General features: G+C 75.0%; 43 protein-coding genes and 1 pseudogene (1 of these 44 running past the window's edge). 21 read left to right on the top strand and 23 right to left on the bottom strand.

Annotated features, from left to right (window positions below; all coding sequences use genetic code 11):
• The 5 genes from ACIP60_RS34425 to ACIP60_RS34405 all read left to right on the top strand — a co-directional run.
• Positions 1-150, top strand: partial view of a hypothetical protein gene (locus ACIP60_RS34425; RefSeq protein WP_400692408.1) — the 3' portion only. Its footprint begins 591 nt before the window's first position; the window shows 150 of its 741 coding nt (coding positions 592-741); the start codon falls outside the window, past its left edge; it ends in the stop codon at positions 148-150.
• Positions 151-152: 2 nt separating this feature from the next.
• A complete protein-coding gene (locus ACIP60_RS34420; RefSeq protein WP_400692405.1) occupies positions 153-1445 on the top strand; it encodes a UDP-N-acetylglucosamine 1-carboxyvinyltransferase in 1293 nt (430 codons plus the stop codon).
• On the top strand, positions 1442-2536 hold the full coding sequence (locus ACIP60_RS34415) for a serine hydrolase domain-containing protein (RefSeq protein ID WP_400692402.1): 1095 nt from the start codon (positions 1442-1444) through the stop codon (positions 2534-2536). Before ACIP60_RS34420 ends, ACIP60_RS34415 begins: the two co-directional genes overlap by 4 nt.
• Positions 2533-3609: a UDP-N-acetylmuramate dehydrogenase gene (locus tag ACIP60_RS34410; RefSeq protein ID WP_400692399.1), complete on the top strand. Its 1077-nt coding sequence runs from the start codon at positions 2533-2535 to the stop codon at positions 3607-3609. Before ACIP60_RS34415 ends, ACIP60_RS34410 begins: the two co-directional genes overlap by 4 nt.
• A 92-nt stretch (positions 3610-3701) precedes the next feature.
• Entirely contained in the window at positions 3702-6347 is a 2646-nt protein-coding gene (locus ACIP60_RS34405; RefSeq protein ID WP_400692396.1) for a hypothetical protein, read from the top strand.
• Positions 6348-6521: 174 nt separating this feature from the next.
• Here ACIP60_RS34405 and ACIP60_RS34400 read toward each other — a convergent pair whose 3' ends face one another.
• From ACIP60_RS34400 to ACIP60_RS34370, 7 genes are all read right to left on the bottom strand, one after another.
• The gene (locus tag ACIP60_RS34400) at positions 6522-7541 is read right to left on the bottom strand and encodes an N-acetylglucosamine kinase (protein WP_400692393.1); all 1020 of its coding nucleotides are present in this window, start codon (positions 7539-7541) and stop codon (positions 6522-6524) included.
• 61 nt (positions 7542-7602) lie between these two features.
• Positions 7603-8883: a 6-phospho-beta-glucosidase gene (locus tag ACIP60_RS34395; protein ID WP_400692515.1), complete on the bottom strand. Its 1281-nt coding sequence runs from the start codon at positions 8881-8883 to the stop codon at positions 7603-7605.
• Positions 8884-8891: 8 nt separating this feature from the next.
• Positions 8892-9785: a carbohydrate ABC transporter permease gene (locus tag ACIP60_RS34390; RefSeq protein ID WP_400692390.1), complete on the bottom strand. Its 894-nt coding sequence runs from the start codon at positions 9783-9785 to the stop codon at positions 8892-8894.
• A 4-nt stretch (positions 9786-9789) separates the two neighbouring features.
• Complete coding sequence (locus ACIP60_RS34385; protein ID WP_400692388.1) at positions 9790-10746, bottom strand: carbohydrate ABC transporter permease; 957 nt, start codon at positions 10744-10746, stop codon at positions 9790-9792.
• Position 10747: 1 nt separating this feature from the next.
• Positions 10748-12121 (bottom strand): ABC transporter substrate-binding protein, encoded by a 1374-nt coding sequence (locus tag ACIP60_RS34380; RefSeq protein ID WP_400692386.1) that lies wholly within the window; start codon positions 12119-12121, stop codon positions 10748-10750.
• A 98-nt stretch (positions 12122-12219) separates the two neighbouring features.
• Positions 12220-13410: an ROK family transcriptional regulator gene (locus ACIP60_RS34375; RefSeq protein WP_400692383.1), complete on the bottom strand. Its 1191-nt coding sequence runs from the start codon at positions 13408-13410 to the stop codon at positions 12220-12222.
• A 233-nt stretch (positions 13411-13643) separates the two neighbouring features.
• Positions 13644-14405, bottom strand: coding sequence for an SDR family oxidoreductase (locus tag ACIP60_RS34370; protein WP_400692380.1), 762 nt, complete (start codon positions 14403-14405; stop codon positions 13644-13646).
• A 90-nt stretch (positions 14406-14495) separates the two neighbouring features.
• On the opposite strand from ACIP60_RS34370, the gene ACIP60_RS34365 reads away from it, so the two are divergent.
• Positions 14496-15374, top strand: a complete 879-nt coding sequence (locus tag ACIP60_RS34365; protein ID WP_400692378.1) for a LysR family transcriptional regulator — start codon at positions 14496-14498, stop codon at positions 15372-15374.
• 291 nt (positions 15375-15665) lie between these two features.
• On the opposite strand, the gene ACIP60_RS34360 is transcribed toward ACIP60_RS34365, so the two are convergent.
• Positions 15666-16736: a mechanosensitive ion channel family protein gene (locus ACIP60_RS34360; RefSeq protein ID WP_400692376.1), complete on the bottom strand. Its 1071-nt coding sequence runs from the start codon at positions 16734-16736 to the stop codon at positions 15666-15668.
• Positions 16737-17035: 299 nt separating this feature from the next.
• Between ACIP60_RS34360 and ACIP60_RS34355 the strand changes: the two genes are divergently transcribed.
• Positions 17036-17647: an HNH endonuclease gene (locus tag ACIP60_RS34355; RefSeq protein WP_033212661.1), complete on the top strand. Its 612-nt coding sequence runs from the start codon at positions 17036-17038 to the stop codon at positions 17645-17647.
• A gap of 138 nt (positions 17648-17785) precedes the next feature.
• Here ACIP60_RS34355 and ACIP60_RS34350 read toward each other — a convergent pair whose 3' ends face one another.
• The gene (locus ACIP60_RS34350; RefSeq protein ID WP_400692372.1) at positions 17786-21613 is read right to left on the bottom strand and encodes a beta-N-acetylglucosaminidase domain-containing protein; all 3828 of its coding nucleotides are present in this window, start codon (positions 21611-21613) and stop codon (positions 17786-17788) included.
• A gap of 334 nt (positions 21614-21947) precedes the next feature.
• Here ACIP60_RS34350 and malQ point away from each other — a divergent pair, with 334 nt between their 5' ends.
• Both malQ and ACIP60_RS34340 read left to right on the top strand, forming a co-directional pair.
• Positions 21948-24101 (top strand): 4-alpha-glucanotransferase, encoded by a 2154-nt coding sequence (malQ, locus tag ACIP60_RS34345; RefSeq protein WP_400692369.1) that lies wholly within the window; start codon positions 21948-21950, stop codon positions 24099-24101.
• Positions 24102-24122: 21 nt separating this feature from the next.
• Positions 24123-24344 (top strand): hypothetical protein, encoded by a 222-nt coding sequence (locus ACIP60_RS34340; protein ID WP_400692366.1) that lies wholly within the window; start codon positions 24123-24125, stop codon positions 24342-24344.
• Between the two features lie 122 nt (positions 24345-24466).
• Here the strand turns inward: ACIP60_RS34340 and ACIP60_RS34335 are convergent, their stop codons facing one another.
• Genes ACIP60_RS34335 through ACIP60_RS34325 form a run of 3 tightly spaced genes read right to left on the bottom strand, consistent with a single transcriptional unit; the run spans position 24467 to position 27017 of the window.
• A complete protein-coding gene (locus ACIP60_RS34335; RefSeq protein ID WP_400692512.1) occupies positions 24467-25159 on the bottom strand; it encodes an FAD:protein FMN transferase in 693 nt (230 codons plus the stop codon).
• A 23-nt stretch (positions 25160-25182) separates the two neighbouring features.
• Positions 25183-25650, bottom strand: coding sequence for an FMN-binding protein (locus ACIP60_RS34330; RefSeq protein ID WP_400692363.1), 468 nt, complete (start codon positions 25648-25650; stop codon positions 25183-25185).
• Positions 25651-25661: 11 nt separating this feature from the next.
• Positions 25662-27017 (bottom strand): ferric reductase-like transmembrane domain-containing protein, encoded by a 1356-nt coding sequence (locus ACIP60_RS34325; protein ID WP_400692361.1) that lies wholly within the window; start codon positions 27015-27017, stop codon positions 25662-25664.
• A 174-nt stretch (positions 27018-27191) separates the two neighbouring features.
• Here ACIP60_RS34325 and ACIP60_RS34320 point away from each other — a divergent pair, with 174 nt between their 5' ends.
• Complete coding sequence (locus ACIP60_RS34320; RefSeq protein WP_400692358.1) at positions 27192-27905, top strand: response regulator transcription factor; 714 nt, start codon at positions 27192-27194, stop codon at positions 27903-27905.
• A complete protein-coding gene (locus ACIP60_RS34315) occupies positions 27902-29347 on the top strand; it encodes a sensor histidine kinase (protein ID WP_400692355.1) in 1446 nt (481 codons plus the stop codon). The genes ACIP60_RS34320 and ACIP60_RS34315 overlap by 4 nt, the downstream gene beginning before the upstream one ends.
• A 74-nt stretch (positions 29348-29421) precedes the next feature.
• On the opposite strand, the gene pepN is transcribed toward ACIP60_RS34315, so the two are convergent.
• The gene (gene pepN, locus ACIP60_RS34310; RefSeq protein ID WP_400692352.1) at positions 29422-31986 is read right to left on the bottom strand and encodes an aminopeptidase N; all 2565 of its coding nucleotides are present in this window, start codon (positions 31984-31986) and stop codon (positions 29422-29424) included.
• Between the two features lie 163 nt (positions 31987-32149).
• On the opposite strand from pepN, the gene ACIP60_RS34305 reads away from it, so the two are divergent.
• The 6 genes from ACIP60_RS34305 (at position 32150) to ACIP60_RS34280 (ending at position 40614) form a co-directional block, all read left to right on the top strand.
• A complete protein-coding gene (locus ACIP60_RS34305; RefSeq protein ID WP_400692349.1) occupies positions 32150-33319 on the top strand; it encodes an ROK family protein in 1170 nt (389 codons plus the stop codon).
• Positions 33320-33511: 192 nt separating this feature from the next.
• Positions 33512-34606, top strand: a complete 1095-nt coding sequence (locus ACIP60_RS34300) for a sugar ABC transporter substrate-binding protein (RefSeq protein ID WP_400692347.1) — start codon at positions 33512-33514, stop codon at positions 34604-34606.
• 153 nt (positions 34607-34759) lie between these two features.
• Positions 34760-35548 (top strand): ATP-binding cassette domain-containing protein, encoded by a 789-nt coding sequence (locus ACIP60_RS34295; RefSeq protein ID WP_199528041.1) that lies wholly within the window; start codon positions 34760-34762, stop codon positions 35546-35548.
• Positions 35545-36804: a sugar ABC transporter permease gene (locus ACIP60_RS34290; protein WP_400692344.1), complete on the top strand. Its 1260-nt coding sequence runs from the start codon at positions 35545-35547 to the stop codon at positions 36802-36804. Before ACIP60_RS34295 ends, ACIP60_RS34290 begins: the two co-directional genes overlap by 4 nt.
• 204 nt (positions 36805-37008) lie before the next feature.
• Entirely contained in the window at positions 37009-38910 is a 1902-nt protein-coding gene (dxs, locus tag ACIP60_RS34285) for a 1-deoxy-D-xylulose-5-phosphate synthase (protein ID WP_400692342.1), read from the top strand.
• A 186-nt stretch (positions 38911-39096) separates the two neighbouring features.
• A complete protein-coding gene (locus ACIP60_RS34280; protein WP_400692339.1) occupies positions 39097-40614 on the top strand; it encodes a glycosyltransferase family 39 protein in 1518 nt (505 codons plus the stop codon).
• A gap of 70 nt (positions 40615-40684) precedes the next feature.
• Here the strand turns inward: ACIP60_RS34280 and ACIP60_RS34275 are convergent, their stop codons facing one another.
• From ACIP60_RS34275 to ACIP60_RS34250, 6 genes are all read right to left on the bottom strand, one after another.
• Complete coding sequence (locus ACIP60_RS34275) at positions 40685-41269, bottom strand: alpha/beta hydrolase (RefSeq protein ID WP_400692336.1); 585 nt, start codon at positions 41267-41269, stop codon at positions 40685-40687.
• Positions 41270-41377: 108 nt separating this feature from the next.
• On the bottom strand, positions 41378-43504 hold the full coding sequence (locus tag ACIP60_RS34270; protein ID WP_400692333.1) for a 3-hydroxyacyl-CoA dehydrogenase NAD-binding domain-containing protein: 2127 nt from the start codon (positions 43502-43504) through the stop codon (positions 41378-41380).
• Positions 43505-43506: 2 nt separating this feature from the next.
• Entirely contained in the window at positions 43507-44724 is a 1218-nt protein-coding gene (locus tag ACIP60_RS34265) for a thiolase family protein (protein WP_400692330.1), read from the bottom strand.
• A 174-nt stretch (positions 44725-44898) separates the two neighbouring features.
• Complete coding sequence (locus tag ACIP60_RS34260; RefSeq protein ID WP_400692327.1) at positions 44899-46137, bottom strand: HRDC domain-containing protein; 1239 nt, start codon at positions 46135-46137, stop codon at positions 44899-44901.
• 302 nt (positions 46138-46439) lie between these two features.
• Positions 46440-47180, bottom strand: a complete 741-nt coding sequence (locus ACIP60_RS34255) for a response regulator transcription factor (RefSeq protein ID WP_100840286.1) — start codon at positions 47178-47180, stop codon at positions 46440-46442.
• Between the two features lie 407 nt (positions 47181-47587).
• Positions 47588-48241, bottom strand: coding sequence for a DUF3000 domain-containing protein (locus ACIP60_RS34250; protein WP_100840285.1), 654 nt, complete (start codon positions 48239-48241; stop codon positions 47588-47590).
• 185 nt (positions 48242-48426) lie between these two features.
• On the opposite strand from ACIP60_RS34250, the gene hemE reads away from it, so the two are divergent.
• Entirely contained in the window at positions 48427-49506 is a 1080-nt protein-coding gene (hemE, locus tag ACIP60_RS34245) for a uroporphyrinogen decarboxylase (protein WP_400692323.1), read from the top strand.
• Positions 49507-49811: 305 nt separating this feature from the next.
• Here hemE and ACIP60_RS34240 read toward each other — a convergent pair whose 3' ends face one another.
• Positions 49812-50804 carry a DUF4349 domain-containing protein gene (locus tag ACIP60_RS34240; protein WP_400692320.1) on the bottom strand — a complete coding sequence of 331 codons (993 nt, stop codon included), beginning with the start codon at positions 50802-50804 and terminating at the stop codon, positions 49812-49814.
• Between the two features lie 184 nt (positions 50805-50988).
• Between ACIP60_RS34240 and hemG the strand changes: the two genes are divergently transcribed.
• Both hemG and hemQ read left to right on the top strand, forming a co-directional pair.
• Complete coding sequence (gene hemG, locus ACIP60_RS34235) at positions 50989-52392, top strand: protoporphyrinogen oxidase (protein ID WP_400692317.1); 1404 nt, start codon at positions 50989-50991, stop codon at positions 52390-52392.
• Positions 52389-53099 (top strand): hydrogen peroxide-dependent heme synthase, encoded by a 711-nt coding sequence (gene hemQ, locus ACIP60_RS34230; protein WP_100840281.1) that lies wholly within the window; start codon positions 52389-52391, stop codon positions 53097-53099. The genes hemG and hemQ overlap by 4 nt, the downstream gene beginning before the upstream one ends.
• A 53-nt stretch (positions 53100-53152) precedes the next feature.
• On the opposite strand, the gene ACIP60_RS34225 is transcribed toward hemQ, so the two are convergent.
• The 3 genes and pseudogenes from ACIP60_RS34225 to ACIP60_RS34215 all read right to left on the bottom strand — a co-directional run bounded on the left by ACIP60_RS34225 (position 53153) and on the right by ACIP60_RS34215 (position 56351).
• Positions 53153-53914, bottom strand: a complete 762-nt coding sequence (locus tag ACIP60_RS34225; protein WP_400692313.1) for a TIGR04222 domain-containing membrane protein — start codon at positions 53912-53914, stop codon at positions 53153-53155.
• Positions 53915-53994: 80 nt separating this feature from the next.
• Positions 53995-55038: a TIGR04222 domain-containing membrane protein gene (locus tag ACIP60_RS34220; RefSeq protein WP_400692310.1), complete on the bottom strand. Its 1044-nt coding sequence runs from the start codon at positions 55036-55038 to the stop codon at positions 53995-53997.
• Positions 55039-55072: 34 nt separating this feature from the next.
• A pseudogene (locus tag ACIP60_RS34215) lies at positions 55073-56351 on the bottom strand (DUF692 domain-containing protein).
• 200 nt (positions 56352-56551) lie between these two features.
• Between ACIP60_RS34215 and ACIP60_RS34210 the strand changes: the two are divergent.
• Positions 56552-57469 (top strand): GNAT family N-acetyltransferase, encoded by a 918-nt coding sequence (locus tag ACIP60_RS34210; RefSeq protein ID WP_400692307.1) that lies wholly within the window; start codon positions 56552-56554, stop codon positions 57467-57469.
• Positions 57470-57671: the final 202 nt, after the last annotated feature.

The raw sequence follows: 57671 nt of genomic DNA, 5'->3' as shown, positions 1-57671 counted from the left end.
CAGACCAAGTTCGGCGCGGTGATCGGCGACGGCGTGATCGTTCCCGCCGGCACCGTGCTCCAGCCCGCCACCCTGATCGGCGCACACACCCTGCTCCACCCCCGGACCCAGATCGGGGGCTTCTTCCCCGTCGGCAGCCAGGGAAGGTGACCGTGCCCACCACCGACGCGAGCGCCGTGCACATCACCGGCGGCCGCCGTCTCGCCGGCACCGTGCCCGTGCAGGGCAGCAAGAACACCGCCCTGCACCTGTACGCCGCCGCGCTCCTCGCCGACGAACCGCTCACCCTGCACGGTGCGCCCGCGATCCTGGACACCGGAGTGGTGGCCGAGATCCTGAACCGCACCGGAACCCGCACCACCGTCAGCGGCGACGCGTTCACCACCCGCCCCGCCGACGTCTACCTGCCGGTCGTCCCCGACCGCCTCGGGCGGCGCATCCGGACCACCGCGGTCCTGGCCGGCGCGCTCCTGGCCCGGGCCGGACGGGTCACCTTCCCCGTCCCCGGCGGCGACGCCTTCTGCGTCCGCCGGATCGACCGGCACCTCGCGGCGATGGCGGCGGCCGGGGCCGAGGTCGAACTGGACGGCGGCCTGGTGCGGGCGCGGACCTCGGGCCACCGCCGGCCGTTCGTCACCGACGCGGGGACGGGCGGCTGGGGGCCGAGCCTGGGCGCCACGGTCACCGCGGCGCTGCTGGCCGCCCGCACCCGGGGCACCTCCACCGTCCTCAACCCCAGCGTGGAACCCGAAGTCACCCACACCGCCGCACTGTTGGCCCGCTCCGGGGTCGGCATCGAGTGGCAGGGCCGCGCCGCCCTGCACGTCACCGGCGCGGACCGGATCGCGGGCGGGGAGTTCACCGTCCCGCCGGACCGGCTGGAGGCCGCGACGCTCGCGCTGGCCGCCGCGATCACCGGCGGCACCGTCCACCTCGCCCGCTTCCCCGCCGCCGCGTTCCCCGACGGGCTGCTGGCGGCGTTCGCCGACGCCGGTCTCCGCCTCGACCCCCTCGACGGCGGGACGGTCGTCACCGCACCGGCCGGGCCGCGCCCCGTCCGGCTGGCCACCGGCCCCCACCCCGGCTACCCGACCGACGTGCAGCCCCAGTTGACCGCCTACCTCACCCAGGCCGACGGCACCTCGCGGATCGAGGAGCGGGTCTACCCCCGGCGCGACAGCCACCTCGCCCCGCTGGCCGCCCTGGGCGCCGGTGTCGGGGCCGACGGTCCGGTGATCACCGTCCGCGGCCGCACCCCGCTCAGGGCCGCCGACGTGACCGGGGACGACATCCGGGCGGCGACCGCCCTGGTGCTCGCCGCCCTGGCCGCCGACGGCACCTCCACGGTCCGGGGCCTGTACCACCTGCGGCGCGGGTACGGCGAACTGCTGACCAAACTCTCCCTCCTCGGAGCCGAATTGACGACCGATCAGGAGTGCCCGTGATCCCACTCGACCCCAGCGGGACCGCCCCGACCCGGACCGCCCCGACACCGTTCGAGCCGGCCGTGCTCGCCGCCCTGCACGAACAGCTCGACCTGCTCACCGCCGACGGCACCGTCCCCGGCGGCGTCATCGCCCACGGGACCGCCGACACCGCGCCCGGCTACCTGACCGCGGGCGTCGTCGCCCCCGAGTGCGGGGACGCCCCGCCCGGACCGGACACCGTGTACGACGTCGCCTCGCTGACGAAGGTCCTGGCCACCTGGACGGTGACCGGCAGTTCGCTCCGGCCGCCCCTCACCCTGGACACCCCCGTCCGCGACCTGCTGCCGGGAATCGGCGCGGACGCCCCGGGCGGGCGGGTGACGCCCCGGCAGATCCTCACCCACACCTCCGGACTGCGCGCCGACACCCGCCTCGACCAGTACCGGGGCCGCACCGAGCCGCTCGCCGAACTGCTCTGCGCCGAACCGCTGATCGCCGAGCCCGGAACCGAGCACCGCTACATCAACCGGGGATTCGTCCTGCTCGGCCTGGCCCTCGCGCACGTCCTCGGCCGCCGCCTGGACGACCTCGCCGCGAGCCGGTGGAACGCCCTCGGCCTGGCCGCCACCGCCTACGGCCCGCTCACCCGTTCCGCCCGCCTCGCCCCGACCGAGCGCCGCCTGCCCGGCGCCCCCCGCCTGTGGGGCATCCCGCACGACGACAACGCCGCCCTGCTCGGCGGGGTCGCCGGACACGCCGGTGTCTTCAGCACCCCCGCCGACCTCGCCGCCTTCGCCACCGCCCTGCTGCGCTCCCACGCCGACGGCGGGACGCTCGGCCGCTGGCTGGCCGTGAGCCTGCGCCCGGCCGCCGCGATCGGGGGCGGGCTGCACCGCGGCCTGGCCTGGACCGTCACCGGGGACGGCCGGACCGCCCACCACCACGGCTTCACCGGCACCAGCCTCTACCTCTCCCCGGCGACCGGCCGCTACCTGGCCCTGTGCACCAACGCCGTCTACCACCACCGGGACAACCGCACCCGCCTCGCCCCGCTGCGCGCCCTCGCCCTGGCCGCGGTCGACGCCGACCCCCGGGAGGCCGCCCCGTGACCGGCAGCACGCTCGCCGACCTGACCACCCTGCGACTCGGCGGCCCGATCGCGGAGCCGCTGCGGCTCCGCGACCCCGGCCACTGGCCGGAACTGGTCCGCACCGTCCACCACCGGGGAGAGCGCCGCCCGCTCGTGCTCGGCCACGGCAGCAACGTCGTCGCCGCCGACGCCGGGCACGCCGGCACCGTCGCGGCGCTCGACACCCGGGGCATCACCGCGGAGGAGCAGGACGACGGCACCGTCCTGGCGACGGTGCAGGCCGGGCACCCGCTCGCCGATCTCACCGCCTGGGCCGCCGCCGAGCGGCTGGCCGGGATCGAGTGCCTGGCCGGGGTGCCGGGCACCGTCGGCGCCGCCCCCGTCCAGAACACCGGGGCCTACGGGCAGCAGCTCTCCGACGTCCTCGACCACCTGACCGCCTGGGACTGGGACACCGGCCTGCTGCGGACCCTGCCCGCCCGGGCCTGCCGCCTGCGCCACCGGCACAGCCGCTTCAAGGACGACCCCGGCCGCTGGACCGTCCTCACCGTCACCGTCCGCCTCACCCGCGGCCCCGCCGCCCCCGTCGCCCACCGTCCGCTCGCCGAGGAACTCGGGGCCCGTCCCGGCGACCGTCCGCCCGTCGCCGAGGTCACCCGCGCCGTCCTGGCCGACCGCCGCCGCCGCGGCCTGCTGCTCGACCCGCACGGCCACGACGCCCGCCAGGTCGGCTCGGTCTTCCTCAACCCGCCCGTCACCGCCGTCGCGGCCGCCCGCTGGTCGGCGGCCGGCTGCCCCGTCCACCCCGACGGCGACGGGCGGCTGCGGGCGAGCGCGGGCTGGCTGCTCGAACTCGTCGGTTGCCGCCCCGGCCACCGGATCGCCGACGGAATCCGCTGCTCGCCGCACCGGGCCCTCACCCTCACCGCCCACGACGGCGCCACCGCGAGCGGGTTCACCCGCGTCCTGGCCGCCCTCGCGGCCCGGGTCGAGGCGGCCATCGGAGTCGTGCTGCACCCCGAACCCGTCGCGGTCGGCGGCGCCTCCCCGGACGGGAGTCCCCGGCCCGGCGCGGCTCGGCGCGCCCACTGATGGCGCACTGGGCGGGCGGGGGCGGGCCGGGTGCCTAGGCTCGTGCGGCCCCGACCGGGGCGGACGGGGCGCGAGGTGCGGTGGGAGAGCGGATGGCGGGACGGGTGCGCGGGGTGGCGCGGGGGATGCTGGCGCTGCTGCTGGCGGCGGGGCCGTTGGTGGCCGGGCCGCGGGCGGCGGCGGACCCGCCGACCGGCGGGACGGTGATCGTCGACGAGACCTTCGCGGGCGCCTCGATCGCCGACCCGTCCTGGGAGCCGCTGGGCGACACCTGCCTGACCGGCGCGCCCCCCGGGAGCACGCCCGCGCCGGGCACCGCGCCCGTCCCGTCCTGCCCGGCCGGCGGCACCCCGGCCGCGCCGGTGCCCGGGGTGACGCCCGGCTACCTCCAGCTCAACGACGCGGCCGGGTTCGTCGGCGGCTCGATGCTGTACCGCCGCCCGGTGCCCGCCTCGGCGGGCCTGTCGGTGACCTTCGAGCAGTACCAGTACGGCGGCAACGCGCAGCCCGGCGACGGCATCGGGTTCTACCTGGTGGACGGCGCGACCCCGCTGGACTCCAAGGGCGCGGACGGCGGCAGCCTCGGCTACGCGCAGCGCAACCTCAGCCCCGGCGTGGTCGGCGGCTACCTGGGCGTGGGCCTGGACATGTACGGCAACTTCTACAACGACGGCGAGAACCGCGGCGCGGACTGCCCGACCGGCCAGCAGTCGCCGGTGAAGCAGGACGGCCCGGTCGCGCCGAACGCGGTCACCCTGCGCGGCCCGGGCGCCGGCATCTCCGGCTACTGCTACCTGGCGTCCACCACCGAGGCACCGGCCGGTGCCCCGCCGCGGGCCGCGACCACGCTGCCCGGCAGCCTGGGCGCGCCGTTCGGCACCACCGACCCGGCGGTCGCCAAGCGCACCGTCAACGTGCAGATCACGCCCGCGCCCGACCCCCGGGTGATCGTCCAGATCGACTTCCAGGACGGCACCGGCTGGCACCGGGTGCTGGACCGGCCGGCCCCGGCCGGACTGCCGTCCACCTACAAGTTCGGGTTCAGCGCCTCCACCGGCGGCTCCACCGACGTCCACCTGATCCGCAACGTCACGGCCTCCTCGATCCTGCCGCTGGGCGCGCTCGACCTGGTCAAGCAGGTCGACCGGACCGGCCCGCCGCTGCCCGCGGTGATCACCGCCGGGACGGTGATCCCGTACCAGTACGTGGTCACCAACGCCGGTGCGGTGGAGGTGGGTTCGCTGACCGTCAGCGACGACCGGCTGGCCCCGGTGAGCTGCCCGGCCACCACCCTGCCGCCCGCGCCCGCGCCCGGTTCGACCGTGGTGTGCACCGGCAGCCACACCGTCACCGAACAGGACGTCGCCGCCGGACGGGTCGTCAACACCGCGACCGCCGCCGCGACCCCGGCCATCGGCGACCCGGTCGCCGCCGGGCCGGTCACCGTCACCGTGCCGCTGGTCTCGGCGCTGACCCTCGACAAGCGGGCCGTCACCCCCGGCCCGCACACCGTGGGCCAGGTGGTCGACTACACCTTCACCGCCACCGACACCGGTGGCTCCACCCTCTCCACCCTGGTGGTCCAGGACCCGGGGATCACCGACCTGGCCTGCCCGGCCTCGGTGGTGGAGCCCGGCGACTCGGTGGTCTGCACCGGCAGCCACACCGTCACCGAACAGGACCTGGCGGCCGGCTCGTTCAGCAACACCGCCACCGCCACCGCGGTCTCCCCGATCGGGCAGTCCGTCGAGGCCGCCCCGTCCACCGCGGTCATCCCGGTGGTCGCGGTCGCCGACCTCGCCGTCACCGTGGACGCCGACCCGCAGGTGCTGCCGGTCGGCTCCACCACCACCTTCACCGTCACCCTGCGCAACGACGGCCCGGCCGACGCGACCAACGCCGTCGTCGACAACCCCGTCCCCGCCGGCACCACGCTGCTCACCCCGACCGCCGCCCCCGGCACCGCCTACGACCCGGCCACCGGACGCTGGACGGTGCCCGCGCTGCCCGTCGGCGGCTCCGTGCGGCTCACCCTGTCGGTCCGGTTGGACGCCGCCGCGCCCGCCACCGACACCGCCACCGTCACGGCCGCCGACCAGGACGACCCGGTGACGGCGAACAACACCGCGAGCGCCACCGTCCGGCCGCTCACCGACACCGACATCGTGGTCGGCAAGAGCGTCGACCACCCGCGCCCCGGGCTCGGCGGGCAGGTGGTGTTCACCGTCACCGCCGCCAACGACGGCCCCGCGCCCGCCACCGGCCTGGTCCTCACCGACCTGCTCCCGCCCGGCCTGGAACCGGTCCGCGCCGAGCCCGACACCGGCGGGTACGCGGCGGCCACCGGCCGCTGGACGATCGGCGACCTGGCCGTCGGCGCGCAGGCCCGGCTCACCCTCACCGCCCGCGCCACCGCGCCCGGCACCCACACCAACACCGCGACGCTGACCGGCCTCGACCAGACCGACACCGACCCGTCCGACAACACGGCGAGCGCCACCGTCACCGTCGACGCCCCCAGCCCCAGCCCCAGCCCCAGTCCGAGCCCCAGCCCCAGCCCGGCACCGAAGCCCCCGCACCACGACGACCACGACGACCACCACGGCCCCGAGCTGCCCGGCACCGGTGCGCCGGCCGCCGCCGCGGGCGTGGTCGCGGTGCTGCTGCTGATCGGCGGCGCGGTGCTGCTGGCCGCCCGACGGGGGCACGTCCGACGGGAGCGCACCCGCCGGAGCTGACCCGCGGAGCCGATCCGCGCCCTGCGGGAGGACGGAACCGCCGGCGGGAGCGGTCGGGGCATGTGCGGTGCCTCGACCGTTCCCGCCGGCGGCGGTCGCGGGGGCGGCGCCCGGGCCGCCGCCGGCCGGTCCGGCCGGTCCGGCCGGTCCGGCCGGTCAGGCCGGTCCGGCCGGTCAGGCCGCTATCGGGTGGGCGGTCGGGTACCCGTCCCGCAGCCGGCGGTGCGCGGCGGGGTCGGCGCCCAGGTGGTCCAGGCCCAGCAGGGCCGCGCCGAGCACCGGTGGGGCGACCACCACGCGCGGTTCGGCGAGCGGGGCGTCCGCGGCCAGCCGGGCGGTCAGGTTGTCGAGCAGCAGCGGCTGCCGGGAGGCCAGCACCCCGCCGCCGAGCACCACCGGCACCGGCCGGTCGAGCAGGTCCAGCCTGGTCAGCGCGATCACCGCGAGCCGGGCCACCTCGTCGGCCTGGCGGTCGATCAGGTCGAGCGCGACCGGGTCGCCCGCGGTGCCGGCCGCGAACAGCACCCGGGCGACCTCGTGCAGCCGGGCCCGGTCGATCCGGCCCAGGTGCATGGCCTCGGCGAAGGCGTTGGCCCCGGCCAGTCCGAAGTGCGCGCCGATCATGGGGGAGAGCAGGGTGGCCGGGCCGCGGCCGTCCTCGGCCCGGGCCGCGTGCCACATCGCCTCGGCGGCGAGCCCGCCGCCGCCGCCCCAGTCGCCGGTGAGCTGGCCGAGCGCGGGCCAGCGGGCGGTGCGCCCGTCGGGCCGCAGGCCGACGCAGTTGATGCCCGCGCCGCAGACCACCGCGACGCCCAGCGGCCCGTCGGTGCCGGCCCGCAGCAGGCCGAAGGTGTCGTTGGCGACGTGCGCGGAGGCGCCCCAGCCGTGGCCGGATATCGCCTCGTGCAGCTGCTGCTCCTCGATCGGCAGGTCCGCGTTGGCCAGGCAGGCGCTGACGTGGTCGGTCAGCGGCCGCCCGTCGGGGCGCGGTTCGACGCCGGCCTGCCGGGCCAGGTCGTCGACCAGCGGGGCGAGCGCGGCGACGGCCGCCTCCGGGCCGGTGTGCTGCGGCTGGAAGCCGCCGCCGCGGGCGGTGGCCAGCACCGTGCCGTCGGCGCCGACCAGGGCCAGGTCGGTCTTGCTGTTGCCGGCGTCGATGGCGAGGACGCCGGGCAGGTGTGCGGAGTGGCTCATCGGCCGGTCCCCCCGTGGTGGTGCTCGGTGGTGGTGCGGTGGTACTCCGCCATGGTGCCGGTCACGCCCAGCTCAGGTGGTCGCGGTTGTGGGCCAGCAGCCGGTCGGTGAGCTGGTCGGCGAGTTCGATCTGCCCGACCAGCGGGTGGGCGAGCAGCGCGTCGAAGACCCGGTCCCGGCCGCCGTGCAGCGCGGCGTCCAGCGCCAGGTGCTCGTACGCGGTGACGTTGGCGATCAGGCCCGCGTAGAGCGGTTCGACCGGGCGCTGGGGCAGCGGGCGGACCCCGGCGGCGTCGACCTCGGCCGGGACCTCGATCACCGCGTCGTCGGGCAGGAACGGCAGCACGCCGTCGTTGCGGGTGTTGACCACCTGGACGGTGGTGCGGCCGTCGGTGCCCAGCAGCGAGGCGATCAGCTGCACCGCGGCCTCGGAGTAGAACGCGCCGCCGCGCTTGCCGAGCAGCTCGGGCTTGGTGTCCAGGGCCGGGTCGGCGTACATCTCCAGCAGCTGCTTCTCGATCGCGGCGACCTCGGCGGCCCGGGAGCCCTTGACCTTCAGCTCCTCGACCACCACGTCGTGCTGGTAGAAGTACCGCAGGTAGTAGGAGGGGACGACGCCGAGCCGGCGGACCACCGGCAGCGGCAGGTGCAGGTCGGCGGCGATCTCCGGGCCGTGCTCGGCGAGCAGTTGCGGCAGCACCTCGCGGCCGGTGGCGGCACCGGGGGCGTCGAGCAGGGTGACGCTGCGCTCCCAGGTCAGGTGGTTCAGGCCGACGTGGTCCAGGCGCACCAGCTCCGGGTCGACGCCCAGGTGGGCGGCGAACTTGCGCTGGAAGCCGATCGCCACGTTGCACAGGCCGACGGCCTTGTGCCCGGCGGTCTGCAGGGCGCGGGTGACGATGCCGACCGGGTTGGTGAAGTCGACGATCCAGGCGTCCGGGTTGGTGCGGCGGACCTGCTCGGCGATGTCCAGCACCACCGGGACGGTGCGCAGCGCCTTGGCGAGGCCGCCCGCGCCGGTGGTCTCCTGCCCGACGCAGCCGCACTCCAGCGGCCAGGTCTCGTCCTTGTCGCGGGCCGCCTGCCCGCCGACCCGCAGCTGGAGCAGCACCGCGTCGGCGTCCCGGACGCCCGCGGTGACGTCGGTGGCGGTGGTGACGGTGGCGCCGTGGCCCTGCCTGGCGAAGATCCGGCGGGCCAGGCCGGCGATCAGCTCCAGCCGGTCGGCCGCCGGGTCGATCAGCACCAGCTCGCGGATCGGCAGGGTGTCGCGCAGCCGCGCGAACCCGTCGATCAGTTCCGGCGTGTAGGTGGAACCGCCGCCGACGATTGCCAACTTCAGTGCGGACATCAGCCCTTGACCCCTGTCAGTGTGACGCCTTCGACGAAGGCGCGTTGCGCGAAGAAGAACAGAACGATCACCGGTGCCATCACCAGCAGCGTCGCCGCCATGGTGAGGTTCCAGTTGGTGTGGTGGGCGCCCTTGAAGGACTCCAGGCCGTAGCTGAGGGTCCAGGCGCCCGGGTTCTCGGAGGCGTAGACCTGCGGGCCGAAGTAGTCGTTCCAGCAGGAGAAGAACTGGAACAGCGCGACGGCGGCGATCGCCGGCCTGGCCATCGGCAGCACCACCCGCAGCAGGGTGCGCAGTTCGCCGCAGCCGTCGATCCGGGCGGCCTCGACGTACTCCTTGGGGATGGTCAGCAGGAACTGGCGCAGCAGGAAGACGGTGAAGGCGTCGCCGAACGCCATCGGGACGATCAGCGGCCACAGCGTGCCGGTCAGGTGCAGCTGCTTGGCCCAGAACAGGTACATCGGGATCACCGTGACCTGCGGCGGCAGCATCATCATCGCGACCACCGCCATCAGCGCCAGGTTGCGGCCCCGGAACCGGAACCGGGCCAGCGCGTACGCCACCGGCAGGCTGGAGAGCACGGTCAGCACGGTGCCGACGCCCGCGTACAGCAGGGTGTTGCGCCACCAGGTGAGGAAGCCGGGGGTGTCCCAGACCTTGCGGTAGTTCGACCACTGCCAGTGCTGCGGCCACAGGTCGGAGGTGAGCGCCTGGTGGTCGGTCATCACCGAGGTGAGGAAGACGAACACGAACGGCAGCAGGAAGAACAGCGCGGCGGCGATCGCGGTGGAGTGCACCGCGACCCAGTGCAGGGCGGCGCGGCGGCGGGCGGCCCGGGCGGCGGCGGGGGCCGGCAGCGGGCGCCGGCGGGGGAGGGTGGAAGCGAGTGCCATGGGGTCAGTCCTCCGCCAGGAAACCGGACTTGCGGCGCAGCAGGACGCCGGTGAACGCCATCGAGAGGGCGAACAGGATGAGTGCGACGACGCAGGAGGAGCCGTAGTCGAAGCGCTGGAAGCCGAGGTTGTAGACCATCTGCGGCAGCGTCCAGGTGGAGCCGGCCGGGTAGCCGGGCTCGAACTGCTGGCCGGAGCCGCCGATCACGCCGGAGGCGACCTTCCCGGCGACGATCGCCTGGGTGTAGTACTGCATGGTCTGGATCACGCCGGTGACCACCGCGAACACCACGATCGGCGAGATGTTCGGCAGCGTCACGTACCGGAAGCGCTGGAGGCTCCCGGCGCCGTCCAGTTCGGCGGCCTCGTACTGCTCGGTCGGCACGTCCAGCAGCGCCGCCATGAAGATCACCATCAGGTCGCCGACGCCCCAGATCGCCAGCAGCGTCAGGGCGGGCTTGGACCAGGACGGGTCGGTGAACCAGCCGGGCTGCGGCAGGCCGAGCTCGCCCAGCAGGTGGTTGACCGGCCCGGTGCCCGGGTTCAGCAGGAACGCGAACGCCATCGTCGCGGCCACCGGCGGGGCCAGGTACGGCAGGTAGAAGGCGGTGCGGAAGAACCCGGCGCCGGACTTCACCTTGGTGATCAGCAGCCCGACGCCGAGCCCGAACACGACCCGCAGCGAGACCATCACCGCGACCAGCCAGAGGGTGTTGCCCAGGCCCTTCCAGAAGAAGGGGTACTTGTCGAAGACGTAGTCCCAGTTCCGCAGCCCGGCGAAGGTCGGCGGGAGGAACCCGTCGTAGCTGGTGAACGAGAAGTAGACCGTCGACACCAGCGGGTACAGGAAGAAGAACCCGAACCCGACCAGCCACGGGGAGAGGAAGGCCAGTGTCCTGGCCCGCTCCCGCCGGCGCTTGCGGCGCAGCGCCGGCGGGAGGGCGGAGCTCACGGTCGCCATGTCACTTCGCCTGGGTGACGGCGTCGTCGATCTCCTTGGCGGTGGCCGTCAGGCCCGCCCCGAGGTCGGTCTGCTGCCCGGACTCCACCGCGTAGCTGAGGTTCTGCAGCGACACCTGGTACGCGCCGCCGTTGATGCTCGCCGGGGTGGTGGAGGAGTTCGGGTTCTTGGCGATGTCGACGAAGGTGCGGAAGTTCGGGTCCGCGTCCAGCTTCGGCGAGTCCAGCGCGGCGAGGGTGCTGGGCACGTTGTGGATCGCGTTGGCGAAGGACACCACCGCGTCGGTGTCGGTGGTCAGGTACTTGACGAAGGTCCAGGCCGCGGTCTGCTTCTTCGAGCCGTTGGCGATGCCGACGATGGTGCCGGTCTGGTAGCCGCGCCCGTAGGCCGCCGCCTGGTCGTCCGGCACCGGGAACGGCGCGGTGGCCCACTCGAAGTCCGGCTTGTCCTCGGCCAGCGAGGCGGTGCGCCACTCGCCGTCCAGGCTCATCGCGACCTGCCCGGTGGTGAACGGGTTCTTGGCGCTGAACTCGTCGCCGAACCCGGTCCGGTACTTCTCCAGCTTGTCGAACCCGCCGAGCCTGTCGACGAGTTGCTTCTGCCAGGTGAGCGCCGCGGTCACGGTCGGGTCGGTGGCCACGTTCGACCTGCCGTCCGGTCCGAAGTACGTGCTGCCGTACTGGCCGAGGTAGTGCGCGATCGCCGTCTCGTAGCCGTGGTAGTTCGGCATGAAGCCCAGTTGCTTGAACGAGTCGCCGTCCGGGACGGTCAGCTTGGCGGCGTCCTCGGCGAACTCGCCGAAGGTCTTCGGCGGCGCGGTGATGCCCGCCGCCGCGAACGCGGTCTTGTTGTAGTACAGGCCGTAGGCGTCGCCGAGCAGCGGCAGCGCGCACTGGTCGCCCTGGTAGCGGCTGTACTCCAGCATCGCCGCCGGGAAGGTCTTCGCCGGGTCGACGCCGTCCTTCCGCAGCATCGGCCCGAGGTCGGCCCAGACGTGCGAGGCGCAGAACCGGCCCACGTTGTCGGTGGAGAACGAGGACACCACGTCCGGGGCGTCCGGGCCGCCGGCCCGCAGCGCCTGCTGGGCCTTGTCGTCGGCGATGTTCCCGACCACCTTGACGTGGATGTTGGGGTGCAGCTTCTCGAAGGCGGCGACGTTGTCGTTGATCGCCTTCACCTCGTTGTCCTGGCTCCAGCCGTGCCAGAAGGTGATCGTCACGTCCTGGCCGGACGCCGAACCGTCCTGCCCGCCACCGGAGTTGGTGCCGGTGCAGGCGGCGGCCAGCAGCGTCGTGCAGACCGCCGCGGTGAGTGCCGCCAGCGGGCGGCGGGCCAGCGGGCGGCGGGCGAGCGGGGATCTGCGGGTCGTGTCCACGGAAGGGCGCTCCTGGGGGAGGGGGCGAGGGCAGGGCGGCAGGGCCCGGCGACCCCGCGTGGGGGGAAGGGGAGTGGGTGCGAACGTGCGTCAGTGCGTCAGTGGGTGCTGAACAGGACGTCCCGGGTGCTCGCCAGCGCGCGCTGCAGCGCGCCGGTCAGGACGGGCGACCCCGGCACGGCCGACAGCCGCACCTCCGGCCGCGGGATGGACATCCGGCCCAGGGCCTCCTGGACCAGCTCCCGCAGGCGTTCACCGCCCGCGGTCGGCGTCCCCCCGGAGAGCACCACCAGCTCCGGGTCCACCACCGAGGCGATCACCGCCAGCCCGACCGCCAGCCGCTCGGCCAGCTCGGCCAGGAAGACCTCGCCCTCGGCACTGCCCAGGGCCCCGGCCACCGCCTGCGCCGCGTCGGCGCCGCGCAGCCCGTGCCGGCGGGCCAGCGCCAGCACCGCGGGCTCACCGGCCAGGTCCTGGAACCCGCCGGTCACCTTCCGGCGGGAGCTCAACGACACCGGGGCGTCCGGCACCGGCATGTAGCCGACCTCGCCCGCGCCCCCGGTGAAACCCCGGTGCAGCCGGCCCGCGATCACGATCGCCGCGCCGATGCCCTCCTCGGCCCACAGCAGCACGAAGTCCTCGCACCCCGCCGCCGCCCCGCCGGCCTGCTCCGCGACCGCGGCCAGGTTCACGTCGTTCTCGATCGACACCGGCGCGCCCAGGGCCTGCTCCAGCTCCTCCACCAGCCGCGGCGAGTGCCAGCCCGGCAGGTGCGAGGCGTACCGCAGCTTCCCGGTCACCGGGTCCGGCGCGCCACCGATCCCGACCACCACCTCGCGCAGGCAGCCCGGCGCGAGCTGCGCCCGGCGCACCGTCTCGGCGACCGCCTCGGCGACCCGCGGCACCGTCTCCGCCGCGGGCCAGCCCTTGGTCGGCACCCGGTGCTCGGCCAGCGTCGTCCCGGTGACGTCCGCGACCGCGACCCGCACCGTCGTGCTGGTCACATCCACGCCCGCGACGTAGCCCGCGGCCGGATTCACCTGGTACAGCTGGGCGTTCGGCCCCGGCCCGCCGGCGGTCGTGCCCACCGGCACCACCAGCCCCACCGCCTCCAGCCGGGCCAGCAGCTGCGAGGCGGTCGGCTTCGAAAGCCCCGTCAGGCTTCCGATCTGGGTGCGGGACAGCGGGCCGTTCGCGAGCAGCAGCTCCAGCGCGGCACGATCGTTGATGGCCCGCAGCAGGCTCGGCGTACCGGCCAGCGGGGAACGGGGTGTCTTTCGGGTGGTCACGGCCCGATCCTCCTCTGCGTACGCGGTTGCGGCCAACTGTTAGGAAAGTTTCCAATCGCGAGCCGTGGATGTCAACGGTCCGTGACCTGTTCGTTGACTGCGGCGCGCGGACGGCGCGCGGACAGCGCGCGCGGGCGGAGCGGGCGGAGCGGCGGAGGGGAGAAGGGGAAAAGGGACGGGGGCGGGAGCGCGGGAAGAACCACCGCGCTCCCGCCCCCGTCCCGGGACCGGCCCTACCAGGGAAGCGGACCGTCCTCGTTGAAGAACCCGCCGCTGGGGCCGCCGTCCGGCAGCGCCGCCAGCCGGACGGCGATCGCCGCGCCCTGCGCGGGGGTGCGCACGCCGCGGTGGCCGTTCAGGTCGGTGGCGCAGTAGCCGGGGCAGGCCAGGTTGATCAGGATGCCGGTGTCGCGCAGTTCCTTCGCGTACTGCACGGTCACCGCGTTCAGGAAGGTCTTCGACGGGGAGTAGGCCGCCGAGATCGGGCCGGTCTCCTCCCCCGGCCGGGACTGCAGGGTCAGCGACCCCACCCCGCTGGACATGTTGACGATCCGCGGCGAGGCCGAGCGGCGCAGCAGCGGCAGGAGCGCGTTGGTCACCCGGATCACGCCGAGCACGTTGGTCTCCACCGCCAGCCGGACCTCCGCGAGGTCCACCAGGGTCGGCTCCTGCGGCGAACCGCCGGTCACCGCCGCGTTGTTGACCAGGACGTCGAGCCGCCCGAAGCGGTCCGCCAGCAGCTCCGCCGCCGCGGCCACCGAGGCGTCGTCGGTGACGTCCAGCGGCACCCCGAAGGCGTCCGCCCCGCCCGCCCGCAGCGCCTCGACGGCGGCCTCCCGCCGCCCCTCGTCCCGGGCGCCCACGCCCACCCGCCAGCCCAGCGCGCCGAGGCCCGCCGCGATCTCGTACCCGATGCCCTTGTTCGCGCCGGTCACCAGCGCCACCGTCGGCGCGCCCTGCTCGTGCTGCTCGTGCTGTTCGTTCTTCTCGTTCATACCGCCATGCTCGGCCCGCCGCCCCGGCCGTGGCCAGGACCGATCCGGCACCCCGGCGATACCCGGCGGGTATCGCCGTAGGCTGGACGGATGGAGACCCGGGAACTGCGGTACTTCGTCGCCGTCGCCGAGGAGTTGCACTTCGGGCGGGCGGCCCAGCGGCTCGGCATGGCCCAGCCCCCGCTGTCGCGGGCCGTCGCCCGGCTGGAGCGCCGGCTCGGCACCGTCCTGCTGACCCGCGACAGCCACGGCGTGGCGCTGACCGACGCGGGCCGGGTGCTGCTGCGCGAGGGCCGCACCGTGCTGGACGCGGTCGCCGCGGCCGAGGCCCGCACCCGCCGGGCCGGGCAGCCGGGCCTGGTGCTGGTGGCGAAGGCGGGCGCGTCCACCGAACTGCTGGCCAAGCTGCTGGCCGCCTACGCCGCCGAGCCCGACGCGGTGCCGGTGGACGTCCGGCTATGCCAGTACGGCGAGCAGGGGCCGCTGCTGCGGCGCGGCGAGGCGGACGTGGCGCTGCTGCACCTGCCGTTCGACTCCGCGGCCGGCCTGGACACCGAGGAGCTGCGCACCGAGGGCCAGGTCGCCCTGCTGCCCGCCGGGCACCCGCTGACCGCCCGCCGCGAACTGCGCCTCGCCGACCTGGCCGAGCTGACCGACCTGCCCGCCCCGCGCTACCCGCGCTCCGACGGCACCCACCGCGACGGCCCCGGCCCGGCGATCCGCGACCACGCCCAGCTCTACCAGCTGATCGCCCTCGGCCGGACCTACGCCGTCCTGCCCGACTCCGCCCGCAGCCAGCTCCGCGACGACGTCGCCGTCCGCCCCGTCCCGGACGCCCCGCAGGTCACCACCCTCCTCGCCTGGCCCCCCGACAGCCGCTCCCGCGCCCTGGCCGCCCTGCTCCGGACGGCGACCGGGAGCTCGACCGGGGGTCCGGCCGGGGGTTCGGCCGGGGGCCCGGTCTCCTGACGGCCCGCCGGGGGCGGCCCGCCGCACCACCGGACCCCGGCCGGGGCCGACGCCCGCGGCGTGGACCCCGGGTCCGGCCGCCGGCCCGGCGCGGTCTTCCAGCTGTGGCGCGAGTCCGACGCCGCCGACGGTCCGCGGCCCGAGAACGGCGACCCGGGCACCCACCACCGCCGTCACCACCCTCGCCCGCAGCCCGAGCCCGGCCCGGCCCGAGCCCCACGCCCCGCCGCAGGCCCGTCCGGGAGCCCCGTCCGCCCCGTCCGCGCGTCCGGCCGGGCCGGGGCCGGCGGGTCAGTTCTGCGTCGGTATCGGCTTGGCCGCCAGCGAGCGGGCCGAGTTGGGGTCGGCGAGCGCGGACGGCGGCAGGATCTCGGGGGCGGCGGCCTGGGCCGGGACGGTGGCGGCGGCCTCCTCCCTGAGCTTGACGCCCGCCAGGTCGAAGGCGGCCTTGAGCCGCAGCCGCAGCGCCCGGGCGACCTGCGCGGACTTGCCGGGGGTGCAGCGGGCCTCCACCCGCAGCTGCACCGAGTCCACGGCCACCGACTCCACGCCCAGCACCTTGACCCGGCCCCAGACCAGCTCGTCGTACGGGCTCTCCTTGGCGAGCTGCTCGGCGGTCTCGGTGATCAGCGCCTCGACCTGCTCCAGGTCCTCCTTGTAGCCGACCTGCACGTCGACGGTGGCGGTGCCCCAGCCCTGGCTCATGTTGGCGATCCGCTTGACCTCGCCGTTGCGGATGTACCAGATCTCACCCGCCGAGCCGCGCAGCTTGGTGACCCGCAGGCCGACCTCCAGCACGGTGCCGGTGGCGACGCCGGTGTCGATCTCGTCGCCGACGCCGTACTGGTCCTCCATGATCATGAAGACGCCGGAGAGGAAGTCGGTGACCAGGTTGCGGGCGCCGAAGCCGATCGCCACGCCCGCCACGCCCGCGGAGGCCAGCAGCGGGGCCAGGTCGACGCCCAGCACCGACAGCGCCATCAGCGAGGCGGTGCCGAGGATGCCGAACGAGGCCACCGAGCGCAGCACCGAGCCGATCGCCTCGGAGCGCTGCTGGCGCCGCTCGGTGTTGACCACGCCGGTGTTGGCCAGCAGCCCGCCGAGCACCCCGTGGTCGCCGTCGCCCTCCGCGGGGCGGCCCATCCGGGTGACCAGCTTCTCGATCACCTTGCGGACCACCGCCCGCAGCACCAGGGCCAGCCCGAGGATCAGCACGATCCGCAGCCCGGAGACGACCCAGCCCTGCCAGTTGTCGTCCAGCCAGCCGGCCGCCTGCCGGGTGGTGTCGGTCACATCGGCCGTGCTGGTGGGCAGCGTGAACGTCGGCGTGCTGGTGCTGTCGGTAGCGGAATCGGCGAGCATCGCCCCACTGTAGCGAGCCTGTTCCGGGCCCCGTTCACCCGCTCGGACGGCCTGCGAACGGTTCCGGACACGCACCGCAGCACCACCCGCACGGTACGTGCAGGAGGGCCGCGAGCTGGGCATACCGGCTATGGCGGAACGCGCGGGGGCTCACCGCACGCGCGCGGCCCGTTCACGGAGAAATGGTGGCGTCGTACGACGACGTAAGGCGACACTGAGGGAGATCACGTCCCGCGAGGGCCGCGGTCACCCGCTCGACTCGGCGCGAGCCACGCGCCGCAGGCGTCCAAGGAGGCCCCGTGCCGCATGTCCTTGTCCTCAACGCGTCGTACGAGCCACTCGGTGTCGTCTCGATGCGACGCGCTCTCATCCTCGTCCTCAACCACAAGGCGATCGCCCTGGAGGATGCGGGCACCACTCTGCACAGCGCCACCGGTGCCGTCCAGGCGCCGTCCGTCGTCAAACTGACCCGTTTCGTGCGGGTCCCCTACCGCGGCCCCGTACCGCTGACCAGGCGGGCGCTGTTCGCCCGCGACCACGGTCGGTGCGTGTACTGCGGGGCCGCCGCCACCAGTGTCGACCACGTCATCCCGCGCAGCCGGGGCGGACAGCACCGGTGGGACAACGTGGTGGCGGCCTGCCGCCGCTGCAACCACACCAAGGCCGACCGGCACCTCGCCGACCTCGGCTGGCGGATGAAGCGCCCCCCGGCCGCGCCCAGCGGCCTGGCCTGGCGGGTCATCGGCACCGGGATCAAGGACCCGCGCTGGCGGCCCTACCTGGAGCCGTACGGCGGCCTCGACCAGTTCCGGGACTTCGAGCACCACGACCATCCGGAGACGGTCCTGCCCGCCCCCGTCCGCACCCGTCCGATCCGCCGCGGCGAGCAGCACGCTCCGCTCTCCGCCTGAACAGACAAGGGCCTGCCCGACACGACAACCGGTACGCCTCATGGGCCGCCGGCGCCCCCGCGACGGGAGCGTCGGCGGCCCGCCGCGTGCCACGGCACCTGGACGCCGCGTGCCACGGCGCCCGCCCGCCGTGCCGCGCTACGGCGCCTGCACGCCGTACAGCTCCACCCCGGACAGCGCGTACCCGTAGCGGGTGGCCCGGCCCACGCCCTGCACCCGCAGGTAGCGCGCGCCCGGCGCGTCGAAGCGGACCGTCTCGGTGCCGCCCTGCCCGTTGCCCACCTCCGCGACGGTGGTCCACACCACGCCGTCGGCCGAGGTCTCCAGCCGGTACGCGGAGGCGTACGCCGCGCCCCAGTGCAGCACCGCCGAACCCAGCCGGACCGGCTGCGGCAGCCGCAGCTGCACCCAGGCGCCGTCCTCGGCGGGGGAGCTCCAGGAGGTCCCCGGGTCGCCGTCGGCGACCGCCGCCGCCGGGGTCTTCGCGCTGTCGTCGCCCGAGGAGGAGGCCGCCGCCGACCGCGCCAGGTCCGGCCCGCCGGTCGGCGGCACGACGTGCACCAGCAGCTCCTGGCGGACGGTCAGCGTGCCCGCGGTGAACACCACCGGCACCCGGTAGCTGCCCGACGGGGTGTCCGCGGCGGCCGTGACCAGCAGCGGCGCGCCCACCTGGCCGCCGCGCGGCACCGTCACCGCCGGGGCCGGGGCCACCGTGAGGCCCTTGGCCACGGCCGGGACCTCGGCGGTCAGGGTGCCGGTCAGCGGGTCCGGCCGGCCGGACTCCACGGTGGCCCGGGCCCGGGCCGGGGCGGCGGCGCCCGCCACCACGTCCAGGGCCGGCTCGGCCAGCGTCAGCCGGGCCGCCGGCGCGTCCGCCCACCACGGGATCACCTGGTTGACCACCGGGGCCTCGCCGCCCGGCCGCCACACCAGCCGCAGCGCCTCCACCGGTCCGCCGTCGGCCTTCAGCTCGTTGTAGCCGGGCCGCACCGGGCCCAGGTCCGCCCAGCTGCCGTCCGGGCGGCGCACCTGCGCGGTCGCCTCGGCCCGCACCGTCGGGTCGGTCAGCACGGTCAGCCGGTCCAGCGGCCGGGCCGAGCCCAGCTCCACCGTCAGCGGGGCGTCGCCCGCGGCGGGCGGCGCGGCCGCCCGGAACGCCGAGTCCGGGTCGCCGGAGAGCACCGCCTGCGGCGAGGAGCCCGGCGCGGCCGGCGGGCCGGACACCGAGGCGTCCACCGCGTCCGGCGCGGCGGTGGTGAACTCCCGCACTGCGACGGCGGTCTGCTGCCCGGCGGTGGCCCGCAGCCGGACCGCCTTGGCGACCGCGCCCGGCGGGGCGGTCGCGCTGACCGTCCGCTGCCCGTGCACGGTGGCCAGCCGCTGCCAGCCGCCCGAGCCGCTCCAGTACTCCAGCACCCCGTCGCGCAGGTAGTCGTCCGCCGCCGGGGCCGCGTCCGGGTCGTCGCCCCAGGAGCCCATCAGCACCGTCACCGAGCCGAGCGGCTTCGGGGTGCCCAGGTCCAGGCCGAAGCTGTCGCCGACCTGCGGCGGCGCGGACGACCAGTAGAAGGTCTGCCCGGAGCCGTCCGCCATCAGCGCCGGGCCGTGGTCGTGCGCGGTGCCCAGGGTGGTGGTCGGCGACGCCCCCGCGGTGATGCCCGACCAGGTGTCCGCGGACTTCGCCGCCCGGTCCAGGAACGCGTCCAGCACGCCCTTGCCGACCGTCACCGGGTTCTGCTCCAGCACCCCGCGCTGCCGGCCCAGCTCCAGCCGGGCCTGCCAGGCCGCCGCGCCGTCGCCGCCGTGCTGCGCCAGCAGCATGTCCACCGCCGCCCGGCCCGCCGCGCCGTACGCGGACAGCCGGGCCAGCCACGGCGCCGCGTCCGCCGCCAGCGGGTCGCCCGCCAGGGTCCGCGGCGCGTCCGCCATCACGGTGAACGCCTCGCGCAGCGGCTGCGCCGCCTCCTGGAGCCGCGCCGGGTCGGCCGGCGCGCCCGAGGCGGGCTCGGCCGCCGCCCAGAACCGCTCCACCAGCGGCGCCAGGTACGCCGACTCCTGGCCGCCCAGCGGCGAGGAGGCGCTGTTGCCGGCCAGCGCCGCCGCCGCGGCCCGCTGCGCCGGACCGGCCGTCAGCAGCCGCAGCGCCCCGGCCAGCGAGCGGTCCGGGCGGTAGCCGTCCGGCTGCCAGCCGAAGTCGGCGGCGGTCGCCAGCGGGATGCGGGAGGCCACCGGCTGGCTCATCGCCGAGGTCAGCAGCACCGCCGAGCGCCGCGCCACCTCGGGGTCGCGCCCGTCGTAGCCGCCCAGGAACAGCCGGTCCGGCGCCGAGTCGTTCACCGGGTAGTTGTCCATGGTCATCAGCTGCCGCCCGAACAGCCCGGCCGTGGCCTCGATCTGCTCGCCCGTCACCTGCTTCGGGATCGCCGACCCGCCGCTCCAGGCCACCTGCACCGGGCCCGGCAGCCCGGCCGCCAGCGCCGCCCGGTACGGGGTCGAACCCTGCTTCAGGTACTCGGTCGGCACCACCGACAGCGGCGCCAGCTCCCGGTGCCCGGCCACCAGCCGCTCCTGCACCGCCGCGATCAGGCCGCTCTGCGCCCGGGCGGCGGCCACCGGCCCGGTGCCGAACTTCCGCCGGTCCGCGCCGCAGTGCCACTCGTCGTAGGAGACGTTCAGGAAGTCCAGCTGGAAGGCCCGCACGCCCAGCCGCCGCAGCCCGTCGAGCTTGGCGACCAGCGCGTCGACGTCCTTGCCGGAGGAGAAGCAGAACGACTGCCCCGGGGCGACCGAGTACGCCACCGTCACGTGCGCGGCCCGCGCCCGGGCGGTCAACTCGGCCAGCTCGGCGGCCTGTTCGGCCGGGTACGGCTCCCGCCAGCGCTGCGTCCGGTACGGGTCGCCGCCCGGCGCGTACAGGAAGTAGTTCTGCTTGGTGCGGCCCAGGAAGTCCACCACCGCCAGCCGCTGCGCGGCGCTCCACGGCGCCCCGTAGAACGACTCCGCGGTGCCGCGCACCGCCGCGCCGGTCGGCCAGTCCCGCACCAGCACGCCCGGGAAGCCCTTGTCGCCCTCGCCGCCCTGCCCCTGGCCCGGGGCGACCGGGGAGAGCAGCTGGGCCAGGCTCTGCGCCGCGTAGTAGGTGCCCGCGCCGTCGATGCCCGCCAGCACCACCGCGCCGTACGAGCCGCCCGGGGTCGCCAGCCGGCCGGACGCCAGCAGGTAGCCGCCCGAGGGCAGGCCGGTCAGCTGCGGCACCTCGGTATCCTTCAGCCCGTTCGCCACCGCGAGCTGCCGCAGCACCCGGTCGGTCGTCCCGCCCGCGCCCTCGTACGGGCCGCCCACGTACACCACCAGCGTGCCGGGGGCGGGCTGCGCCGGGGCCTCCGGCACGCTCAGCACCTCGGTCGCGCCGGCCCGGGCCAGCAGCGCGCGCACCGCGTCCACCGCCGGGCCGTCCGCGGCGTCCGCCAACACCAGCAGCACCTGCCGGGGCACCGCCACCGGGCCGCCGCCGGCGTGCAGCTCCTGCGGGCGCGGGAACACCTGGGGGTCGGTCAGCGAGCCCAGCGGCAGCGGGGCCTCCGCGACCGGCGCGGCCGGCTCGGCGACGTCCGGTGCGGCGGTGCCCGGTCCGGTCCGCGGGCCCGCCTCGGCGGCGAAGCCCGGGGCCGGGAGCAGCAGCCCGCCGACCACCGCGGCCGCCGAGAGCGTCGCCGCGATCCGCAGCGTGCTGCCCCGTCGGCCGGTGCGGCGCTCGGCCCGCACCGAGGCCAGCAGCGGTGCGGTGCCCTTGACGTCCGCGATGAACCGGTCCGCGGCCCGCGGCGCCAGCTGGCGGGCGGTCCGCGCCGCCGTCCGGCGGGCCGCCAGCGCCGCCGGGTGGTACAGCACCTCGCGCAGCGCCGCGCTCTGTTCCAACCGCTGCCGCAGCCGCCGTCCGGCCGCCACCGAAACCCGCGCCTGCACCGGAGCCTCCTCGCCCGAAACGCCCAGCTCACCGGCCCCCCGCCGCCCCGGCCCCAGCCCCCCGCTGCCGTCCGGCCCGCCCACCCCACCAGCTCCCCGCGTCCCTGTCAACGCCCCTGGCGGCTATGTCCGTTATCGACCGTTATCGGCGGGGTGTCCGGCACCGGGCGGGACCGGGTCGGCGGCGGGCCGGCGGCGGGTCGGCAACCGCGCGCGGGGACGTTCACCCGACCGGTGCGGCGCGCGGGCCGTGTCGGTCGGGGTCGCCGGGCGGCGGCGCGGGTAGGACTGTGGCTGTCGACGATTCGGGAGCCCCGAGGACGGAGTGCGCTGGGTGGCCGCATACCTTGACCGCGAGCAGGCGGGATCCGAGCAGGTACCGGCGGCGGACAACCCGCCCGCCCCACCGGAGTTGACGGCGCTCGCGCACGCCCACGGGGTGGACACCAGCTACGACGCCGGCTCCGGCCCGGTGCAGGTCGGCGCGCGGACGCTGACCGCCGTGCTGGCCGCGCTCGGGGTCGACGCCGGGACGCCGGAGCTGGCCGCCGCGGCCCTGGAGCGGCACCGCGCGCAGCGCGCCGCCCGGCTGCTGCCGCCCACCGTGGTCGCCTGGCGGGGCCGCCGCACCGCGCTCGACCTGCCGGCCGGGGCGGAGGTCCGGATCGAGCTCGAACAGGGCGGCGAGATCCGGGAGTCGACCGGCGGCCACCCGCACCCGCTGCCCGCGGACCTGCCGCCCGGCCGCCACCTGCTGACCGTCCGGGCGGACGGGCGCACCGCCCGGGCCGCCCTGCTGGCCGCCCCGCCGCGGATCCCCGAACCCACCGGGCGCAGCTGGGGCTTCCTGGCCCAGCTCTACTCGGTGCTGAGCGAACAGTCCTGGGGCATGGGCGACTTGGCCGACCTGGCCGAACTCGCCCGCTGGGCGGGCGCCGAACTCGGCGCGGGCTTCCTGCAGATCAACCCGCTGCACGCGGGCATGCCCGGCGCCCCCTCCGACCCGTCCCCCTACCGCCCCTCCTCGCGCCGCTTCGCCGACCCGGTGCACCTGCGGATCGAGGCGGTCCCCGAGTACACCCGGCACGAGGAGGCCCCCGACCTGGCCCGCCGGGCCCGGCTGCTGCGGGAGGAGGTGCTGGAGCACGACGCCCTGATCGACCGCGACGCGGTGTGGTCGCTCAAGCGCCGGGCCCTGGAGCTGCTGCACACCGTGCCGCGCGGCGTCGGCCGGGAGGCCGCGTACCGGGCGTTCGTCCGGCGCGAGGGCGAGTGGCTGGAGCGCTACGCGCTCTGGAACGCGCTGGCCGAGGTGCACGGCGCCGGCTGGCACGCCTGGCCCAAGGGCCTGCGCCACCCCGCCAACCCGCAGGTGGCCGCCGCCCGGGCCGAGTTGAAGGACCGGGTGGAGTTCCACCGCTGGCTGGCCTGGCTGGTCGACGAGCAGCTGCACGCCGCCCAGCGCGCCGCGACCGACGCGGGCATGCCGCTCGGCCTGATCCACGACCTCGCGGTCGGCGTCCACCCCGACGGCGCCGACGCCTGGGCGCTCCAGGACGTGCTGGCCACCGGGATCTCCACCGGCGCCCCGCCGGACGCCTTCAACGCCCACGGCCAGGACTGGGGCCTGCCGCCCTGGCGGCCCGACGCGCTGGCCGAGGCCGGGTACGCCCCGTTCGCCGAACTCATCCGGGCCTCCGCCCGGCACGCCGGGGCGATCCGGATCGACCACGTGATGGGCCTGTTCCGGCTCTGGTGGGTCCCCGAGGGGGCCCGCCCCACCGAGGGCACCTACGTCCGCTACGACGCGGAGGCGATGCTCGCCGTCCTCGCCCTGGAGGCGCACCGGGCCGGGACGGCCGTCATCGGCGAGGACCTCGGCACCGTCGAGCCCGGCGTGCGCGAACGCCTCGCCGAGCACGGCGTGCTGGGCACCTCGGTGCTCTGGTTCGAACGCGACTGGCGGGCCGGCGGCGCGGTGCTGCCGCCCGAGCGCTGGCGCCCCGGCTGCCTGGCCACCCTCACCACCCACGACCTGCCCTCCACCGCCGCCCGGCTCAGCGGCGAACACGTCGAACTCCGCCACCACCTGGGCCTGCTGGCCCGCCCGCTGGCCGAGGAGCAGGAGGCGGCCGCCGCCGAACTCGCCGACTGGCAGCGCGAACTGGTCCGGATCGGGCTGCTCGCCGAGGGCGAGCCGCCCACCCCCGAGGCGCTCTACGCCTACCTGCTGGCCACCCCCGCCAAGCTGGTCGGCGTCTGGCTCCCCGACACCGTCGGCGACCCCCGCCCGCAGAACCTCCCCGGCACCTGGGACCAGTACCCCAACTGGCGCCTGCCGGTCGCCGACGCCACCGGCACCCCCCGCACCCTGGACGACCTGGCCGCCGCCCCCGGCACCGCCGGCATCGCCGCCACCCTCGCCCCGCTGGCCCCGGCACCGGCGGGACACGCCGACAGGCGCACCCCGCCGGGCGGAGCGGCGTAGGAGGCCGGTACCTTGGGAAACGTGGACAAGAGGAACGCAATGCGCGCCGGTGCGGTCACCGCGGCGGCCACGCTGATGATGCTGATGTCGTCGCCCGCCATGGCCTACGTGCGTGACGACGGCGACAACCCGGGCAAGGGCCTGAGCGTGGGTCAGACCCTGGGCCTGTTCGTCGCCCTCCCGATCGTCGCCTTCGCGGTGATCGCGGGCCTCTGCCTGATCCCGGGCAGCAAGAAGAAGTAACCCGGGCCCGCACCCCGACGACGGCGACCGCCGGATCCCCGACCAGCCTCGGGGATCCGGCGGTCGCCGTCGCACGTCCGCGCGGGCCCGCCGTCCCCCGGGCCCCGGCGCGCACGTCCGGCTCAGCTCCAGCCCGCCGTCGTCTCCTGCCGCCCGTCCGGGTGGATCGCCAGCGCCCGGACGCCCTTCCCGGCCAGCCAGGGCAGGGCCCGGGGCGCGCCCATCGCGAACGCGGCGGTGGCGAGGGCGTCGAGGCGGGCGAGGCGCGGGCCGACCAGGGTGAGGGAGGCGTAGGAGTCGGAGGGCAGGCCGGTGTGCGGGTCGACGATGTGCGGGCCGCGCTCGGCGGTGCCGGAGGTGGCGACGGCCAGGTCGTGGCCGGTGACGACGCGGGCGACGGCCCCCGCGCGGTGCGGGTCGGCGATGCCGATCCGCCAGGGGCCGCCCGCGGTCTGGACGTCCCCGCCGCCGCTGACGCAGTGGTGCGCGGAGCCGGACTCGCGCAGCGTCCGGGCGGCCTCCTCGACGGCCCAGCCCTTGACGTAGCCGCTCGGGTCGAGCCGTCCGCCGGGTCGGGCGGTGAAGTAGCCGCCGGTCTCCGCGCCGAGTTCCGCGCAGCGTTCCAGCACCCACCGCACCTCGGGGTCGGCCTCGGCGAGGGTGAGCTCCCCGCGGTCGAGCCGGCTGATCCCGCTCTCCGGCCGGTACGTCGAGAACAGCGCGTCGATCCGGTGCAGCCGCCGCACGGCGCGCCGGATCGCCGGGCCGGTCTCCGGCCCCGGGTCGCGGACGGCGAAGGAGAAGACCGTCCCCATGACGTGCTCGACGTGCCCGGCGGTCACTTCTCCACCTGGTCGAGGGCGCTCTGCAGCGAGCGGGTGTAGCCGTCGCTGGTGTACGTCGCGCCGGAGACGACGTCGATGTCCGCGCTCTGCGCGGCGATCGCCTCCTGGTTCAGGACGGGGATGGCGTACTCGTTGATCTCCTGGTCGCGGCGGTCGCGGGTGGGGTACTGGACCACGTCGATCCTGCTGATCTTCCCGGCGGCCACGGTGACCTTGACCTGCACCGGCCCGTAGCGGGTGTCGACCGCGCTGCCGGTGACGGTCCGCGCGGACCCGTCGGAGCTCTGCGCGGTGTCCGTGCCGACGCCGGAACCGGTGCCGGTGCCGGTGCCGGTGCCGGTGCCGGAGTCCGTGTTCGCGGAGGAGAGGGCGGGGGCGGGGTCGGGGTCGTGGGGCTTGAGGGAGAGCAGCAGGACGACCCCGGCGGCGGTCGCGGAGGCGGTGATGACGGCGCGTCGCATGGCGGGGCCTCCTAGAGGGCGAAGGATTCGTGGTGGACGCGGTCGGCCCGGACCCCGGCGGCGCGCAGGGCGCGGACGGCGTCGGCGGTGAACTCCTCGGGGCCGCACAGGTAGACCTCGTGCCGGGCGAGGCCGGGGACGAGCCGGTGCAGGGCCGCGCCGAGGTCGCCGACCTCGGCCCGGCCGCCGAGCAGTTCGTGCACCCGGACGCCGCGCTGCGCGGCGACGGCGGCGAGCTCGCGGCGGAACAGCACGTCCTCGGGGCGGCGGGCCCGCTGGACGAGGGTGAGCTGCCCGGGGAGCGTCTCGGCCAGCGCCCGCAGCGGCGTGACGCCGACGCCCGCGCCCAGCAGCAGCACCGGCCCGCCGCGGTGCCGCCGCGCGGTGAACGCCCCGTACGGACCCTCGGCGCGGACCCCGGTGCCGGGGGCGAGCGCGGCGAGCGCCGCGCTGTGGCCGCCCAGGTCCTTGACGGTGAAGCGCAGGAAGCGCGGGTGCGGGGGAGCGGAGAGCGAGTACGGGTGGGAGGCCCAGCGCAGTCCCGGGGCGAGGAACTGGAGCCGGAAGAACTGCCCGGGTTCGGCCCGCAGTTCCTCCAGGTGCCGTCCGGTCAGGAACACCGAGACCACGCCCGGACCCTCGGCCCGGACCTCGGCGACCTCCAGCTGGTGCCGCCGGTCGCGCAGGTACGGGCTGAGCAGCCGGTACCGGGCCAGTGCGGCGGCGGTACCGAAGTACAGCAGGTACCAGCCGGCCTTCGCGGGGCCGTCGGACAGGTCGGCACCGGTGGTGAGCTGGTGGGCGAAGCCGAGCGCGACGGCCAGGTAGGTGGCCAGGTGCAGGTAGTACCAGGTCTCGTAGCCGAGCCTGCGGCGGGCGGCCCGGGCGGAGACCGCGCCGGTGCCGAGCAGCAGCAGGGTCGCGGCGGTGGCCTTCAGCATGTCGGGGAAGTGGAACACGATCTCCACGGTCTGGCCCCACAGGCCCTGCCCGTCGGTCAGCGCGTAGCCCCAGACGACGGTGAGCACGTGCACGGTGACCAGCGAGACCAGGTAGCGGCCGCCGTACGCGTGCCAGCGGGCCAGCCGGTCGGCGCCGACCTCGCGCTCCAGCAGCGGGATCCGGGCCATCAGCAGCAGCAGGACGGGGGCGGCGTACCCGGCGAGCAGGCCGGTGATCCGGCCCGCGCCGGTGAGCCAGCCGGCGGCGCCCGTCACCCGGGGGGTGTCGGCCCACCAGAGGGCGAGGACGCCGAGCGCGCCGAGCACGACCAGGGCCAGCGCGCCGCGGCGGACGGCGTCCGGGGGCAGGGCCCGGCCCGGGGCGGTGCGCCGGGCGGCCCGGGTGGGGGTGGACAGTGCGGCCAACGGGCCCTCCTTCACCGGTCAGGGCCCCACGGTGACACCGGAAACTCTCAGTTCCCTATGAACCGATCGTCCGACCGGGTCGCTCCGGGGGGACGTCCCCGCAGGTCGGACCCGCCGTACCTGGGCGGAAGGCGGTCCGACGATCTCACCGCTTTCTCATCCCGGAACGGCAGAATGGGCCGCATGCAGTACGCGGACACCCCCTGGCGGGTCCTGGTGGTCGACGACGAGCCCGACCTGGTCGAGGTCCTCTGCGGCGCCCTGCGCTACGAGGGCTGGCAGGCCCGCGGCGTCACCGGCGGCCTGGACGCCGTCGCCGCCGCCGCCGACTGGCACCCGCACGCCATCGTGCTCGACGTGACGCTCCCCGACTTCGACGGGCTCGAAGTGCTGCGCCGGGTCCACACCGCCGACCCCGAGGTGCGCGTCCTGTTCCTCACCGCCCGCGACGCCGTCGAGGACCGGATCGCCGGGATCAGCGCGGGCGGCGACGACTACGTCACCAAACCGTTCAGCCTGGAGGAGGTCGTGGCCCGCCTGCGCGGCCTGCTCCGCCGCACCGCGCCCCCGGGCCCGGCCGCCCCCGGCACCCTCGCCGTCGGCGACCTGCGGCTCGACCCCGCCACCCGGGAGGTCAGCCGCGGCGGCGAACCCGTCGACCTCAGCCCCACCGAGTTCGCCCTGCTGCGCCACCTGATGGAGCACCCCCGCCAGGTGCTCAGCAAGGCCCGCATCCTGGACGCCGTCTGGTCCTACGACTTCGGCGGCCAGGCCCACGTGGTCGAGCTGTACATCAGCTACCTGCGCCGCAAGATCGACGCCGGCCGCCCGCCGATGATCCACACCGTCCGCGGCGCCGGGTACGTCCTGCGCGCGGCCACCGGATGAGGCGCCCCGCCCCGCGCCCGCGCACCCTGCGGGCCCGCCTGGTGGCCGCCCTGATCGCCCTGCTCGCCCTGATCTGCGCGGGCATCGGCGTCGTCACCTGCGAGGCGCTCCGGCACTTCCTGGTCGACCGCCTCGACCGGCAGCTCTCCGCGGCCGGCGGCCGCTACGCCGCCGGCCTCGACGACCCCGGCCACGACATCTGCGCCCAGTCGCCCGGCACCTTCGGCGCCCGGCTGGTCGACGGCGGCGTCACCCGCGCCGCGGTGGTCGGCGGCGTCCCGCCCGGCGACGACGACCCCGTCCCGTTCGCCCGGGACGGCGCCGACGCCGCCGTCCCGCTCGACGCCGCCGACCTGGCCGACCTGCGCGACCTGCCCGCCGACGGCCGCCCCCGCGACCTCACCCTCTCCGCGCTCGGCCGCTACCGGGTGGCGGCCGTCCCCGGCGACGACCGCGACACCCTGGTCACCGGCCTGCCGCTGCACCCCGTCGAGGAGACGGTGCAGCGCCTGCTGCTGATCGAACTGGCCGTCTTCGCCGCCGCGCTGACCGTCGCCGCCGCCGGCGGCACCCTCGCCGTCCGGCTCGCCCTGCGCCCCCTCGACCGGGTCGTCGCCACCGCCGAACGGGTCTCCGCCCTCCCGCTCGCCAACGGCGCCGTCGACCTCGGCGAACGCGTCCCCGACGACGACCCCCGCACCGAGGTCGGCCGGGTCGGCGCCGCGCTCAACCGGATGCTCGGCCACGTCGCCGACGCGCTGACCCGCCGCCAGAACGTCGAGGAGCGCCTGCGTGCCTTCGCCGCCGACGCCAGCCACGAACTGCGCAACCCCGTCGCCACCGTCCGCGGCCACGCCGAACTCGCCCTCCGGCATCCCGGCCCCGTCCCCGAACCCGTCCGGCACTCCCTGGAGCGGATCAGCGCCGAATCCCGCCGGATGGGCACCATCGTCGAGGACCTCCTGCTGCTCGCCCGCCTGGACGCCGGCCGCCCGCTGGCCGTCCAGGACACCGACCTCACCCGGATCGCCCTCGACTGCACCGCCGACGCCCGGGCCGCCGCCCCCGGCCACCGCTGGCTGCTCGAACTCCCCGCCGAACCCGTCACCGTCCCCGGCGACCCGCACCGCCTCGCCCAGGTCGTCACCAACCTGCTGGCCAACGCCCGCACCCACACCCCCGACGGCACCACCGTCACCCTGCGCCTCGACCCGGCCGGCCGCCTCACCGTCACCGACGACGGCCCCGGCATCCCCGCCGACCTCGCCCCGCACGTCTTCGACCGCTTCACCCGCGGCGACCGCGCCCGCTCCCGCCGCACCGGCTCCACCGGCCTCGGCCTCGCCATCGTCCGGGCCGTCGTCCAGGCCCACCACGGCACCGTCACCCTCGCCAGCACCCCGGGCCGGACCACCGTCACCGTGACGCTCGGAAAGCACTGAACGGCCGGGGGCCGGAGGCGACGCGTCGCCTCCGGCCCCCGGCCGTCCCGTCCGTGCGGACCCCGCGTCAGCGGTCAGCGGTCGGCGGCCTGCGCCTTCAGCGCCCGCTCCACGCCCGCCCGGGCCTCGACGACCTGGCGGCGCAGGGCCGGGGACGGGTCCGCGGCGGCGAGCCAGGCGTCGGTGGCGTCGAGGGTGGCCTGCGAGACCGCGTAGGAGGGGTAGAGCCCGCCGATGATCTGCTGCGAGATCTCGTGGCTGCGGGTCTCCCAGACCTGCTTGACCGAGGCGAAGTACTTCTCGGCGTAGGCGGCCAGCAGCTCCCGCTGGTCGGCCTGCTGGAAGCCGGCGATCACGGCCTCCTGGACGTAGTTGGTCAGGGTGTCGGAGTCGACCACCGACGCCCACGCCTCGGCCTTGGCCTCGGCGGTGGGCCGGGCCGCCCGGCAGGTCGCGGCGTGCTCCTGCCCGGAGGAGGTGTTGTCGCGGGCGAGTTCGGCGTCGATCGCCGCCTCGTCCGCGCGCCCGGTGGCGACCAGCCGCACCAGCAGGCTCCAGCGCAGCTCGGTGTCGACGGCCAGGCCCTCGATCTCGACCGAGCCGTCCAGCAGCCCGGCCAGCAGCGCCAGCTGCTCGTCGGTGCGGGCGGCGCCGGCCAGCGTGCGGGCCCAGGCGAGCTGGTGGTCGCTGCCGGCGGGGGCCGCGCGCAGGGCGCTCTCCGCGGCGGCGGCCCAGCGCTCCAGGCCGCTCTCGCGCCAGGCGGGGTCGGCGTACAGCTCCAGGGCGAGCTTGACCTGGCGCTGGACGGACTGCACCACGCCGATGTCGCTCTCGCGCGGCAGGCCGGAGAGGGCCAGCGAGAGGTAGTCGCGGGTGGCGAGTTCGCCGTCGCGGGTCATGTCCCAGGCGGAGGCCCAGCACAGCGCGCGCGGCAGCGAGTCGGCGAAGTCGCCGAGGTGCTCGGTGACGACGGCCAGCGAGTCGGCGTCGAGCCGGACCTTCGCGTAGGAGAGGTCGTCGTCGTTGAGCAGCAGCACGGCGGGCCGGGCCCGGCCGGCCAGCTGCGGGACCTCGGTGCGCTCGCCGTCGACGTCGAGCTCGATCCGGTCGGTGCGCACCAGCTTGCCGTCGGTGAGCTCGTACAGGCCGATGGCGATCCGGTGCGGGCGCAGCACGGCCTCGCCGCGGGCGCCGGCGGGGAGGGCGGGGGCCTCCTGGAGGACGGCGAAGGACTCGACGGTGCCGTCCGCGGCGACGGTCAGCTCGGGGCGCAGCACGTTGATGCCGGCGGTCTCCAGCCAGGCCTTGGACCAGGTCCGCAGGTCCCGGCCGCTGGCCTCCTCCAGGGCGCCGAGCAGGTCGGCGAGCCGGGTGTTGCCCCAGGCGTGGCGCTTGAAGTAGGCGCGCACGCCCTGGAAGAAGGCGTCCTGGCCGACGTAGGCGACCAGCTGCTTGAGCACCGAGGCGCCCTTGGCGTAGGTGATGCCGTCGAAGTTGACCTGGACGTCCTCCAGGTCGTTGATCTCCGCCATGATCGGGTGGGTGGAGGGCAGTTGGTCCTGCCGGTAGGCCCAGGTCTTCATCTGGTTGGCGAAGGTGGTCCAGGAGTGCGGCCACCTGGAGCCGGGGGCCTCGGCCTGGCAGACGACCTCGGCGAAGGTGGCGAAGGACTCGTTCAGCCACAGGTCGTTCCACCACTCCATGGTGACGAGGTCGCCGAACCACATGTGGGCGAGCTCGTGCAGGATGGTCGCGGCGCGGGCCTCGTAGGAGGCGTCGGTGACCTTGGAGCGGAAGACGTACTGGTCGCGGAAGGTGACGGCGCCCGCGTTCTCCATCGCGCCGGCGTTGAACTCCGGGACGAACAGCTGGTCGTACTTGGCGAACGGGTAGGGGAAGTCGAACTTCTCCTGGAAGTAGTCGAAGCCCTGCCGGGTGACGGCGAAGATCGCGTCGGCGTCCAGGTACTCGCGCAGCGACGGGCGGCAGTACACGCCGAACGGCACGTGCTGGGCGCCGTTGTCGTAGCTGTCGAAGACGCCGACGTAGGGGCCGGCGATCAGCGCGGTGATGTAGGTGGACATCCGGGGGGTGGGCTCGAAGGTCCACACCCGGGTGTCGCCGTCGCCGGCGGGCTCGGGGGTGGGGGAGTTGGAGACCACGACCCAGCCGGCCGGGGCGGTGACGGTGAAGGCGAAGGTGGCCTTCAGGTCGGGCTGCTCGAAGCTGGCGAAGACGCGGCGGGCGTCCGGGACCTCGAACTGGGTGTAGAGGTAGGTCTCGCCGTCGGCGGGGTCGACGAAGCGGTGCAGGCCCTCGCCGGTGTTGGTGTAGGCGCAGTCGGCGACCACCCGCAGCTCGTTCTCGGCGGCCAGGCCGGGCAGCGCGATGCGGCTGTCGGCGAAGCTCTCCAGCGGCAGGGCGCGGCCGTTGAGGACGATCTCCGTCACGGCGGGGGCGACCAGGTCGATGAAGGTGGAGGCGCCGGGTTCGGCGGCCTTGAACCGGACCACGGTGGTGGACCGGAAGGTGCCGCCCTCGCGCGCGGAGCTCAGGTCGAGCTCGATCTCGTACGCGTCCACGGCCAGGAGTGCGGCCCGGGTGCGGGCCTCCTCACGGGTCAAGTTGGTGCCAGGCACTCGCAGGACTCCTTCGTCAGGGCTCGGGTTACCGGGAATCCTCCCATGCGCGTAACGATCCGTGTTCGTGCTTGACTCCCCCTCCGAGCAGTACCGGAGCATAGAGTTCAGAAGTTGAAGCTGAACTTCTCAGGAACAGCAAGTGCGCCCTGGAGGGTGGAACATGTCGACGGACACACCGGGATCGCAGTCCTCGCTGCACCGGGCCAATCTCGAACGGGTGCTGCGGGCTGTGCGGATGGCCGGATCGCTGACCCAGGCGGAGATCGCCCGGGGCACGGGGCTGTCGGCCGCGACGGTGTCCAACATCGTCCGCGAGCTGAAGGAGTCCGGCACCGTGGTGGTGGCCGACACCTCCTCGGGCGGGCGGCGGGCGCGCAGCGTTTCGCTGAGCGGGGACGCGGGGATCGTGGTGGGCGTGGACTTCGGGCACACCCACCTGCGGGTGGCGGTCGGCAACCTGGCGCACCGGGTGCTCGCCGAGGAGAGCGAGCCGCTGGACGTGGACGTCTCCGCGCAGCAGGGCTTCGACCGCGCCGAGCGGATGGTGGAGCGGCTGCTGGGCCAGGCCGGCTTCCCGGCCGACAAGGTGATCGGGGTGGGCCTGGGCGTGCCGGGCCCGATCGACGTGGAGACCGGGGCGCTCGGCTCGACCGCGATCCTGCCGGGCTGGACGGGCGTGATGCCGGGCCAGGAGCTGTCCGGGCGGCTGGGCATGCCGGTGCACGTGGACAACGACGCCAACCTGGGCGCGCTGGGCGAGCTGGTGTGGGGCGCCGGGCGGGGCCTGGGCGACCTGGCGTACATCAAGGTGGCCAGCGGCGTGGGCTCCGGCCTGGTGATCAACAGCCAGATCTACCGGGGTCCGGGGGGCACCGCGGGCGAGATCGGGCACATCACGCTGGACGAGGCGGGGCCGGTGTGCCGCTGCGGCAACCGGGGCTGCCTGGAGACCTTCGTGGGCTCCCGCTACCTGCTCAACCTCTTGAACGCCAACCACCCCGGCGAGCTGACCCTGGGCAAGGTGGTGCAGCTGGCCCAGCAGGGCGACCTGGGCTGCCGCCGGGTGATCGCCGACGCCGGCCGGCAGATCGGGATGGGCGTGGCGACCCTGTGCAACCTGCTCAATCCGCGCCGGGTGATCCTCGGCGGCGATCTCGCCGAGGCCGGTGAACTGGTGCTTTCCCCGATCCGGGACTCGGTGGCACGGTACGCGATCCCCAGTGCCGCCCGGCAGTTGTCGGTGGTCCCGGGGACGCTCGGCGGCCGGGCCGAGGTGCTCGGCGCGCTCGCCCTGGTGATGAGCGAGATGGGCGAGAGCGGGGTGCTCTGACCGGGCCCGGCACTCCGCCGGAGGGGGGTCCGGGGGCTCGCTCGGTATCGGGTGAGCCTTCAGGAAGATAACGAAAGGGTTTGGATTCGGGGGCCTCCGGTTTTACTTATTGACGACAAGATGCGTCACGGGGTTGACTCCTGCCCACCTCGCCGCAACGTTCGCGGCTCTGTCAGGGAGGCTCCCCCCACCATGAACGCAATGATGCGTCGCTTCGCCGTCGGAACCGTCGCCGTCTCGATGGCGCTGACCATGGCCGCCTGCGGCAAGGCCGGTGACGACAAGAAGGACAGCGCTGCCTCGGGCAACAACAAGTCGATCGGCCTGCTGCTCCCGGAGAACGCGTCCTCCACCCGGTACGAGTCCTTCGACAAGCCGTTCATCGAGGCCAAGGTCAAGGAACTCTGCGCCGACTGCAAGGTCGAGTACAACAACGCCGAGGGCTCCGCGGCCAAGCAGAAGCAGCAGTTCGACACCCTGATCGCCCAGGGCGTCAAGGTCATCATCCTGGACGCGTTCGACGCCAAGTCCACCCAGGCGTGGGTCACCGAGGCGGCCGGCAAGGGCGTCAAGGTCATCGCGTACGACCGCCTGGCCACCGGCCCGGTCTCCGCCTACGCCTCCTTCGACAACGAGAAGGTCGGCGAGCTCCAGGGCCAGGCCCTGGTCGACGCGCTGGGCGACAAGGCCGCCGACGCCAACATCGTGATGATCAACGGTGACGACGCCGACCCGAACGCCGGCAAGTTCAAGTCCGGCGCCCACAAGGTGCTCGACAGCAAGGTCAAGAAGGTCGTCTACGAGCAGAGCGGTGAGTGGAAGCCCACCGTCGCGGGCCAGAAGGTCGGCGCCGCCATCACCCAGCTCGGCAAGGACGGCTTCCAGGCCGTCTACTCCGCCAACGACGGCATGGCCGCCGCGATCATCACCCAGCTGCAGTCCCAGGGCATCAACGTCCCGGTCGGCGGCCAGGACGCGGGCCTCGACGCGATCCAGCGGATCGTCGCGGGCACCCAGTCCTACACCATCTACAAGGCGTACAAGCCGCTGGCCGACTCGGCCGCCGAGCTCGCCGTCGACCTGCTCCAGGGCAAGGACATCAAGTCGGTCGCCAGCTCGACCATCGACAGCGACACCGACAAGGGCATCCCGGCCAAGCTGCTGGACGCCAAGGTCGTCACCAAGGCGAACATCAAGGACACCGTGATCGCCGACGGCCTGTACAAGGTCGCCGACATCTGCACCGCCGACTTCGCCGCCGCCTGCACCGCGGCCGGCCTGCAGTAACACCCGCCGGGCGGGGGCTCCCTGACCATCCGGGAGCCCCCGCCCGCGTCGCTCCACCCCTCAGCACCACAGCACAGCACTACCCCGCCTGCCCGGCCCGGCACGCGGGACGGCCGTGCCGGAAACGTCAGGTCCGGCACGGGACTCAAGGAGTTGGTTCACGTGACAGGCGCACCCGTACTGGCGTTGCGCGGGGTCTCCAAGCGCTTCGGTGCCGTCCAGGCACTCACCGACGTGCATCTGGAGGTCCACGCGGGCGAGGTCGTCGCCCTGGTCGGCGACAACGGTGCCGGTAAGTCCACCCTGGTCAAGACCATCGCGGGCGTCCACCCGATCGACGAGGGCGTCATCGAGTGGGAGGGCAAGGCGGTCGCCATCAACCGCCCGCAGGACGCCCAGCAGCTCGGCGTCGCCACCGTCTACCAGGACCTCGCGCTCTGCGACAACCTCGACGTGGTCGGCAACCTCTTCCTCGGCCGCGAGATCAAGCGCTTCGGCACCCTGGACGAGGTCGCGATGGAGAAGCGCGCGCGCGAGCTCCTCGACACCCTGTCGATCCGCATCCCCAGCGTCCGCATCCCGATCGCCTCGCTCTCCGGCGGTCAGCGCCAGGTGGTCGCGATCGCCCGCGCCCTGGTCGGCGACCCCAAGATCGTCATCCTGGACGAGCCCACCGCGGCCCTCGGCGTCGAGCAGACCGCCCAGGTCCTGGACCTGGTCGAGCGGCTCCGCCAGCGCGGCCTCGGCGTGATCCTGATCAGCCACAACATGGCCGACGTGAAGGCCGTCGCGGACACCGTCGCGGTGCTCCGCCTGGGCCGCAACAACGGCAGCTTCGAGGTGGCCACCACCTCGCACGAGGAGATCATCTCCGCCATCACCGGCGCCACCGACAACGCGGTGACACGTCGTCAGGCCCGAATCGCGGAGGAATCCAAGTGAGCACCGAGACCCCCACCACGCCCCCCGTCTCCCCCGCGGTGGACCCGCGCCTGCTGGTCCGCAAGGAGGGACTGGCCGGCTACTTCGACGAGTTCGTCCGCAAGATCCGCAGCGGCGAGCTCGGCTCGCTGCCGGTGGTCATCGGCCTGATCGTGATCGCCGCGATCTTCCAGATCAAGACCGGCACCTTCCTCAACGCCGACAACCTCACCAACATCACCAAGTGGATCGCGGGCCCCGGCCTGATCGCGGTCGGCGTGGTGTTCGTGCTGCTGCTCGGCGAGATCGACCTCTCGCTCGGCTCGGTGGCCGGCGCCACCGCCGCCATCACCTCGGTGCTCTCGGTGCGCCAGGGCCTCAACGAGTGGCTCGCCATCGTGCTGGCGATCGCCGCCGCGATCGCCATCGGCGCCCTGCACGGCTACTTCTTCGCCAAGATCGGCGTCCCCGCGTTCGTGGTCACCCTGGCCGGCATGCTGGCCTGGAACGGCCTGCAGATGCTCGTGCTGGGCAACCTCGGCACCGTCAACAACCCGATCGACGGCGTGGTCGCCAACCTGGACACCTACTTCCTGGGCGACGGCGACGTCATCTGGGCCTGGCTGTTCGCGATCGTCACCATCGTGCTGTTCGCCGCCGGCCAGCTGCTCGACTCCCGCCGCCGCAGCGCCGCCAACCTGCCGGCCCGCCCGATCAGCGAGATCGCGCTGCGCACCGGCGTGATCGGCGTCGTGGTGCTGGTCGCCGCCTACATGCTCAACCAGGACCGCGGCCTGCCGCTGCCGCTGGTGATCTTCGTCGGCATCGTCGCGCTCGGCGACTTCGTGCTGCGCCGCACCGCCTACGGCCGCCAGATCTTCGCGGTCGGCGGCGGCATCGAGGCGGCCCGCCGCGCGGGCATCAACGTCGCCTGGGTCCGGATCTCGGTCTTCATGATCTCGGCCGGCCTGGCCGGCCTCGGCGGCCTGTTCATCGCCTCTCAGCAGGGCTCCGCGGACAAGGCGCTGGGCAGCGGCAACGTGCTGATGAGCGCCATCGCCGCCGCCGTCATCGGCGGCACCAGCCTCTTCGGCGGCCGCGGCAAGACCTGGTCGGCGCTGCTCGGCATCCTGGTCATCCAGTCCATCACCACCGGTCTGGACATGATCCACGCCCAGCAGGCCATCCAGTACATGATCACCGGCGCGGTGCTGCTCGCCGCGGTGGTCCTGGACTCGGTCTCCCGCCGCACCCAGAAGTCCCACGGCCGCGGCTGACCCCCGGCCCCACCACCCGGACCGCGCGACCGGCGCCCCCATACCAGGGGCCGGTCGCGCGGTCCGGCGCGTTCGGCCCGGGGCCACCCGAAGAGCTGGTCGGGTCGCCCGCCGCACTACGCCCCGGTAATGGACATTAGACTCGAGCGGGGCGTACGCCCTCCGGGCCCATGCGGGCGCGAGAACTTGGACGAGGAGGAACGGGTGGCCCTGCTGACCCGCATTCGGGGACCGCGCGATCTCGATCGACTCACGCCCGCGCAGCTGACGGCGCTCGCCGAGGAGATCCGCGCCTTCCTGGTGGAGGAGGTCTCCAAGACCGGCGGCCACCTCGGCCCCAACCTCGGCGTGGTCGAGCTGACGCTCGCGATGCACCGGGTCTTCGACTCCCCGCGCGACCGCATCCTCTTCGACACCGGCCACCAGAGCTACGTCCACAAGCTGCTGACCGGCCGCCAGGACTTCTCCCGGCTCAAGATGAAGGGCGGCCTGTCCGGCTACCCCTCGCGGGCCGAGTCCGAGCACGACGTGATCGAGAACTCGCACGCCTCCACCGTCCTCGGCTACGCCGACGGCCTGGCCAAGGCCAACAAGATCCAGGGCCACAAGGACCGCCCCGTGGTCGCCGTGATCGGCGACGGCGCGCTCACCGGCGGCATGGCCTGGGAGGCGCTCAACAACATCGCCGACAGCCGGGACCTGCCGGTCGTCATCGTCGTCAACGACAACGAGCGGTCCTACTCGCCGACCATCGGCGGCCTCGCCAACCACCTCTCCACGCTGCGCACCACCCAGGGCTACGAGCGCTTCCTGTCCTGGGGCAAGGACGCGCTGCAGCGCACCCCCGTGGTCGGCCAGGCGATGTTCGAGACACTGCACGGCGCCAAGAAGGGCCTCAAGGACTTCATCGCCCCGCAGGGCATGTTCGAGGACCTCGGCCTCAAGTACATCGGCCCGATCGACGGCCACGACCTGCAGGCCCTGGAGTCCGCCTTCACCAAGGCGCGCGGCTTCGGCGGCCCGGTCATCGTGCACTGCATCACCGAGAAGGGCCGCGGCTACCACGCCGCCGAGAACAACGACGAGGACCGCTTCCACGCGGTCGGCGTGATCCACCCCGACACCGGCCTGCCGGTGAAGACCGCCGGCAAGGACTGGACGTCCGTGTTCGGCGAGGAGATGGTCGCGCTCGGCCGCGAGCGCCGCGACATCGTGGCGATCACCGCCGCGATGCTGCACCCCGTCGGCCTGGCCCCGTTCGCCAAGGCGTACCCCGACCGGATCTTCGACGTCGGCATCGCCGAGCAGCACGCCGCGGTCTGCGCCGCCGGCCTGGCCACCAACGGCCTGCACCCGGTCGTCGCGGTCTACGCGACCTTCCTGAACCGGGCCTTCGACCAGGTCCTGATGGACGTCGCGCTGCACCGGCTGGGCGTCACCTTCGTGCTCGACCGGGCCGGCGTCACCGGCACCGACGGCGCCTCGCACAACGGCATGTGGGACATGTCGATCCTCCAGGTCGTCCCCGGCCTGCGGCTGGCCGCCCCGCGCGACGCCGAGCAGGTCCGGCTCCAGCTGCGCGAGGCCGTCGAGGTCACCGACGCCCCCACCGTGGTCCGCTACTCCAAGGGCAGCGTCGGCCCGTCGGTGCCCGCCGTCGGCCGGGTCGGCGGCATGGACGTGCTCCGGCGCCACGAGGGCAGCTCCGCGGACGAGGCGGCCGACGTGCTGATCGTCTCGGTCGGCGCGATGGCCCCGGTCTGCCTGGAGGCCGCCGAGCTGCTCGCCGCCCGCGGCGTCACCAGCACCGTGGTCGACCCGCGCTGGGTCAAGCCGGTGGACGCCGCGCTGCCCGGCCTGGCCGCCCAGCACCGCCTGGTGGTCACCGTCGAGGACAACGGCCGGGCCGGCGGCGTCGGCTCGGCGATCGCCCAGGCGCTGCGCGACGCCGACGTGGACGTCCCGCTGCGCGACTTCGGCATCCCGCAGCAGTTCCTCGACCACGCCTCGCGCGCCGAGATCATGGCGGAGATCGGGCTGACCGCCCCGGCGATCGCCGAGAAGATCGCGGCCCTGGTCGACGCCCGCTCCTTCGCCCGGAGCTGACCGCCCCGCCCGGGCGGCCCGTTCCGCCCGGGGCCGGCCGCCCCGCCGGGGCCGACCGCAACCTCCGTGGACGCACCGCCCGGGAGCCGCAGCGCCGGCCCCCGGCGGTGCGGCTATTGTCGGACCGTCACACTCATTCCTGGACTGGCACTCCTCCGCCCGTTCGCGCCCGGTAGGTTGTCACCCGTGCCCCACACCGCCACGAGCCGCCCCCGCGCCCTCGCCGACCGCCTCCACGGGCACGTCCGGGCCGGGTACTGGACCAGACTGGTCCCGCTGCTCGCGGTCCTGGCCACCGTCACCCACCTGCCCTCCTTCCTCCGCCCCGTGTGGAGCCCCGACGAGGGCTACCTCGCCACCCAGGCCCGGATGCTCGCCGACGGCGGCGTCCTCTACGACACCGTCGTCGACCGCAAGCCCCCGCTGCTGCCCTGGCTGTACGAAGCCTGCTTCGCGCTCTTCGGCTCCGTCTCGCTCTGGCCGCTGCGCCTGCTGGCGATCGGCGCCCACCTCGCCACCGCCGTCCTGCTCGCCTCCACCGCCCGCGGCCGCTGGGGCGACCGGGCCGGCCGCTACGCCGGCGTCCTCTACCTGCTGGTCTCCATCGGGCTCTCCCCGGAGGACACCCAGGCCGCCACCTTCGAAGTCTTCATGCTGCCCGCCATGGTGCTCGCCTTCCGCTACGCGGAGCGCCGCCGCTGGCTGGCCGCCGGCATCGCCGTCGCGCTCTGCTCGCTCACCAAGCAGACCGGCGGCGCCGTCATGCTCCCCGTGCTCTGGATGCTGCTCCAGGACACCCGCCGCCGCGGCGTCCCCTGGCCGCCGGCCCTCGCCAAGATCGGCTTCGGCTTCGCCCTGCCGATAGCGCTGGTCGCCGCCATCCTCACCAAGCCCAAGGGCTTCCTGTTCTGGGTCGTCACCGGCTCCGGCGACTACGCCGTGCTCGGCTCCAACTGGCCCCAGATGATCGGCCGCGCCCTGGGCAACTCCGCGATCCTGCTGAGCGCCGGACTCGCCTTCCTGCTGCCCTACGCCCACCGCCTGTGGCTGCGCCGCCGGCGCCGCCCGGTCCCCGCCCGCGGCCCCGAGCGCGGCTCCACCGCCGACCTCTGGGTCTGGCTGCTCTCCTCCGTCGTCGCGGTCTCGGTCGGCTTCCACTTCTTCGGCCACTACTACCTCCAGCTGATGCCCCCGCTGGTCCTGCTCGGCGTCGGCGCGGTCGCCACCTCCGCCGTCCCCTGGCGCCCCGTGGTCGCCTACTGCACCCTGGCCAGCACCGTCTTCTGGGGCCTCGCCGTCTTCTGGCCCGGCCAGCGCCTCACCCAGACCACCGAGGTCGCCACCGCCGTCGCCGCCCAGACCACCCCCAAGGACACCGTCCTGGTCTGGGGCATGCACCCCGAGCTCTACTGGCTCGCCGACCGCCGCCCCGCCAGCCGCTACCTCACCGCCGGCTTCCTCACCAACTTCAGCGGCGGCAAGGGCGGCGAGAAGGTCGGCGAGGAGTACTCCGTCTCCGACGCCTGGCAGACCTTCGACCACGAGATCTCCGCCAACGGCCTCCCCGAGGTCTTCGTCGACGACTCCGGCACCGCCCCCTACCAGCCCGACAAGGTCCCCCGGATCGCCAGCCTGCTCGACACCTACTACGAGGTCGTCGGCGTCACCGGCGACACGGTGATCTACCGCCTCAAGAAGAGGTAGCGGCCCCCGCCGACGGGCTCCGCCGGCGGCCCGGAGGCCGGGCTGCTCCGGGCGGACGGCGGGAGCCCGCTCAGCCGGTCCACCCGGTCAGCGCGGCGATCAGCGGTTCCGGGCGGAAGGCCGGGTGCGGCGGCTCCGGGCAGCCGGGCAGCTCCACCGCGCCGGGGACCAGGGCCAGCAGCGCGTCCGCCGTGCGGCGCCGGTGGACGGGGTTCTCCGGGGCCGCGGGCAGGACCGCCACCGGCAGCCGCAGCCCGGCCAGTTCCGCGTCGGTGACACCGCGCAGCACCCCGCCGGCCAGCAGCCCGGCCGCCTCCGGCACGGCCGCCCGGATCAGTGCGTCCAGCCGTTCGTCGCCCGCCGTGGCCGGCCAGGCCAGGACCAGGGACCGGACCCGTCCGGGGGCCGCCAGGGCCAGCCGGAGGGCCGCCGAGCAGCCGTTGGAGCCCGCGACCAGGACGACCTGCGGCCCGTCCGGCAGCGCCGCCGCCAGGTGCTCCGCCTCGGCCGCCCAGCTCCCGGCCCGCATCGCCCGGTCGGGTGCGAGCACGTCGGCCCCCGCCGCCCGCAGCCCCGCCGTCACCCCGGGCCGGTCCCAGAACACCCCAGCGTCCACCGGCTCGTCCCACAGCCCGCCGTGCACCAGCACGAGCACGCCCGCACCCCCTCGTCGCGTGAAAGAGCGCAGCATAGCAACGCCGCCGGGCGGCACCCCCGTTCGGTGGAAGGGGGTGCCGCCCGGCGGCGTGGTGTCGAGGCTGCGTCAGGCGGGGACCGAAGCCAGGCCGGGGGCCAGGAACTTCTTGCCGTTGACGCGCTCGGAGACGCCCTCGCGGTCGAGGTACGGGGTGATGCCGCCGAGGTGGAACGGCCAGCCGGCGCCGGTGATCATGCAGAGGTCGATGTCCTGGGCCTCGCCGACCACGCCCTCGTCCAGCATCAGGCCGATCTCCTGGGCGACGGCCTCCAGCGCGCGGGCGCGCACCTGCTCCTCGGTGAGGACGGTGTCGCCGAAGGAGAGCAGCGCCAGCACCTCGGGGTCGAGGACCTGCGCGCCGTCCTGCCAGACGTAGAAGCCGCGCTTGCCGGCCTCGACCACCTTGCCGAGGTTCGCGGAGACGGAGAACCGGTCCGGGAACGCGCCGTGCAGGGTCTCGGAGACATGCAGGGCGATCGCGGGGCCGACCAGTTCGAGCAGGGCGATCGGGGACATCGGCAGGCCGAGCGGCTTCACCGCGGCCTCGACGGTCTCGAACGGGGTGCCCTCGTCGATGATGTTCTGGATCTCGCCCATGAAGCGGGTCAGGATGCGGTTGACCACGAACGCCGGGGCGTCCTTGGTGAGCACCGCGGTCTTCTTCAGCTTCCTGGCGACCCCGAACGCGGTGGCCAGCGAGGCGTCGTCGGTCCGCTCGGCCCGGACGATCTCCAGCAGCGGGAGGATCGCGACCGGGTTGAAGAAGTGGAAGCCGACCACGCGCTCCGGGTGCTGGAGCTTGGAGGCCATCTCGGTGACCGAGAGCGAGGAGGTGTTGGTGGCCAGCACGGTGGTCGGCGAGACCACCGCCTCCAGCTCCGCGAACACCTTCTGCTTGACGCCCATCTCCTCGAACACGGCCTCGATCACGAAGTCCGCGTCGCCGAACGCGACGGCCTTGTCGAGGTGGCCGGAGACCAGGCCCTTGAGCTTGTTGGCCTTGTCCTTGCCGATCCGGCCCTTCTCCAGCAGCTTGTCGACCTCGGCGTGGACGTAGCCCACGCCCTTGTCGATCCGCGCCTGGTCGATGTCGGTGAGCACCACCGGCACCTCCAGCCGGCGCGCGAACAGCAGCGCCAGCTGGGAGGCCATCAGGCCGGCGCCGACCACGCCGACCTTGGTGACCGGGCGGGCCAGCGACTTGTCCGGCGCGCCGAACGGCCGCTTGGCCCGGCGCTGCACCAGGTTGAAGGCGTACAGCCCGGCGCGCAGCTCGCCGCTCATGATCAGGTCGGCGAGCGCGGCGTCCTCCGCGTCGAAGCCGGCCTGCAGGTCGCCGTCCTTGACCTGCTGGATGATGTCCAGCGCCTTGTACGCGGCCGGGGCGGCCCCGTGCACCTTGGCGTCGGCGACCCAGCGGCCCCACAGCACGGCGTCGTCCCACGCCTTGCCGCGGTCGAACTCCTCGCGCTCGACGACCACGTCGCCCTTGAGCACCTTGGCGGTCCACAGCAGCGACTGCTCCAGGAAGTCGGCCGGCTCGAAGATCGCGTCCGCGATGCCGAGCTCGAACACCTCCTTGCCCTTGAGCTGCTTGTTCTGCGCCATCGAGTTCTCGACGATGACCTTGACCGCCTTGGCGGGGCCGATCAGGTTCGGCAGCAGGGTGCAGCCGCCCCAGCCGGGCACCAGGCCGAGGAAGACCTCGGGCAGCGAGAACGCCGGGACGCCCGCGCTGACGGTGCGGTAGCCGCAGTGCAGGCCGACCTCGACGCCGCCGCCCATCGCCGCGCCGTTGTAGTACGCGAAGGACGGGACGGGCAGCGCGGCGATCCGCTTGAAGACGTCGTGGCCGCCCTTGCCGATGGCCAGCGCGTCGGAGTGCTCGGTGAGGATCTCGACGCCCTTGAGGTCGGCGCCGACCGCGAAGATGAACGGCTTGCCGGTGATCGCGACCGCGACCACCTCGCCCGCGGCGGCCTCCGCCTCGACCTGGTCCAGCGCCGCGGAGAGCTTGGCCAGCGAGCCCGGGCCGAAGGTGGTCGGCTTGGTGTGGTCGAAGCCGTTGTCCAGGGTGATCAGGGCCAGCTTGCCGGCCTGCAGCGGCAGGTCCAGGTGGCGCACGTGCGCGGTGGTGACGACCTCGCCGGGGAACAGTTCGGCGGCGCGCTGCAGCAGTTCAGTGGTGCTCATGGTCACTTACCACCCTCGAAGTGGGGGTTCTCCCAGATGACGGTGCCGCCCATGCCGAAGCCGATGCACATGGTGGTGAGGCCGTAGCGGACGTCCGGACGCTGCTCGAAGCGGCGGGCCAGCTGGGTCATCAGGCGCACGCCCGAGGAGGCCAGCGGGTGGCCGAACGCGATCGCGCCGCCGTACGGGTTGACCCGCTCGTCGTCGTCCGCGATGCCGTAGTGGTCCAGGAAGGCCAGCACCTGCACGGCGAACGCCTCGTTGACCTCGAACGCGCCGATGTCCTCGATGGTCAGGCCGGCCTTGGCCAGCGCCTTCTCGGTCGCCGGGACGGGGCCGATGCCCATCACCTCGGGCTCGACGCCCGCGAAGGCGTAGCTCACCAGGCGCATCTTGACCGGCAGGCCCAGCTCGCGGGCCACGTCCTCGGCGGCCAGCAGCGAGGCGGTGGCGCCGTCGTTCAGGCCGGCCGCGTTGCCCGCGGTGATGTTGCCGTGCGGGCGGAACGGGGTCTTCAGGCCGGCCAGCGACTCCATCGTGGTGCCCGGGCGCATCGGCTCGTCGGTCGTCGCCAGGCCCCAGCCGGTCTCGCCGATCTCGGGGTTGGTGTTGCGGACCGCGATCGGCACCAGGTCCGGCTGGATGTCGCCGTTGGCGTACGCCTTCGCGGCCTTCTCCTGCGAGCGCACCGCGTACGCGTCGCAGCGCTCCTTGGTGAGGTGCGGGAAGCGGTCGTGCAGGTTCTCCGCCGTCATGCCCATGAACAGGGCGGACTCGTCGACCAGCTTCTCCGAGACGAACCGCGGGTTCGGGTCCACGCCCTCGCCCATCGGGTGCCGCCCCATGTGCTCGACGCCGCCGGCCACCACGACGTCGTAGGCGCCGAAGGCGATGCCGCCCGCGGTGGTGGTGACGGCCGTCATCGCGCCGGCGCACATCCGGTCGATCGCGTAGCCCGGCACGGACTTCGGCAGGCCGGAGAGGAGCGCGGCGGTGCGGCCGATGGTCAGGCCCTGGTCACCGATCTGGGTGGTCGCGGCGACGGCGACCTCGTCGATCCGCTCGACGGGCAGGCTCGGGTTGCGGCGCACCAGTTCACGGATGCACTTGACGACCAGGTCGTCGGCGCGGGTCTCGTGGTAGATGCCCTTCGGGCCGGCCTTGCCGAACGGGGTGCGGACGCCGTCGACGAAGACGACGTCCCTCGCGGTACGAGGCACGGGGGCTCTCCTCCCAGGGGGACATGACGATGAGCGCGCCCAGGATCGGCGCTGCTGCGCCCACCAATCTACCCACGAGTAACAACGCCCGGCAAGGACCGTGAGGGCGGTCACGCCGCCCCGCCCCTCCCCGCCGCCGGTCCCCCCGCCCCGGCGGGGGTCCGGGGACCGGCCTCAGCCCTCCGCCGCGGTCCGGAACGCCTCCGCCAGGACCGGGGCGACCAGCTCGGTCTGCCAGGCGCGGGCGCCCAGGGCGCGCAGCGCGTCGGCGACCGCGTCGGCGTCCGGGCGGGCCGGCGGCTCCCAGGAGACCCGGCGGACCAGGTCGGGGGTGATCAGGTTCTCCGCGGGCAGGTGGTACCGCTCGGCCAGGGCGGCGACGGCGGCCCGGGCGCCGCTGAGCCGGGCCGCGGCGACCGGGTCCTTCTCGGCCCAGGCGCGCGGCGGCGGCGGCCCGTCGTGCGGGGCGGTCGCGGGCGGCAGCGCGGACTCCGGGATCTCGCGGGCGCGCTCGATCGCGGCCAGCCACTGCTCCAGCTGGCGGCGGTTGATCCGCGGCCCGAAGCCCTGGACGGCGATCAGCGCGGGCGCGTTGGCCGGCATCGCCAGCGCGGCGTTCACGATCGCGGCGTCGGCCAGCACCCGGCCGGGGGAGACGTCCCGCTCGCGGGCGATCCGGTCCCGGGTGAGCCACATCTCGCGGACGGCGGCCAGCTGCCGGCGGCGGCGGACCTTGTGTAGCTGGGAGGTGCGGCGCCACGGGTCGACCCGGGGAGCCGGCGGGGGCGCGGCGGCCAGGGCGGCGAACTCCTGGTGGGCCCAGTCGAGTTTGCCCTGCTGCTCCAGCTCGGCCTCCAGCGCGTCCCGCAGGTCGACCAGCACCTCGACGTCCAGCGCCGCGTAGCGCAGCCAGGGTTCGGGCAGCGGGCGGGTGGACCAGTCGACCGCCGAGTGCTCCTTGGCCAGCGAGAGGCCCAGCACGTTCTCGGTCATCGGGCCCAGGCCGACCCGGGGGAACCCGGCGAGGCGGCCGGCCAGCTCGGTGTCGAACAGCAGGCCCGGGTGCATGCCCACCTCGAACAGGCAGGGCAGGTCCTGGGTGGCGGCGTGCACGACCCACTCGGTGTCGGCGAGCGCGGCGTTCAGGCCGGTCAGGTCGGGGCAGGCGATCGGGTCGATCAGCGCGGTGCCCGCGCCCTCGCGGCGCAGCTGGATCAGGTAGGCGCGCTGGCCGTAGCGGTAGCCGGAGGCGCGCTCGGCGTCGACGGCCACCGGGCCGGTGCCGCGGCGGAAGCCCTCGACGACGGCGGCGAGGGCCGCTTCGTCCGCCACCACCGGTGGGAGTCCGTCCCTGGGCTCGAGGAGCGGTACCGGGGCGGTCTCTTCGGGGATGGAGGCTACGGCGTCGGTCACCCCCCAAGGGTACGTCGTGTGTCGCCGCCGGGAGTGTTGTCTGACTGGTCGGACCATGTTCTGACATATGCCAGCCGGGGGCGGCCGACCGCCGCCGGGCCGCCCGGTCCCGGTGCGCCGGGGTGCCCGCCGGATGTCCGCGGCGCGGCGGGGGGCCGCTGACGGGCTGTCACGCCGGGGTGCGCGGGGGAGCGGCGGGAGAGCGGCGGGGAAGTAGCGGGGAAGCGGCAGGGAAGCAGCAGGGCGAACGGCGGCGGCCCGGAGGAAACGTTCCTCCGGGCCGCCACCAGCGACGATGTGGGTCAGTGGATGATGCCGGTGCGCAGGGCCACCGCCACCATGCCGGCCCGGTCGCCGGTGCCCAGCTTGCGGGCGATGCGCGCCAGGTGGCTCTTCACCGTCAGTGCGGACAGGCCCATCGCCACGCCGATCGCCTTGTTCGACTGGCCCTCGGCGACCAGCCGCAGCACCTCCACCTCGCGGCCGGACAGCTCGCGGTACGCGGACGGTTGGGCGCCGGGCGCACCCGGAGCGCCGGGGGCGGCACCGGGCTGGCCGGGGGCGCCGTGGTGGCCGGGCGCACCGGGGTGGTGGTGGCCGGGGAGGCCGGGGCGGCGCATCCGGCCGGCCAGGCCGGCGCCGATCGGCAGGCCGGGGCGGCCGGGCATCGGCATGTTGGTCCGGGTGCCGGTCACCACGTAGCCCTTGACGCCGCCGGCCAGTGCCGAGCGGACCGCGCCGATGTCGTCGGCGGCGGACAGCGCCAGGCCGTTGGGCCAGCCCGCGGCGCGGGTCTCGGCGAGGACGGTCAGGCCGGAGCCGTCCGGCAGGTGCACGTCGGCGATGCAGATGTCGCGCGGAGTGGAGACCCGGGGCCGGGCCTCGGCGATCGAGGACACCTCGATGACGTCGCGGACACCGAGTGCCCATAGGTGCCGGGTCACCGTGTTCCGGACCCGGGGATCTGCGATGACCACCATGGCGGTGGGCTTGGTCGGGCGGTAGGCGACCACGCTTGCGGGGTGCTCGAGAAGGACCGACACCTGAGGCCTCCGGGGGGAGTGGCGGACGAACCCCGAGGGGGCGGTCGGAGCGTTCCGCGTCTGGAAAGGGTCACTGACACCTTCGGCATCAACCGTGCCCGGCTTTAGCGGGTGATCACGATCTGGTGAGTAACAATACGGACAAATCGTGCAGGTGACCGGTACGACATGCTTGGAAATCGCACACATTCGATCGGGAACGGCGACGCGACGATCGCAAACGTGCAGGTAATTGACCCGGAGTGGAGGGGAAGTCACACTCCGTCAGCCCTGCGGGTGGCACCGCTCCCGGGACGCGGGCTTGTCCCCCTGAGGTGTCTGCCGGGATGCCTGCCGGGGTGCCTGCCGAGGCGTCCGCGCGACGCCGCCGGGCCGCCGCGCGGGGAGCCCGGACGCCTGACGGCCGGTCAGTGCGAGTTGCGCGGCCGGCGGCGGGCCGGCATCGGCACCACGCCGCCGAGCCCGCCCGGCCCGTCGGCCGCCAGCGGCGCGGGCGCGGACGGCGGCAGCCCCGCGCAGACGCACAGCAGGTCCGCCCAGGCGGCCAGGTGCCGCTCGAAGCGGCGGTCGGCCGGCGTCCAGGACGCCCGCAGCTCGATCTCGGTGGACGCGCCGCGCTCGGCCAGCGCGCCGAAGTACTGGGAGTGGCACCTGGTCACCGTGCCGGACGGCTCGGCGTACCCGGCGGCCTGCGCCTGTAGTGCGTCCAGCAGCCAGCTCCAGCCGACCTCGGACAGCAGCGGGTCGCCCGCCATCTCCGGCTCCAGGTCGGCCCGGGTCATGGTCACCACCCGGAAGTCGCCGTTCCACGCCTCCGGCGCGGCCGGGTCGTGCAGCAGCACCAGGGTGCCGTCCGCCAGCTCCTCGCCGTCCACCTCCACCGAGGCGGAGAGCGCGAAGGCGTGCGGGGCCAGCCGGCGGGGGGCGGGCTGCGGGGACAGCCGCACCTCGGGGCGCAGCCGCGCCCCGGTCAGCGCCTCGACCGCGTCGCGGAACTCGATCGGCGCCGACTCCCTGCCCGTTCCTCCACCCTGCGCGGATTGCCCGCCGACCGCTGCCATGACCGGAAGCCTAGGCGGCGCGGACCCGCAAGCCGAGCACTTTCGTGCCTCCGGCGTGCCGAAAACCCGGAAACCGGGCGGGCCGTGCGCACCGCCCCGGCGGCCACCGCCCGAGGTGTCCGTTTTGCCTGCCCGGGCGGTCCGTCCGGGCGGGGGCCCACCGGCCGCGTGCGAGGATGTGACCCGTGAGTGAGACTCCCGCAGCCCAGTCCGGTCAGCGGCCCCGCGGCGCCGCGTACGACTCCGTCTTCCTGCGCGCCGCCCGCAACGAGCCGGTGCCGCACACCCCCGTCTGGTTCATGCGGCAGGCCGGCCGCTCGCTGCCCGAGTACCTGAAGGTCCGCGAGGGCGTCCCGATGCTCGACGCCTGCATGCGGCCCGACCTGGTCAAGGAGATCACCCTCCAGCCGGTGCGCCGGCACAAGGTGGACGCGGCCATCTTCTTCTCCGACATCGTCGTCCCGCTCAAGGCGGTCGGCATCGACGTCGAGATCAAGGGCGGCGTCGGCCCGGTCATCGCCGACCCGATCCGCACCGCGACCGACCTCCGGCGGCTGCGCCCGCTGGAGCCCGACGACATGCCCTACATCACCGAGGCGGTCGGCCTGCTGGTCGCCGAACTCGGCGCCACCCCGCTGATCGGCTTCGCCGGCGCCCCCTTCACGCTGGCCAGCTACCTGGTCGAGGGCGGGCCCTCGAAGTCGTACGAGAACACCAAGGCGATGATGTACGGCGCCCCCGAGGTGTGGGCCGAACTGGTCGACCGGCTCGCCCGGATCACCTCCGCCTTCCTGAAGATCCAGATCGAGGCCGGGGCCTCGGCGGTCCAGCTCTTCGACTCCTGGGCCGGCGCGCTCGCCCCCGACGAGTACCGCCGCTCGGTGCTGCCCGCCAGCACCAAGGTCTTCGACGCGGTCGAGCCCTACGGCGTCCCGCGGATCCACTTCGGCGTCAACACCGGCGAACTCCTCGGCCTGATGGGCCAGGCCGGCGCGGACATCGTCGGCGTCGACTGGCGCGTCCCGCTCGACGAGGCCGCCAACCGGGTCGGCCCCGGCAAGGGCCTGCAGGGCAACCTCGACCCCGCCGTCCTCTACGCCCCCACCCACGTGGTCGAGACCAAGGCCCGCGAGGTCCTGCACGCCGCCCAGGCCCTCGGCGGCAGCCACCACATCTTCAACCTCGGCCACGGCGTCATGCCCACCATGGACCCGGACGCCCTCACCCGCCTGGTCGCCTTCGTCCACGAGGCCAGCGCCCGCTGAGGCCCCCGGCCGGCTCCCCGCCGTCCGGGCGGGCGGGGACGGCCAGGACGCGGCGGCGGGTCTCCGCGTTCGAGCAGCCCCGGGCCGTCCCGCCCTCACCGCTCTCCCCACCGTGAACGCCGCCCGCCACCACGAGGGCGCCCCCGCCGCGCTCTGCGGCGCTGGTGGCGGTGCCCCGCGCGGTCCTCGCCGCGGTCCGGGTGGCGAGGGGCGTGCGGTGGAGCGGCTCTGACGGCCGGAGGCCGGGGAGCGGCGGGTCGTGGCCCGCCGCTCCCCGGCCTCCGTGGTGGCCCGGTGCTCCTCGGTTACTCCTCGTCGTCCGGGGTGTGCGTCGGGCGGGGCGGGGCGGGTGGCATCGGGGCGTGCGGGGCGTGCCGGACCGGGCCGCGGGGGGTCCGGGGGCGCTTGCGGAGCTGCCTGCGCAGCAGCCAGGCGAACGGGGCCAGGACCAGCAGGAAGGGGGCCAGGGCCGCCAGCACCATGAGCAGGGCGCGGACCAGGACCACCAGCGCGTGCCAGCCGCCGGCGAGGGCGTGGCCGACGGAGGCCCAGAAGCCGGTCTGCTTCTTCTCCGGTTCGACCCGGACGGCCTGGCGGGCCGTCACCAGGTCCAGGGTCACGGTGGAGAGCGAGGTGCGGGCGGCGAGCTGCTGCTGCTGGTGCTGGAGCGATTCGAGGTCGGACTCGCGGCGGGTCAGCTCGCTCTCCAGCGACACCACCTCGGCCAGGCTCTTCGCGTCCGCCATCAGCGCCCGCACCCGGTCCACGCTGGCCTGCATGGACTTGACCCGGCTGTCGGTGTCGGCGATCTGCGCGGTGAGGTCCTCGGCCTGGCTGCTGAGGCCGAGCCGGGTGCCGAGCCCGCCGAGCCCGTCCAGGGTGGCCTGGTAGGCCGCGGACGGGACCTTGAGCGTCAGCGTGGACTGCGTGCTGTCGCCCGTCCCGCCGCGCAGGTCCTCCCCGGCGACGTACCCGCCGGCCCGGGTGACCAGGTCGACGGCCTTGGCGCTCGCGTCGCCGACGTCCTCCACCCGGAGCGTCAGCTTCGCCTGGTAGGCGATCTGACGGTCCGCCGCGGCCGCGGTCGCCGCCGCCGTCCCGGCCGCGCCCCCGGCCCCGGCGGGGGCGTCGCCCTTGCCGGGGGTGGCCGCCGCCGCGCCCGGCGCCCGGGCGCCGCCCTTCGCGTCGGCGACGGCCGCCGAGCTCGACGCGTGGTCGCCGCCCGCGCTGCACCCGGCCAGCAGCAGCACCGCGGCCAGCGCCCCGACCGCGCCCGCTCTGCGTACCCGCAGGTCCATTCGGTTCCCTCCCCGTGTTCCGGGGCGGGCCGTCCGCCCGCCCCCACGAGACTGTGACGCGGCGGCCCCGGGAGCGGACCCGCACCGACGGTACCGGAACGATCACGCTGTGGACTCACCCCGGTCTCGGGGCGCTCCGGGGCCGATCCCGGCGATCCGGATAAGGGCTGGGAGACTGGTCGGCATGGCGAAACCTCACGTCGTGGTGATCGGTGGCGGGATCGCGGGCCTGGCCGCGGCGGCGTTCCTCGGGGACGCGGCGGTGCGGGTGACCGTGCTGGAGGCGTCCGGGCGCTTCGGCGGGAAACTGCGCGGCGGCGAGGTCGGCGGCGTCCGGGTCGACCTCGGTGCCGAGTCGGTGCTCGCCCGCCGCCCCGAGGCCGTCGAGCTGGCCCGCCGGGTCGGCCTCGGCGACCGGCTGGAGCCGCCCACCACCGCCAGGGCCGCGATCTGGACCAGGGAGGGCCTGCGCCCGCTGCCCGGCGGCCAACTCATGGGCGTCCCCGGCGACCTGGACGCGCTGGAGGCGTCCGGCGTGCTCACCCCCGAGGGCCTGGAGCGGGCCCGCCGGGAGCGGCCCGCCCCGCTCGGCGAGGACGCCCCGATCGGCCGCTACGTCGCCGACCGGCTCGGCCGCGAGGTGGTCGACCGGCTGGTCGAGCCGCTGCTCGGCGGCGTGTACGCCGGGCACGCCGACGAGATCTCGATCCGCGCCGCCGTCCCGCAGCTGCTGCAACTCGCCCACCAGCCGGGGTCGTTGACCGCCGCCATCCGCGAACTCAGCAGCCGCGCCACCGCCACCGGACCGGTCTTCCAGGGCCTGGACGGCGGGCTCGGCACCCTCCCCGAGGCGGTCGCCGCCCACGACCGGGCCCGCGGCGCCGACCTGCTCACCGGCCACCCCGTCGAGGCCCTGCGCCGCACCCCCGACGGCTGGCGGATCACCGCCGGCGGACGCGAACTCGCCGCCGACGCCGTGGTGCTGGCCGTCCCCGCCCCGCAGGCCGCCGCGCTGCTCGCCGCCGACGCCCCCGGCGCCGCCGCCGAACTCCGGCAGGTCGAGTACGCCTCGATGGCCCTGGTCACCCTGGCCTTCCGCCGCGCCGACCTGGCCGACAGCCCGCTCACCGGCAGCGGCTTCCTCGTCCCGCCGGTCGACCGGCGCAGCATCAAGGCGTCCACCTTCTCCAGCAACAAGTGGGGCTGGCTGGCCCGCTCCGCCCCCGACGCCTTCCTGCTGCGCACCTCGCTCGGCCGCCACCGCGAGGACGCCGCCCTGGACCTGGACGACGCCGAACTCGTCGCCCGCTCGCTCGCCGACCTGCGCACCGCCGTCGGCCTGCGCGCCACCCCGTACGACCACGCCGTCACCCGCTGGCGGGCCGGGCTCCCGCAGTACCCGGTCGGCCACCTCGACCGGGTCGCCCGGATCCGCGCCCGCCTCGACGCCCTGGGCGCGATCGCGGTCTGCGGCGCCGCGTACGACGGCGTCGGCGTCCCCGCCGTCATCGCCGGTGCCCGGCGCGCCGCCGAGCACCTCACCCCCGGCACCGGCGCCGCCCGCACGGAAGGGACAATGGGCCCATGACCGAAAGCACTGAGCAGCCCGTGAAGAAGAAGGCCCGCGACCTCAACCAGGTCATCCGCTACACCATGTGGTCGGTGTTCAAGCTCAAGGACGCCCTCCCCGAGGACCGCACCGGCCTCGCCGCGGAGGTCGACGCCCTCTTCGAGCAGCTCGCCGCCAAGGACGTCGTGGTCCGCGGCACCTACGACGTCTCCGCCCTGCGCGCCGACGCCGACCTGCTGGTCTGGTGGCACGCCGAGGACTCCGACGACCTCCAGGAGGCGTACAACCGCTTCCGCCGCACCGGGCTCGGCCGCCACCTGGAGCCGGTCTGGTCCAACATGGCGCTGCACCGCCCCGCCGAGTTCAACAAGTCGCACATCCCGGCGTTCCTCGCCGACGAGCGGCCCCGCGAGTACGTCTGCGTCTACCCCTTCGTCCGCTCCTACGAGTGGTACCTGCTCCCGGACGAGGAGCGCCGCGCGATGCTCGCCGAGCACGGCATGATGGCCCGCGGCTACCCCGACGTGCGCGCCAACACCGTCGCCTCCTTCGCCCTGGGCGACTACGAGTGGCTGCTGGCCTTCGAGGCCGACGAATTGCACCGCATCGTCGACCTGATGCGCGACCTGCGCCCCTCCCGGGCCCGCCTGCACGTCCGCGAGGAGGTCCCCTTCTTCACCGGCCGCCGCAAGCCGGTCGCCGACCTGCTGGCCGGCCTCTACTAGGCCCCGGCCGCACCCCGCCGCGCGCGGCCGGGCCGGCCCCTGCCCCCCCTGGGTCAGGAGCCGAGGGCCGCGCGCAGCCGCGGGTCCCGGACGGCGGCGGGGCCGGAGATGGCGACGGCGGTGAGCAGGTCGTCGTCGGTGGCGACGGTGTGGCGGCAGGGAAGGGCCCGCAGCAGGGTCTGGCCGGCGGGCGCGGCCCACGCGGTGTAGGCGTGGACGTCGACCCGGGCCATCAGCAGGGTCCCGCCGGTGAGGACCAGCGGGAGCGCGTACCAGGCCACCGCGGTGCGGGCGGCGGTGCCGTCGGGCGCGGTGAGCAGGACGGTCAGCAGCAGCATCGAGGCCGCCCCGAGCAGCGCGTAGCGGACCTGCCGGATCGCCCGCAGGGCGCGGTCGCGGACCACCGCCGGCGTCGCCAGTCCCGCCAGCGCCAGCCGGTCGCCGATGTCGCGGACGGTGGGGTGGGTGGCCAGCGCCTCCTTCAACTGGGCGGTACGGCACTGGCCTTCGGGGCCGATCGCGCCGATCAGGGCCCGTTCGAGGCGGCCCCGGCCCTGCGGGTCGACGACGGTGGTCCAGCCGGTGTGCGCGAGGTGCAGCCGGCCCAGCGCGGCCATCCGGACCAGGGCCAGGTCGACCACCCGGGCGGGGCCCCCGGCCAGGTACGCGGTCTCGTAGAGGCCGACCCCGGAGGGCCGGTGGGCGGGGTGCGGGGCCCGTCCGGTGAGGGCGTCCGCGACCGCGGCGACCCGCACCAGGCGCAGGCACGAGAGCACCGCGGCGGCACAGGACGGGATCAGCAGCAACACCCACATGCCCTTCGTTCTAGTCCTGTGCGGGCCGGAAGCGGAACGGGTACCCGCGCCGCGATACCGAACTGTGACTCGGCGGGGCCTCAGGAACCACCGCACCCGCCCCCGCCGCAGCTGGACCCGCAGGAGCTGGACGACCCGCAGGAGTGCGAGGAGCCGCCGCAGGAGTGCGAGGACGAACTCCCGCAGGAGTGGTGCGAACCGCCCGAATGGCCGGACGACCCGCAGGACGAGCCGCTGGACGTCCCGCACCACGCCCCCGCACCGGCCCCGGCCCCCGCCCCGGCCGCGTACTCCGTGCCGCCGCCCGCCCGGCCGCGCCGCGAACCCCGCGCCGGTCGGGCGGGGGCGGCGGCGGTGCCGTCGAGCGCCTCGCGCAGCGCCCGGTGCGCGGAGCCGCTCAGCGCGGCGGTGCCGTCGAGGGCGAACGCGCCGACCAGCCGGGCGTGCTCCCGCTCCACCTCCCGGGGCCGCCAGGCGCTGCCGCCGCGCATCAGCTGCAACTGGCGCAGGCCGGCCGGGGTGATCCGGCTCCGCGGCGGGCGGTTGACGACCAGGGCGAGCACCGTGAACAGGACGAGCGGGAAGTACGGGACGAACGCCGGAGCGGCGGACTCCCAGGGCCCGTTCAGCCACCGCACGGTGGAGACCGCGCCGAGCACCACCGCGACCAGCAGCGCCGGCAGCACCATCCGGTGGGCCCGCCGGGCGGCCCGCAGCGCGGCCGGGTTGCGCAGCAGGCCGCGGGCGGCGAGCCCGTCGCCGATCCGCTGCACCTCGGGGCTGCCCATCACGGAGGTGCGCAGCACGGACAGGTCGCGCCCGGCCCGGCCGCCCACGGCGGTGACCAGCACCCGCTCGACCGGGTCGGACGTCCGGTCGGAGGTGACGGTGACCCGGTGGGCCCGGGAGATCACCAACCGGCCCTCGCGCTCCATCCGGACCAGCGCGGTGTCGACCACCCGGGCGGGCCCGCCGGCCAGGAAGGCGGCGTCCAGCAGGGGCAGGCCGCGCCCGGGCAGCCCCCGTACGTCGGTGACCCGGCGGCTGCGCCGGTTGAAGACGGCGGAGACGGTGACGGCGCACGCGACGAGGGCGAACGCCAGGAAGAACCGGAAGTCCAACATCCCCCGTGGTTCCTTTCTGTGCGGTGCGGAGCGGTCAGGGGTGCGCCTTGGCGGTGCGGTCGCGGCGCGGCAGCAGGCGGCTCCACCGGGAGGCGGCGGGGCGCAGCAGGCGGCGCAGCGCGGGCTGCCAGTCGGCGGCGGCGGGGGCGCCGTCCAGGGCCCACTCGGCGAAGGCCCGGGCGTCGGCCCGGTAGCCGCCGGTGAGCGGGCGGACGGCGGCGTAGCGGTCGAACAGCGGGGCGAAGTCCGGGCCGAGCAGGTCGGGCAGCTCCGGCATCAGGTGGCCGACGGTCTCCCGGCGCTTGGCGAGCAGGCCGGCGGCCTGGACCCGCAGCTGCTCCGGGTCGAAGCCGGCCGGGGCCGGGCCGCCGGCCGTCAGGGCGGCCAGCAGCTCCTCCTGGCGGTGCGCCAGTTCGACCCGGGCGAGGGCGAGTTCGGCGTCGGCGCGGTCGCGGATCAGGTATTCGTGGTGCTCAGACACGGGCGGCTTCCCTCCGGTGCAGGCGCTGGACGCGGCGGATGGCGTCGAGTTCGGCGGACAGTTCGGCGGGCGGCGGGTACGCGCCGTCCCGCTCCAGCAGCACCCCGGGCGGGTCGGCCCGCTCGCAGAGCGCGGCCAGCACCTCCAGCACGGGCGCGGTGACGGGGTGGGTGTGGGTGTCGTGCCAGACGCCGTCGCGCTCGACGCCGCCGGCCACGTGCACGTAGGCGAGGGCCTCCAGCGGCAACCGGTCCAGTTCGGCGGCCGGGTCGACGCCCAGGTTGACCCGGTTGGTGTGCAGGTTGGCGACGTCCACCAGCAGGCGGACGCCGGTGCGCTCGACCAGCTCGGCGAGGAACTGGGCCTCCGTCAACTCGTCGCCCGGCCAGGCCAGGTGGGCGGCGATGTTCTCCAGCGCCAGCGGCACCGGCAGCTCCCGCTGGGCGATCCGCACGTTGGCGGCCACCACCCGCAGCGCCGCCCGGGTGCGCGGCACCGGCAGCAGGTGCCCGGCCTCCAGACCGCCCGCCCGGACGAACGCCAGGTGCTCGCTGACCAGCGGCGACCCGAGCGCCTCGGCGACGCCCGCCAGCCGGGCCAGCCGGGCCGGGTCCGGCTCGGCGGCGTCCCCCAGGCCGAGCGAGACGCCGTGCGGGACGACCGTGACGCCGCGGGAGCGCAACTCGGCCAGCGAGGGCGGCAGGTGCTCGGCGCAGACGTTCTCCGCGACCACCTCGACCCAGTCGAGGCCGTCCAGCCGCTCCACCGCGGTGTCGATCTCCGGGCGCCAGCCGATGCCGGTGCCCAATCGTGGAATACCGGACGAAGACATATTCCACCCCCTTTTCCGGCGGGCCTTTCGGAAGGCCCGGCTCCCCGTTGCCGAGGATGTATCCGCCGGGCACCGATGCCAAGCGGGACAACGGAAACTCAGAGCTGAACTTGAGGTTCGGCCGCACCGGCCGAACTTCCGCGCGGGTGGGGGGAAATTCGGCGGCGCACGGACGGACGACTGACTAACGTGACATGCCTATGACTTCCTCGCCGTACCGCATCCGCCCGTTCGCCTCCACCGACGCCGTCGGGGCCGCCGAAGCCTACCGGGCCGGCCGCCCGCACCTGGTCACCACTCCCGAAGTCACCGCCTGGCTGGCCGCCCTGCCGCACTACCACCTGCTGGTCGCCGAGCGGGGCGGCCGGGTCGTCGGCACCGCCCGGTTCGGCCCGGTGGCCGAGAGCGCCACCCCCCACCAGGGCTTCCTCAACGTCAGCGTGCTCCCCGAGCACCGCGGCGCGGGCATCGGCACCGCGCTGCTCACCGCCGCCGAACGGGAACTCGCCGCCCTCGGCACCCGGGACGCCCACGGCTGGGCCGACGACACCCCCGAAGCGCTCGGCTTCGCCGCCGCCCGCGGCTACCGGCGCGGCCGGGCCGGCCGCTTCTCCGGCCTCGACCTCACCGCCCCGCTGCCCGCGCTGCCGCCCACCCCGCCCGGCGTCGAACTGCGCACCGCCGCCGACTTCCTGGCCGACCCGTACCCGATCTACCTGGTCGACATCGACGGCACCCGCGCCGAGCCGGGCGACCTCGTCCTCGACGACCAGTCCTACGAGAGCTGGCTCGCCGAGATCTGGCAGCGCCCCGACCAGGAGCACGCCCTCACCGCGGTCGTCCTCGCCGACGGCGAGCCGGTCGCGTTCTCCGCCGCCCAGACCGACGGCCACCGCACCTACTGGTCCTCCTTCACCGCCACCCGCTCCACCCACCGCGGCCGCGGCCTGGCCAAACTCGCCAAGGCGCACTCCCTGCACCGCGCCAAGGCCCGCGGCCTCACCGCCGCGTACACCCAGAACGACGCGGACAACGCCCCGATGCTCGCCATCAACGACTGGTTCGGCTACCGCGCCTGCGCGACGGAGTGGAAGCACACCAAGGCGCTCGGGCGGTGACCGCGGCGCCCGGGGGCGCGGGCGCCGAGCGCCCCTGGGCGCCGCCCGCTAGGCCCGGTCCGGCCGATCTTGCCGGGCCCCCGAGACGCCGCGCGCCGATCCGACAAGATCGACCGGACAGGGCCTAGTAGTGCTTCGTTACGTTGGGTGATCTTGCCTGTTGGTGGGCATTCTTCGGGTGTGAAGCTGGGGGATGTGGAGC

The sequence above is a fragment of the Kitasatospora sp. NPDC088783 genome (genome assembly GCF_044750705.1).
In the GTDB taxonomy this organism is placed as follows: Bacteria; Actinomycetota; Actinomycetes; order Streptomycetales; family Streptomycetaceae; genus Kitasatospora; species Kitasatospora fiedleri.
This window is presented reverse-complemented; position numbering and strand designations above follow the sequence as displayed.

Coding starts and splice junctions, on each gene's coding strand:
- ACIP60_RS34270 (WP_400692333.1), bottom strand. CDS start 43,504: ATGAGCACCACTGAACTGCTGCAGCGCGCCGCCGAACTGTTCCCCGGC.
- ACIP60_RS34300 (WP_400692347.1), top strand. CDS start 33,512: ATGAACGCAATGATGCGTCGCTTCGCCGTCGGAACCGTCGCCGTCTCG.
- ACIP60_RS34390 (WP_400692390.1), bottom strand. CDS start 9,785: ATGGCACTCGCTTCCACCCTCCCCCGCCGGCGCCCGCTGCCGGCCCCC.
- hemQ (WP_100840281.1), top strand. CDS start 52,389: ATGACCGAAAGCACTGAGCAGCCCGTGAAGAAGAAGGCCCGCGACCTC.
- ACIP60_RS34360 (WP_400692376.1), bottom strand. CDS start 16,736: ATGCTCGCCGATTCCGCTACCGACAGCACCAGCACGCCGACGTTCACG.
- ACIP60_RS34365 (WP_400692378.1), top strand. CDS start 14,496: ATGGAGACCCGGGAACTGCGGTACTTCGTCGCCGTCGCCGAGGAGTTG.
- ACIP60_RS34330 (WP_400692363.1), bottom strand. CDS start 25,650: ATGCGACGCGCCGTCATCACCGCCTCCGCGACCGCCGCCGGGGTCGTC.
- ACIP60_RS34400 (WP_400692393.1), bottom strand. CDS start 7,541: ATGAGCCACTCCGCACACCTGCCCGGCGTCCTCGCCATCGACGCCGGC.
- hemG (WP_400692317.1), top strand. CDS start 50,989: ATGGCGAAACCTCACGTCGTGGTGATCGGTGGCGGGATCGCGGGCCTG.
- ACIP60_RS34385 (WP_400692388.1), bottom strand. CDS start 10,746: ATGGCGACCGTGAGCTCCGCCCTCCCGCCGGCGCTGCGCCGCAAGCGC.
- ACIP60_RS34370 (WP_400692380.1), bottom strand. CDS start 14,405: ATGAACGAGAAGAACGAACAGCACGAGCAGCACGAGCAGGGCGCGCCG.
- ACIP60_RS34335 (WP_400692512.1), bottom strand. CDS start 25,159: ATGGGGACGGTCTTCTCCTTCGCCGTCCGCGACCCGGGGCCGGAGACC.
- ACIP60_RS34220 (WP_400692310.1), bottom strand. CDS start 55,038: ATGTTGGACTTCCGGTTCTTCCTGGCGTTCGCCCTCGTCGCGTGCGCC.
- ACIP60_RS34240 (WP_400692320.1), bottom strand. CDS start 50,804: ATGGACCTGCGGGTACGCAGAGCGGGCGCGGTCGGGGCGCTGGCCGCG.
- ACIP60_RS34225 (WP_400692313.1), bottom strand. CDS start 53,914: ATGTGGGTGTTGCTGCTGATCCCGTCCTGTGCCGCCGCGGTGCTCTCG.
- ACIP60_RS34320 (WP_400692358.1), top strand. CDS start 27,192: ATGGGCCGCATGCAGTACGCGGACACCCCCTGGCGGGTCCTGGTGGTC.
- ACIP60_RS34305 (WP_400692349.1), top strand. CDS start 32,150: ATGTCGACGGACACACCGGGATCGCAGTCCTCGCTGCACCGGGCCAAT.
- ACIP60_RS34405 (WP_400692396.1), top strand. CDS start 3,702: ATGGCGGGACGGGTGCGCGGGGTGGCGCGGGGGATGCTGGCGCTGCTG.
- ACIP60_RS34315 (WP_400692355.1), top strand. CDS start 27,902: ATGAGGCGCCCCGCCCCGCGCCCGCGCACCCTGCGGGCCCGCCTGGTG.
- ACIP60_RS34250 (WP_100840285.1), bottom strand. CDS start 48,241: ATGGCAGCGGTCGGCGGGCAATCCGCGCAGGGTGGAGGAACGGGCAGG.
- ACIP60_RS34210 (WP_400692307.1), top strand. CDS start 56,552: ATGACTTCCTCGCCGTACCGCATCCGCCCGTTCGCCTCCACCGACGCC.